At 58.6% G+C, this 47019-nt stretch carries 31 protein-coding genes, 1 other RNA gene and 1 pseudogene (1 of these 33 cut by a window edge); 9 read left to right on the top strand and 24 right to left on the bottom strand.

The features are described from left to right. The 8 genes from ADB08_RS04250 to ADB08_RS04285 all read right to left on the bottom strand — a co-directional run. Positions 1-2274: the 5' portion of a SpaA isopeptide-forming pilin-related protein gene (locus tag ADB08_RS04250; protein WP_152682206.1), read on the bottom strand. 945 nt of this gene lie to the left of the window's left edge; the window shows 2274 of its 3219 coding nt (coding positions 1-2274); it begins with the start codon at positions 2272-2274; its stop codon lies off the left edge, out of view. Next, on the bottom strand, positions 2274-3203 hold the full coding sequence (locus ADB08_RS04255) for a SpaA isopeptide-forming pilin-related protein (RefSeq protein WP_049171137.1): 930 nt from the start codon (positions 3201-3203) through the stop codon (positions 2274-2276). The genes ADB08_RS04250 and ADB08_RS04255 overlap by 1 nt, the downstream gene beginning before the upstream one ends. Beyond that, positions 3196-4209, bottom strand: a complete 1014-nt coding sequence (locus ADB08_RS04260) for a class C sortase (RefSeq protein WP_222866229.1) — start codon at positions 4207-4209, stop codon at positions 3196-3198. Before ADB08_RS04260 ends, ADB08_RS04255 begins: the two co-directional genes overlap by 8 nt. A 237-nt stretch (positions 4210-4446) precedes the next feature. Then, a complete protein-coding gene (locus tag ADB08_RS04265) occupies positions 4447-6084 on the bottom strand; it encodes a SpaH/EbpB family LPXTG-anchored major pilin (RefSeq protein ID WP_049171142.1) in 1638 nt (545 codons plus the stop codon). Between the two features lie 673 nt (positions 6085-6757). Next, positions 6758-7117, bottom strand: coding sequence for a hypothetical protein (locus ADB08_RS04270; protein ID WP_048731447.1), 360 nt, complete (start codon positions 7115-7117; stop codon positions 6758-6760). A 155-nt stretch (positions 7118-7272) separates the two neighbouring features. Next, a complete protein-coding gene (locus ADB08_RS04275; RefSeq protein WP_049171145.1) occupies positions 7273-8052 on the bottom strand; it encodes a class F sortase in 780 nt (259 codons plus the stop codon). A 9-nt stretch (positions 8053-8061) separates the two neighbouring features. Next, on the bottom strand, positions 8062-11082 hold the full coding sequence (locus ADB08_RS11850; RefSeq protein ID WP_049171147.1) for a VaFE repeat-containing surface-anchored protein: 3021 nt from the start codon (positions 11080-11082) through the stop codon (positions 8062-8064). A 939-nt stretch (positions 11083-12021) separates the two neighbouring features. Beyond that, a complete protein-coding gene (locus ADB08_RS04285) occupies positions 12022-12669 on the bottom strand; it encodes a hypothetical protein (RefSeq protein WP_049171148.1) in 648 nt (215 codons plus the stop codon). A 519-nt stretch (positions 12670-13188) separates the two neighbouring features. Here ADB08_RS04285 and ADB08_RS11295 point away from each other — a divergent pair. Continuing rightward, a pseudogene (locus tag ADB08_RS11295) lies at positions 13189-14378 on the top strand (IS3 family transposase); the annotation flags it as partial. 111 nt (positions 14379-14489) lie between these two features. After that, entirely contained in the window at positions 14490-15413 is a 924-nt protein-coding gene (locus ADB08_RS04300; protein WP_016421889.1) for a siderophore-interacting protein, read from the top strand. Here the strand turns inward: ADB08_RS04300 and ADB08_RS04305 are convergent. From ADB08_RS04305 to ADB08_RS04330, 6 genes are all read right to left on the bottom strand, one after another. Beyond that, positions 15410-16204 (bottom strand): ABC transporter ATP-binding protein, encoded by a 795-nt coding sequence (locus ADB08_RS04305; RefSeq protein ID WP_016421888.1) that lies wholly within the window; start codon positions 16202-16204, stop codon positions 15410-15412. The genes ADB08_RS04300 and ADB08_RS04305 overlap by 4 nt on opposite strands. Continuing rightward, entirely contained in the window at positions 16201-17253 is a 1053-nt protein-coding gene (locus ADB08_RS04310; protein ID WP_370449632.1) for a FecCD family ABC transporter permease, read from the bottom strand. Before ADB08_RS04310 ends, ADB08_RS04305 begins: the two co-directional genes overlap by 4 nt. Continuing rightward, positions 17250-18266 (bottom strand): FecCD family ABC transporter permease, encoded by a 1017-nt coding sequence (locus ADB08_RS04315; protein ID WP_222865499.1) that lies wholly within the window; start codon positions 18264-18266, stop codon positions 17250-17252. The genes ADB08_RS04310 and ADB08_RS04315 overlap by 4 nt, the downstream gene beginning before the upstream one ends. A gap of 51 nt (positions 18267-18317) precedes the next feature. Beyond that, entirely contained in the window at positions 18318-19274 is a 957-nt protein-coding gene (locus ADB08_RS04320) for an iron-siderophore ABC transporter substrate-binding protein (protein ID WP_049171163.1), read from the bottom strand. Between the two features lie 812 nt (positions 19275-20086). Further along, positions 20087-21127 carry an aspartate-semialdehyde dehydrogenase gene (locus tag ADB08_RS04325; protein WP_049171166.1) on the bottom strand — a complete coding sequence of 347 codons (1041 nt, stop codon included), beginning with the start codon at positions 21125-21127 and terminating at the stop codon, positions 20087-20089. 9 nt (positions 21128-21136) lie between these two features. Continuing rightward, complete coding sequence (locus ADB08_RS04330; RefSeq protein WP_016421883.1) at positions 21137-22402, bottom strand: aspartate kinase; 1266 nt, start codon at positions 22400-22402, stop codon at positions 21137-21139. A 502-nt stretch (positions 22403-22904) separates the two neighbouring features. Between ADB08_RS04330 and ADB08_RS04335 the strand changes: the two genes are divergently transcribed. Together ADB08_RS04335 and ADB08_RS04340 are read left to right on the top strand one after the other, a co-directional pair. Then, positions 22905-23915 (top strand): DMT family transporter, encoded by a 1011-nt coding sequence (locus ADB08_RS04335; RefSeq protein WP_193394151.1) that lies wholly within the window; start codon positions 22905-22907, stop codon positions 23913-23915. Between the two features lie 156 nt (positions 23916-24071). Continuing rightward, positions 24072-25040 (top strand): class C sortase, encoded by a 969-nt coding sequence (locus ADB08_RS04340; RefSeq protein ID WP_049171171.1) that lies wholly within the window; start codon positions 24072-24074, stop codon positions 25038-25040. 6 nt (positions 25041-25046) lie between these two features. Here the strand turns inward: ADB08_RS04340 and ADB08_RS04345 are convergent, their stop codons facing one another. Both ADB08_RS04345 and ADB08_RS04350 read right to left on the bottom strand, forming a co-directional pair. Continuing rightward, positions 25047-27389, bottom strand: coding sequence for a YhgE/Pip domain-containing protein (locus tag ADB08_RS04345; RefSeq protein WP_049171173.1), 2343 nt, complete (start codon positions 27387-27389; stop codon positions 25047-25049). Further along, the gene (locus ADB08_RS04350) at positions 27389-30022 is read right to left on the bottom strand and encodes a YhgE/Pip domain-containing protein (protein ID WP_049171176.1); all 2634 of its coding nucleotides are present in this window, start codon (positions 30020-30022) and stop codon (positions 27389-27391) included. Before ADB08_RS04350 ends, ADB08_RS04345 begins: the two co-directional genes overlap by 1 nt. Positions 30023-30358: 336 nt before the next feature. Between ADB08_RS04350 and leuA the strand changes: the two genes are divergently transcribed. Next, complete coding sequence (leuA, locus tag ADB08_RS04355) at positions 30359-32176, top strand: 2-isopropylmalate synthase (protein WP_049171178.1); 1818 nt, start codon at positions 30359-30361, stop codon at positions 32174-32176. Positions 32177-32294: 118 nt separating this feature from the next. Here the strand turns inward: leuA and ADB08_RS04360 are convergent, their stop codons facing one another. After that, complete coding sequence (locus ADB08_RS04360; protein WP_049171181.1) at positions 32295-33335, bottom strand: hypothetical protein; 1041 nt, start codon at positions 33333-33335, stop codon at positions 32295-32297. Between the two features lie 403 nt (positions 33336-33738). On the opposite strand from ADB08_RS04360, the gene ADB08_RS04365 reads away from it, so the two are divergent. From ADB08_RS04365 to ADB08_RS04375, 3 genes are read left to right on the top strand one after another with little or no spacing between them, the layout of a single operon-like run. Next, a complete protein-coding gene (locus ADB08_RS04365) occupies positions 33739-35034 on the top strand; it encodes an exonuclease domain-containing protein (RefSeq protein ID WP_080971481.1) in 1296 nt (431 codons plus the stop codon). A 60-nt stretch (positions 35035-35094) separates the two neighbouring features. Next, a complete protein-coding gene (locus ADB08_RS04370) occupies positions 35095-36444 on the top strand; it encodes a MurT ligase domain-containing protein (protein WP_049171185.1) in 1350 nt (449 codons plus the stop codon). Then, on the top strand, positions 36445-37257 hold the full coding sequence (locus ADB08_RS04375) for a type 1 glutamine amidotransferase (protein ID WP_049171189.1): 813 nt from the start codon (positions 36445-36447) through the stop codon (positions 37255-37257). It begins immediately after the preceding gene. Positions 37258-37290: 33 nt separating this feature from the next. Here the strand turns inward: ADB08_RS04375 and recR are convergent, their stop codons facing one another. The 7 genes from recR to ffs all read right to left on the bottom strand — a co-directional run bounded on the left by recR (position 37291) and on the right by ffs (position 45505). Next, positions 37291-37917 (bottom strand): recombination mediator RecR, encoded by a 627-nt coding sequence (gene recR / locus ADB08_RS04380; protein ID WP_016421873.1) that lies wholly within the window; start codon positions 37915-37917, stop codon positions 37291-37293. A 37-nt stretch (positions 37918-37954) separates the two neighbouring features. Next, positions 37955-38278, bottom strand: a complete 324-nt coding sequence (locus tag ADB08_RS04385; protein ID WP_005511884.1) for a YbaB/EbfC family nucleoid-associated protein — start codon at positions 38276-38278, stop codon at positions 37955-37957. A 113-nt stretch (positions 38279-38391) separates the two neighbouring features. Beyond that, a complete protein-coding gene (locus ADB08_RS04390) occupies positions 38392-41436 on the bottom strand; it encodes a DNA polymerase III subunit gamma and tau (RefSeq protein WP_049171191.1) in 3045 nt (1014 codons plus the stop codon). 30 nt (positions 41437-41466) lie between these two features. After that, positions 41467-42192, bottom strand: a complete 726-nt coding sequence (locus ADB08_RS04395; RefSeq protein ID WP_016421871.1) for a suppressor of fused domain protein — start codon at positions 42190-42192, stop codon at positions 41467-41469. A 34-nt stretch (positions 42193-42226) separates the two neighbouring features. Next, positions 42227-43498, bottom strand: coding sequence for an aminotransferase class I/II-fold pyridoxal phosphate-dependent enzyme (locus ADB08_RS04400; RefSeq protein ID WP_180950677.1), 1272 nt, complete (start codon positions 43496-43498; stop codon positions 42227-42229). A gap of 125 nt (positions 43499-43623) precedes the next feature. Then, a complete protein-coding gene (locus ADB08_RS04405) occupies positions 43624-45093 on the bottom strand; it encodes a SulP family inorganic anion transporter (protein WP_049171194.1) in 1470 nt (489 codons plus the stop codon). A 317-nt stretch (positions 45094-45410) separates the two neighbouring features. Beyond that, an RNA gene (gene ffs / locus ADB08_RS11215) (signal recognition particle sRNA small type) lies at positions 45411-45505 on the bottom strand. Between the two features lie 294 nt (positions 45506-45799). On the opposite strand from ffs, the gene ADB08_RS04410 reads away from it, so the two are divergent. Further along, the gene (locus ADB08_RS04410; RefSeq protein WP_015382061.1) at positions 45800-46984 is read left to right on the top strand and encodes an IS256-like element IS3503 family transposase; all 1185 of its coding nucleotides are present in this window, start codon (positions 45800-45802) and stop codon (positions 46982-46984) included. Positions 46985-47019: the final 35 nt, after the last annotated feature.

The following is a 47019-nucleotide window of genomic DNA, read 5'->3' on the forward strand; positions in this document are numbered from 1 at the left end:
TTCACCAATCTGCTTCATCTGCGCGGCGAGCTTGGAGTACTGCTCGACTCGGATGGTGTCACCGGTGCCAGAAATATCCTCACCCATGGTCTTGACCCCACGCGGACCATAGGTCCACTTGGATTGATCACGCGTAATCTCGATATTCCTGCCTTGTGGGGTTCGCTCCCAAACCTTGAAACCACCATTCTTATACGCAATCTCGAAGTTAGCAGTAGTATCATCGCCCACATAACTTGCTGCATCTACGTACTTATTCGTGAACTGCCAATAAAGTCCGGGCTCTGAAATGCTTGTGCCACTCTTCCACCAACGTACATTCTTTAGTACGAGATCCTGAGTAACAGTTGTGCGCTGAGCATACTTTCCACCTACAGTCAGGTCGACCATAATCGGGACGATGCGAGTTCCGGCCGCTTTCAGCTCATTAGCTGCATCAATTGCCTGGTTAAGGGCGGATTCTTGAACAAATTCGCCACCAAGTTTTAATCCGGGCGCTTTCGAGGAATATGTCGGCATACCGTCGGTGATGAAGTACACCACGTCATAGTTTCCTGCCGCGACCTGCTTGAGGCCTGCCTCCCAGTTGGTCGAGCCGTCGCCTTGCCAATTAGCGACAATGCTCTTTGCCCGGTTTACACCTTGTTCTGATTGCAACGAGATGTAAGGAGGGTTCTGCCCATAGGTTGAGCCGTTTGCAGCACGTGGCGCTCCACCCGCGAAGTTGTAGATACCCAGTTCTGCAGGGGTTCCAGCCAGCGAATCAATCAAAGCATTTGCCGCCCGCTTCGACTCGGTAAAGCCATTTGAATCAGCGTAATTCAGTGAGGTGGACAGGTCGGCCACCACAGCAATGCGCAGGCCACAGCGCTGCGGCATCGGCGGATTAGCGACACGTCCGTGAACCCACTGAGCTCCATCCGGCGGAGAGATAATCTCCGGTGGTTTTGGTGTGCTCTTTTTCTCTCCGTACACATCGAGCGTCACCTTCAGGTTCTTGTTCTGTGAAAGATTATTGGTGAAGGTAAACACTGCATCTTTAGGCACGAGAGCAGAGTCAACCGGCTTGCCGTCCTTTACCGGTACGACATCCATAGTGATGAACCCATTGCCGATGTTGACGTTGCGCTTCAGCAAAGTCACACCTGGTTCAATTTGGTCCAGCGTGAGGTTGTACTTCTGCGGATCCAAGAAAGTCGCGTCAGTTTCGATACGCACCGTTGCATACTTCATGTGAGACTCCTCAGTCACCTTAGCCGTAAAGGCATTGGGCTTCTTCGGATCTACTGGGTCAGCTTTAACTGCAAACTCGTGACCGATGGCGTCAAAGTGACGCCCTTCGACAGCCGGTGGCTTGGGGTCTTCGGAGGAATTTGAGCAGTTTTTAACTTCACCACTTAGATTGAAAGTCCACTCGGTACGCGCATTCGGAGCAAGCTTAAAACCTGGCTGCGCTACAGCAGTGACTTTGACAGTTCCTGGCTTGTTCTGCTCATACACATGAGGTCCGGCAGGCGCCTTTTTTGCGTTGAGGTAGTAATCAACTCCCTTGGTGTCCGGGATATTGATGTAAGCCTTCTCCACGCACTCCGGTGCAGTTGCAGGGTCGACAAGAGTCGGTTCTGCTGGAGTTATCGTTCCCGGCTCCGGTTCCGGCTCCGGGGTCTCTGGCTCGGTGGGCTCAGTCGGCTCTGTTGGATTTGTCGGCTGGGTAGGCTCCGTCGGGTCCGTTGACGGATCTGTTGGCTGACTTGGATTGGTGGGCTCAGTAGAACCTGCGGTAGTGCCACGAAGAGTCAGAGATACGCTGCCCGTTGCTGCGCTATTATTGATCCATAACTCTAAGTTAATTTTATCGCCCGCTTTCACCGTTTGATTTAATCCACTGTGCACAATTTCAAACGGTGCCCGTCGCGCCTCATAAGGCGGTCGACTCTGGTCGAACTGAGCTGGAATCATCCTGCCATTAATGCTCAATTCATAAGTTTGAAGCCACTCCGAGCCGCCAACATTGAACTGGAGACTGTCAATCGTCGCGTCACTATTAACTGTGAACTCAAACTTCGCGTCGCCCGGATTTGGCTTCGCCTTGATCTTCTTAAACTCATACTTCGGCGGGGTGGTCGGAATAACCTCCGTCTGTGCCTGCGCCTGTGGCGCGTTGGGCGCAAACGCCTGACCGCTGACAACGAGAGCTACCGCTAGCAAAGCAGCCAAGAACATGCGAAGCGTAGTTCGCATTGAATCCGGCAAGCGGAATGTTGTCGAAAACATTAGTTCTTCCCACTTTCTGAGTTCTTCTTGCTAGCAGCGATAATGACGAATCCTCCGCCGATTAGTGCTGCAGCAACGGCTACCAGCCCTGCTACCTGCACACCGGTGAGTGCCAGGGAGCCAGATCCTCCGCTACTTCCCGAGCTTGAGGATGAACCCGACGAGCCCGAAGGCGTCGAGGTACCAGGCTCACCAGGTGGCATGGAAGTAGTCGACGTTGTCGTCGAGGTTCCCGGTTCACCCGGAGTTGTCGGAGTTGTCGGCGTCGTCGGAGGCGTCTTCGGCGGGGTCGATGTTCCCGGCGTAGTCGGCGGTGTTCCCGGTGGCGTTGTCGGAGGGGTCTTCGGCGGAGTCGTTGGAGGTGTCGACGGTGGTGGCGTCTCCCCCGGCTTATGCGACTTCGCCACAATGACGCCCTCTACCGGCGTGGAGTCATAGCCCGCACCGTAGAACGGCACCGATACCAAGAAGGAGTTGATCTCCCGGTAACTGTCATTCGGAGCCGTCGAGGTCACAAGATAGATGCCCTCCGGCAAATCACTGAATTTAACAGAGCCGTTTTCGTCAGTGACCTGGCTGAAGTGGAGGTCTTTCGGCCACTCGGCAAGCTCAGCTGCGGTGGCGTTTTCCACCTTCTCGCGGTCCTGCTGGCTCGCCGGCGAGATTCCCTTGAGACGTTCCAGATGAATGGTCACGCCAGAAATAGAGCCCGATGCCGACGAATTATCATCGTCCGGGTTTCCTGGGCTCAAGGTAATTCGCACAATGTCAGTGCCGCTCGTTGCTGAAACGCCCGGAGCGTCCACGCGTCCAACAATCCTGGCCGCGTTGGCGTCATTCGCGCCGATTGCACCCATCACTGCAACCAGAGCGCAGGCAGCTAAGAACGCAGCTATCCGGTTCCAGGTGGATGTCAAATATTTATTCATTGTCGTTTTCCCACCACGAAGTGTTGTTATTATCCTCGGACGCTGATTCGCTGCCGTCAGCGAGTTCATCGCTGTCTGCGTCGCCATCAGCAGTCTCGACGTCCGCGTTCTCGGCGTCGTCGTCAAGCTCTTCGTCGGCGTCGAGGCGTTGGCGCCAGAGCCACCACGCAAAGCCTGTGCCAAGCACAAACACCGCTACGAGCAGGGCGTACATCCACCACTGCCATCCAGCTCCGTGCGTTTGGTCGAAGACATTGCTTTCCGACGGATCCATCGGCACTTGGTGCCCACGCACTAGCAGACGATGCGTGTTGATTCCGTAAGGGGTGCAAGTGATGAGGGTGATGTAGTCCTGGCCGTCAACGGGACGAAGATCATCGGTCTCATGCGGAAGTACAACCTTGATTTGATCAATTTCGTACTTCAGCTTGTGGCCTGCGACCTGGATATAGAAGGCGTCTCCCTCTTTTGCTTTCCGCAGGTTATCGAAGAGCGTTACGTTAGTAAGTCCGGTGTGACCGGTAATGATGGAGTGGGTTCCAACACCGCCGACTGGAAGATCGGATCCGTATAGGTGTCCGAGCCCCTTGGCGAGCACCTCATCACTGGTGCCGTGGTAAATCGGCAGGTCGGCCTGAATCTCTGGGAAAATCAGACGCGCCATCACGTCGGTAGCGTTTAGCTGATCGAGATAAGCGGCGTACTCGGGGTTGTGGTCATTAACTTCGTTAAGCCACGGGTCCAGAATCGGGCCGGTGGTTTGGCGCTCGTTGTAAGCGTGAGCGCGTTCCCACTGTTCATCTTTAACTTCTTGGGGTACGGACTTTTCCAGCTTGGCAAACTCTTTGGCCGCCTTAGAGGTGCCGTAGTTGTTCAATGCCGTGGAGACAACCGGGTACAGCATCACAAGCAAGCCCACAATCACCAAAATTGCGGGGAGAACCATGCTGTTCTTTTTCGCCTGCTCAGGCTGTTCAGGCCGCTCAGCTGATGCGTCCCGCGTCAGAGTAGACGCAGAGTGTTTACCCACGGAGGAACTCCCAAGAAGTCAATCAAAAAGGGATGTGGCCTTTCTCTTTCTCACCGGCGTAGAGATGCCTGCTGTTGAAAAAGAGCACATCGAAAGGCCGCAACAGTAATTTCAGTGATGCGCAAACTACAGGAATGGCGTGCGCTGTTGAACGCACGCTATTCCCTCAACACTGGAGCTAAAGCGCTCCAGTGGCCGAGCCTTTACTCGGATTTAGTTCTTGGAACCGCGGCGGGCGAACCATGCACCAGCTGCGACGATAGCTGCACCGATAGCAGCCAGGATGCCAACACCGGCACCACCGGTCATCGGCAGGTTCGGGGTGGTGTCGTCGGAGTTAACAACCTCACCCGGGTTAGCGCCGACCTGGACGGAAGCCAGCTCGTACTGGCGGTTGCCCTCAGAATCCGTTCCAGTAGCAACCAGCTTGAACTCGAGAGCCTCCGGCAGCAGCTCCTTGCCCTTCGGAGCCTTGGTCTCAATCAGGCAGTAGTGGGACTGGTCATCAGCGGCAACCTCAGCATTGTCTTCGAAGTCGTTGACGTGAAGACCAGTGATCTTGACAATACCGTCCTGGCCAGAGACGAAGGTCTTCTTAATCTCGCCATTCTGCTCACCGTTGACCGGAGTCCAGGAATCCTTCTTGGTGGTGTCGATCTGGGAGCACTTCTGGCCAGCAGCCTGGCGGACAATCTGGAACTCGGCGCCTTCCAGGGCGTTGCGCTCGCCATCGACCTTCTTGAACTGCAGGCCGCCCCAGTAGGTCTTAACCTGTGGGGTCTCCTTCGGAGTCTGGTTCTCGGAACCATCCGGGTTGTTCTGGTAGACCAAACCGGTGTTCGGTGCGATATCGGTAGCGTTCTTGAACTCAGCCTTGAGCGTGGTCGTGATGGTAACGACGACCTTGTCACCAGCCTTGAGGGACTTAGCAGTAGCCTCATTCAGGTCAACATCGACGTCATTACCCTCGAAGAACTTGCCGTCCTTGTCGTCGGAGGTAGCCAGAGTCTGCTCGCCACCATCTTTCTTGACAATCTTGACCTGAACGTCAGTGATCTCGAGCTTCGGGTCAATCTTGTCAGTGACGCGGAACTGGGTGCGATCGTGGCCCGGCTTCAGCTGGCGAGCGGTACCAGTGACGGTGTAGACCAGGCTTTCGTCGCCAGCGTTCTGGTCCTTGTCCTTAACGGTCTTGTCCGGCTCTTCGTCCTTGTAGTTCTTCGGGAACGCGTGGACGTCGTAGTTCCAGCTAGTACCCTGGTTATCCCCACCGTTATCCGCGGTCATCGGGACGAATGCGATGAACGGAACAGCCGGGTCGTAGCCCTCCTTCGGGGTGGTCTCCACGACGAGGTAGGCACCGAGATCGAGATTCTCGGAAACTACCCACTTACCATCCGGCCCAGTCGTGCCGGTTGCAACCTCCTTCAGGACACCGTCAGGCAGGCCATCCTTGAGTGCGGCACCCTGAGAGAAATCAGCGGCCTTCAGCTTCGAAGCAGCCAGCAGACCCTCGTTAGTGGTGACATCAATGTCGGTAGCGCCATCTGCAGTCTTGTTGATCTTGTAAACGGTGAAGCCGACACCTTCAAGCTTCTCGGCGCCAGTGGCCTCAACGTCCTTGACATCAGCCTCGGTGCCAGACGGCTGGCCTTCGCTGGTCGGATTACCGAACTTGTGAATGGTGAGCGAGCCCTTGGCGTCCTTATTTACCAGCGGGGAGTCGCCGGCAGCCTGCTCAACAGCAGGACCTTCAGGCTGAGCGATTGCAGCCGGGGCGGAGACACCCATCGACAGACCGACGATGGCAGCGAAAGTTACCGAACGAGCGGTACGGGAGAACTTATTCACGAAAACAGGTCCTTTACAGAAGTCCAAAATGAAGCGACGCGCTTCAATACGTCTCGCGATTCACTCCAGACGGCGACACCAACGTTCCCCGACTTGCCAAAACTGAGTTTTTCCTTAAGAAAAAGACCAGTTTGTCTAACCTTTTAAGCTTAAGCGTTATGAACTTTAATGTTTGAATGTCGAAACATTACAGCTCAAGCTCATTGCTCGCTCGGTTAACAGCGCTCAGTGAACCGCTTATAAATAACTTAACCGCTTAAGCATCTGACCGATACCCCAAGGAGAACGGGCCGCGACACCTGGGCATGAAAACCCTTCGCATTCACACTTCGTACTACCTCCGCGATAGCTCTTTGCACTGTTCGCGACGGGCTTTTGCCCATTCACCCAAAAAAGCGTCAAGATTTCCTCGATTTATCCCCCTTCCCCCAATCAGGGCTAACCAGTTGGTTTGTATCAATAGCTTTTACCCCCTACCGCTATCGTCGCAGCGCACGCCGGGCAAATGAGAACTTATCAACCTTCCCGAATTTATTGCCACAACAACGTCGTCAAGCGAAAGCAAAAGCCGTTTGCAGCAAACCACCCCACGACGCACCGCCTTGTGCTAGGACCTGTTAAAGCACAAAGACAGTAAGCGACATGGGGCGCCCTGCCGCGTCACTTAAGACGCTTAGAGAACCGCCCAGTAGTGGACATCGTTGTAGCCGTTGAGCTTGAGGACATCACCAATCTGATCGACCTTCTTCTTACCCTCGGGCGTCATGCCATCCGGCATGATCTGCACGTCAGCGCTGTGATCGCCGGTGAAGGTGATGTTGACGTAGTCCTTGCCATCGCGATGCTCAAGCTCGAAGACGTAGCGGTTGACGGCCAGCTTGCCCGAGTGCAGGAACCCGCCCTTGCCCGGAGCGACAACTGCAGTGTCAGCGGAGGTTGCAGGTGCAGCTACCGCCTGTGCGGCAGTAGCAACCGGAGCGGCAAGCACGAGTGCGCCCACACCCCAGACACCGATTTTCTTCAACATGCTCATAGGTACTTCCTTATCTTCAGTGTTTCTGCAGTGTTTCTGCAGATTTGATTTGTATTTTTCTGCGACTGTCTGCGCCGCCGTTGTTCGACGTCACCCAACAACCACAGCCAATGAGATTGGTCAATGAATTGAGATCCGCGCCCTAGCGTGCTGGTTTAGCGCACTGGAGTGGCCTCGACGATGATGTTGTCGGCGTATCCCAACGTGCCGCCGACGAACTCTCCTCCGCAGGTAATGAGGACCAAGCGGTTCTCACCAACTGCATCGTTGACGGAATCGGGCATCCGAGCGCCCTTGACCACCTGGATTGGATCGTGGCTCACGGTGAAGTCTCGGCTTTCGCCATCTACCTTCACCGTGACAGTGTCACCAGCTTTCAGGTCAGCGAAACGTGCAGCGTAGCCATCGCCCTGGTCCACCTCATTGACGTGACCGGTAATGACGGACGATCCAGCTGCACCTTTCTCACCTGGGATTGCGGAAGCCGAGTACCAGCCCAGGCGCGAAACATCGGTCGGCGGAATCAGAGATCCCTGATCAGTCAGCTGAACAAAATCAATCGGAGCCGACTTACCATCAATGAGCATCTCCATCTCGTGCACAGCTCCCCGAGAACCCTGTGCTGGAGTGGGCAGATTCTCCTGCGCACCATCGAGTGTCGAATCATTGCGGTTGATCTGAGCGATTACCAGCAGAGCGATAACGCCGATTAATGCGATAGCGGCGATATACATCCTTGGCTGCTTCCACCACGGCACGTCCTGCAGGTCTTCGACTTCGCCTTCGACATGGCCGTCGGCCTTATCTTCGTCCTGGCCAAACGGATCAACGTGGCCGAGTGCGCCGGTTTCGGTTTCCGGTTCGATGCCTGGTTCGTAACCTGGTGCGTTTCCAGGTTCTTTGCCAGTCTCGTCCGAGCCAAACTGATCAGTCATGGAATCTCCTTAGTTCGTGGCTACCGTCGGCAGAGCGTGAGTAGCCAAACCGGTCGGGCCAGACGGAACCGAACTAATTGCACGTCGTTCGGAGTTCGGAGCCAACGGCTTTCCGTGGTTCTTCTGCTTATCCTGGCCAGTGCCGCCGATGATGGTGACGTTGGTGTTGTTCTGCTCCGAGTGCTGATTAATCACAGTGTTCGGGGTGGCAGTGTCGCTGGTCGGTGCGGAGGAATCGTCGTTAGGCGTGCCCTGCTTGCCCTCATCCTTCGGCTGCTCAGATGGCGTGTTCTCTGGGGTCTTGCCATTCGTGACAGTCTGCTCAGCAGAGTTGATGTCCTTGTGAACAGCAACTTCCTTGCCATTGGCATCGGTCAAGGTCTCGAAGACAACCTGAGAAGCGCAGTCGGCGTCAGTGATGATGATCGGAACATCAACCGTGCCTGCGGATGCCGTCGGCACAAAGTGCAAGCGGCTGCTAGCGCCAGTGGACTTGCCCGTCTCCTTGCACATCAGCTCACCGGTCAGGGTGTACTTCGTACCCGGCTTCAGACCGGTGAAGTGCACGGTGTCGATGACGACAGCGCCCTTTTCAACCAGACCCTTGCCGGCAATACCGGCAGTAGTCGTGATGGCTGGGTTGTCCTCAGACTGCGCTGGGGTGCTCGGGTGGCTCGGCTTGCTCGGCTTTTCCGGCTGAGCGGGCTTAGTCGGCTTGCTCGGCTTCTCTGGCTGAGCGGGCTTGGTCGGCTTGCTCGGTTTTTCCGGCTGGGCAGGCTTCGTCGGCTTGGACGGCTTCTCCGGCTGAGCAGGCTTCGACGGCTTGCTCGGCTTTTCCGGCTGAGCGGGCTTAGTCGGCTTGCTCGGCTTGCTCGGCTTTTCGGACTCGGACGTAGACGGAGTTGTCGTCTCAGACGGCTCTTCCGGCTGTGTCGTCTCCGGCTGCTCGGACGGCTCATCGTCGCTCGGCGTTGCCGGAACCGTGGACGTGGTCGGCTCAGTCGAGCTGGTCTCCGGTGCGGTCGTCTCCTCGGACGGAGTTTCGCTTTCCTCAGTCGGAGTGTCTTCCGGCTTCTCCGGAACCTCGCCGGTCACGGTCTGGCTAGCGTCGTTGATATCTGCGTGGTCAGCGATCTCATTGACCTGACCAGCGCTTTCCTTACCAGTCGAGTCAACCTCATCAGAGGTCAGGTGCTCGAACACTACAGCCTCAGCAACAGGAGTCTTAACAGAGTCAGACACCTCAAGAGTGACAGTCACAGTACCGCTTGCCGACGTCGGCTTGAACGTCGCCTCGCCATGACCAATCACAGAGCCATCAGCCTTATTAACCAGTTCACCGGAGAGGGTGTAGTTCTTACCAGGCACCAGGCCCTCGAAATGCACGGTGTCGACAACCTTGGCATTAGCCTCAATGCGGTTGCCCTGAAGCTCGGCTACCGTGCGCAGCTCCGGCTCCAGCGGCGTATCAGCGGGTTCGCTCGGCTTAGACGGTTCGGTAGTCTCAGTCGGCTCCGTCGGTTCCGTGGTCTGCGACTCAGTGCTGTCAGTCGGCTCGGTCGGTTCCGTCGGAGCGGCCGGCTTCGTGGACTCGGAGGTGTTAGGAGTAGTCGTCGAAGAGCTCGGCTGCTCTTCGCTTTCCGACGTCGTCGGAGCCTCCGACTCACTGGTCTCAGAAGTAGTGGTCTCGCTGGACGACGGCTCCGTTGTCTCCTCGGTCGTCTCCTCGGTTGTCTCTTCGCTCGTCGGGGTCTCTTCGGAGGTCGACGGCTGCTCCGGCTTTTCGCCGTGAACGGTCTGAGCTGCGTCGTTGATGTCCTCGTGGGTAGCGATTTCTACCCGCTGACCATCGGTGTTGTCCTGGCCATCGGCGGTGACCTCTGTCGAGGTCAGCTTTTCAAATGCAACAGCAGCGGTAACCGGCTCATCTACATCATCGGAGACGGTAATCATGACAGCCTGCTCACCCGAAGAGGTCTCCGGAGTGAATTCCACGCTGCCGGTCCCCAAGATGCGATCAGCATTGGTCTTGTCCACCAGGGTGGCGTCCAGGCGGTAGTTCTTACCCGGAACCAGGTCGGTGAACTTCACGATGTCCTTAACCACAGCGCCCGCAACAATCTTGTTGCCGTTCAGGCGAGCCTGAGTGGAGATCGACGGCTTACGCGTGGTCGGCTTCTCCGGCTCGGACGGCTTGGTCGACTCGGACGGGGTCGTGGTCTCCGCAGGCGTGGTCGGAGTAGTCGGCTTTTCCGGTTCGGTCGGCTTTTCCGGTTCGGTTGGCTTTTCTGGCTCGGACGGCTTCGTCGGCTCTGCCGGAACTTCACCGGAAGACGGAGTGACATTGTCAATCACAATGATGTCTTGTTTCTTACCATTGTTGAAAATGTAGCCAGTGCGGTTCGTACCGTCGACGGTGCCCTGACCGACGTTAGCCGGACCAGTGAGGTAGTCGTAGACAGCCTTCGTCGATGGGTTGTGAATGCCCTGGGAGAAGTCAATGTCATCGGAGAAGTGCCACAGAGCGAACTGAGTTGCGTTATTGGCATCCAGCACATTCAGACGTCCTTTAACTCCAGCCGCCTTCCCCAGTTCATCCAAACCAACAGCTGGAGAACCGTGGTGAGCAATCCAGTTGAGCTTCCGGTATCGGTCAAAGTCGTTCCGCAGCTTGTTATTGGTATCTGTACTGCGCGAGAACTGACTGAAGTTCTGCACACGACCGGTGTCATAAAGATCACCGGCGACGCTGGCCTCAATGCAGTAACCCATTTTGTGGCTACCAAATGGTGTTGCAGCCTCGTCAAATGCCGCAATGAGTGGCCCAAAATCACGGACATTTCCATTGGCTTCAACACCCTTAACTGTTCCAGGAACACTCAAAATCTTCTGGATCGTCAGGGTTTCGCCAGTGTCTTCTGCCTCCTGCGCATGCGCAATTATTGGAGATTTAGCGAAGAAAAGAGCGAGCACAGCCACGAAGCTAAAAAGCGCCAACCAGCGCTTCTCGTTTGTAAAACGACCGAACATGAGCCCTCCCCCTTCCTTCGATTTCAGTGCGTTATACACCTTTCGCTACCTTTCCAGCCTTCAATTAACAATCAATGACCACGCATAAGCGTCTCCAGCCCCCATCACAGGTAGCCCAGTTGACATCGCCTTCTAATTCTCATTTATAGCGTTGGCCGTCCCCGAATATAACAAATACATTTTATGTTTGTTGAGCCATTTAATTGCCACCCCTATTGTCTTTTATTTCAATGTCAATAATTGTTGTTTGCATATTTTTTCTGGGGTGGACATTTGGACACCACACACATGCCGAAGTTCCACCTTTCGCCACGACACCTAGCCATTCAACCCATAAAATCACGATTAACCTGCGCATATGAAGTTTTTTCAATGAATCCCCGCCCATTAATTTGGGTTAGAATGTCTCCCATGTCACGATTTTCATAATTGTGAGTTACGGCACAAATGACACCCCACCCCCACCTAATGAAAATGCAAGCCAATAAATCTCTAAGAGCAAAAATGATGTCTCAAGACTATTTACAAAAGAATCCCCGGACATCATTTAATAAGCCACATAATTGTGTGCTAATTGCGGCTGCATAAATAATCGCCTCTCCGCCCCAACCTCTCCATCCGCGGTTAATAGACAAAAATGGGTCTGATTCACGGCATTCCAACAGATCACGTTATGTAAAACGCGACTGAATAGGGGACTGCAAATGTGAAACTGTGCGAGTTTATGACGCTTTCAGGACATTTTTCGGGCCATTTTTGACATAAACGCAGTCAGTAACTCGGATCGACCCAACGTCGCCAGCTATAAACACAAAAAAGCGCCTCCCCACTCCGCAAGGAGTGAGAAGGCGCTCGTGCGCTGTTACGTATTAATAGCCGCGAGAGCTAATAGCTGCGCAGTGTCATTGTAGTGCAGTGCCTAAGTCAGCTTAAACGGCCTTAGATAGCCTTTGCACCGGTGAGGTCCAGGTCGACTGGCAGGTTGTCACCCGCACCGTCCTCGGCCAGCAGGCCACCCTGGTTGTTGCCGCCGGTCTGGGCACCCTGCTCCTGGCCGCCAGTCTGGAGGCCACCCTGGTTCTTACCACCGGTCTGCAGGCCCTGCTCCTGGCCGCCAGTCTGAAGGCCGTTCTGGTTCTTACCGCCAGTCTGGAGACCCTGCTCCTGGCCACCGTTCTGCAGACCCTGGTCGCCACCGACGTTTTGCAGGCTCTGGTCCTGGCCACCGGTCTGGAAACCGGACTGACGCTCACCAATCTGGCCCTTGTCGTTAACCTGGTCGCCGCCGACCTTGTCGCCCTTGTCCAGCTTGTCGCCGCCAATCTGGTCTCCGCCGTTCAGCTGATCGCCGCCAGCGTTCTGGAGACCCTGGTTGCCGCCAACGTTCTGCAGAGCGTTGTCCTGATCGCCACCGACGTTCTGCAGACCCAGGTTGCCGCCCTCAGTCAGAGAGTGGAAGTTCGGGAACAGTGAGTCGACCTGAACCAGTGGGCCCTCCGGGAAGTTCACGTTGAACTCAGGTACCGGCAGCGGAGCCGGTGCTGGCAAGGAGGAAATCAGTTCGCAGATATTGCACAGGTTATCCATGATGATCCTTTAGAAAAATGAAGTGTAGATAAATGGTGTGGCGCGATGCCCAGAGCTGAAGGTAAAGGGCTTCTCGCCTTCTCCTTTGCGGCCACTGCCGTGCTCACACGAAAACCGTACCGGTGATGAAAAACGGTCACAATATAGAAATTCGACCCACTTCAGCCAGGAAATTGGAAACAGAATAACGGCAAAATTTAACCTGCACTTATGCCCAAACGTCGCATGTCACGGGTCACATTGCTAGCCGTTTGGTCACCCCAAACCAGGCTCGCCTTTTCCAGCAGAAAAGCCTCGGCACCTAATGAACTGCTCCCCATTAGTTGGACTGAGAAATCAGTTACCGACTAGTGGGGAGTAGTTGTCATTGAGAGCACGAAGTTCGCTAAGTGAATATCAGCGCGAGCAGTTGGTTGAACTATTTGAGCAAGGCATGGGTTATACAGCCGCTGCCAATGCCCTTGGTGTCTCCAAGTATGCCGCCCGTATGCTCTGTCGTCGGTTTAAGCTGCATGCAGGCTATGTCTTGTGGAGAAACCGACTAAGCAGCAGTACTCGTTCGAGATCAAGAAGGAAGTTGTCCAACGCCACCTTGCTGGCGAGACAGCGATGGATCTTGCACGTGAATTTGGCCTGTCATCACAGCAGCTGGTCCGCGGGTGGTCGTGGAAATGGCGCAAAGACGGCGATGACGCGTTGAAACCGAAGCCGAAGGGCAGACCCAAAGGATCGGTCACGCCGAAGCCGCTGTCGGAGGAAGACAAGCTGCGTGGCGAAAACGAACGGTTGCGGGCCGAAAATGCCTATCTAAAAAAATTGCGGGACTTGAGGAATCAGGGACGCGCCTGAAAGTCCAGGCGATTGTCATCCTCAAGTCGCACCACCGCTTGGAGTACCTCCTAGAGGCAGCAGGTATCCCACGGTCGACGTTCTTCTACCACCAGAAACGACTCAGTAAGCCAGATAAGCACGCCGAGCTCAAGCAAGCGATTCGGGAAAGCTTCGAGCGTAACAAGCATCGCTACGGCTACCGGCGAGTGCTACTTGACCTGCGTAACCAGGGGTGGGTGGTCAACCACAAACTCGTCTACAAACTCATGCGCCAGATGGGGCTTCGAGCTAAGATTCGCCAGCGCAGACCGTATATTTCCTACACCGGGACGATCAGCCGCATTGCTGACAATAAACTTGACCGCAAATTCACCCCGGATCAGCCAAATACCGTCTTTGTCAGCGACGTCACCGAGTTCAGGGTTGCAGGCCGCAAGGTCTACCTGTCACCGGTGATGGACTTGTTCGACCGTTCAATCGTTGCCCACACTGTGGCTACATCGCCGTCGACAGCGTTGACCACCGATTCTTTGTCCAAGGCGATCGCGGCGTGGGCACCTGAACCCGGGTGGATGATGCACACTGACCAAGGTTTCCAGTACCAGCATGCCTCGTGGCGTGACCTGATTGGCGACAACGGTGGTGTTCAGTCGATGTCGCGTAAAGCCAACTGTTACGACAACGCGGTCATGGAAAATTTCTTCGGGCACGTGAAAACCGAGATGTACCACGGTGAAGTCTTCGACACGGTCGCAGAGTTCAACCAGGCGATCGATGAGTACATCGGGTGGTACAACACCGAACGCGTCCAACAACGACTCAAGGGCCTGACCCCGATGCAATATCGAAATCAGACCCTTGAAGCCCTAACCGCCTAGAGTTAAACCAGTCCAACTTTCGGGGACCAGTTCACCTCGGATCCCCGCGGGGCTTTTTCTGCCCCTCACCCTTTCACTTTTGCTTTAGGTAAGGGTAAGTTAACTCCCACTATGACCTCGAACCCAGTTACCCTGAACACTCCGACGAACACTTCCGCCTACCGCGCGGCCTTTTCTGACCACCTACTCTTGGCCGCCCCTTCTGAACCGCACCATCGAATCATCCGCGCCACTGTTTATGACGTCAGCGCCCCGGCAGAAAACCTGCAGAGGATTGTCATCCGCTCCCCCGAGCTAGTCGGCTTTCAGCTTTCCGGCCCGGACGAATTCTTTGGCCTCTTTATGCCGGCTAAGCCCGGCGAGAATCTCCATTTACCCCTCCACGGAGGTGGCGCCAATATCCGCGCAAGCGTTACAGCCATGCCGGAGACCCAACGCCCAAATTTACGTTGGTACACCGTACGCTCACTCGATCCCGAGTGCGGACAGATAACTTTCGACGTGGCGACACATGGCGTCAAAAATCCAAAGGATGAGCACGTCGGACCAGGGCTCGCCTGGGCTCTTGCAACTCGTGTTGGCGACCAGGTAGGCATCTGGACATGCCAGGGCCTCTGGCACCGCGCGCAAAGTTCACAAACACTTATCGCAGACCCATCTGCCGTACCTTCCGTTCGCGCCATTTTGGATTACGCGGATGCGTTTGCCCCGGAACAGTTGCGCGACATACACCTCGTAGTGGTCGCCGAGAACCATGGTGACCTCGAGCCATCCCTCGTCGCCGACTGGGAGAGCAAGCTGGGCAGCCTAGAAGTGCTGTTTAGCGCTACAACGGACTTCAGCACGGCAGTGATGTCCCACCTACAGCAACTGGACCGTGCCGAACACCCCGCAACACAGTCGAAGTACGTCTGGGTCGCGGGTGAAGGACAGCTCTGCAAGGAAGTACGGCGCCACGCAATTCACACCTGGGGCCTCAATAGCGAATCCGTGCAGTGGTGCCCCTATTGGTTCCTAGGCAGGGCACGGCCTTAATTAGCCACAATCCCTCGCGGCACAATAATCGGAGCCATACCGCGGGGATCTTCCCACACCTCGGCATTCAGGCCATATGCCTCGCGCAACACATCCACCGTCAGAGCCTCCTTTGGAGAACCCTCGGCGATCTTTTCCCCTTCCTTCATGACGATCATCTCGTCGCTAAAAGCTCCCGCCAGGCCAAGATCATGAAGTACGGTAATCACCGTCTTGCCCTCTTGAGCGAGCTCCCGCACGATACTTAGAATCTCTATCGCATGTGCCGGATCTAGGTAGGTAGTCGGTTCGTCCAACAGCACAATTGGCGTATCCTGCGCCAACACCATCGCCATCCAGACCCGCTGCCGCTGGCCGCCAGAAAGCTCCGCCACGTCGCGGGCAACAAGATGGTCAACCTTCGTCTTCTTCAGCGCCTCGCGCACTTTTTCTTTATCTTCTGACGCCGTCGCTCCCCCACCCCAGAGCGATCGACGATAAGGGTGCCGTCCGCGCTCCACAAGTTCTCCAACGGTCAATCCCGCCGGACACAGCGGGTGTTGTGGCAAAAGCGCAATTAGTTGGGCGGCTTCGCGCGACCGCAAACTATGCACGTCCTTTTTCTCTACAAGAACCCGTCCTTCGGCGGGAGCAAGCAGCCGAGAAAGCGTCTTGAGCAACGTCGACTTGCCACAACCATTGGGGCCTAAGAGCGTGGTGACCTTCCCGGGCTCTGCAGTGAAAGACACGTCCTTAACAATGCTTGGGCCGTCGTTGTAGCCCACGGTGACGTGATCAACTTGAACGTTCATTGAACCATTCCTTTCAGAGTTCCGCGACGGGCCGCCAACCACACAAGCAACACCAACGCGGGGCCACCGATGATGGCGGTAACCAAACCCACAGGGGATGTAAATGGCAGTGCGCCCGCCACGACGGCGCACGCAGCTAATAGAGCAGCGCCTGCAAAAGTAGAGCACAACGGATGGGGCGTGGGCGTTCCGGCCACCAGCTTGGCCAGCTGAGGAGCCAATAGTGCCACGAATCCAATTGGGCCGACAAAGGAAACCACCACCGCGACAATGCCCGTTGCGGCAATGAGCAAAATAGCGCGCACCCTCGTGACATTTACCCCAAGTGTGGACGCGGTGGCGTCATCATGAGAAAGAAGAGGGACATCGCGCGTAACACAGAGGCCTAAAACTACGAAGGGCAACAGGCCCAACACCATAGGCAACAAAGCTTCCATACGCACAAAGCCGGTAGACCCAGCGAGCCAAGTTTGGGCATCCGTGGCACGAGTTAAGTCAGCCCGGAGCAGGAGATACTGCACTAAAGACTGCGTGAGGAAAGACAGTGCCAGGCCGATGACCACTACGCGCTGCGACGTCCCGAAGCCACCGAGTAGAACGAGCAAACCAACGATCACTAGTGCGCCAAGCAAAGCGAGTGCAGCACGCCACCAGAACGTCGGCGCCCCCTCACTCCATGCAGGGCGGGTAACTACGGTGCCCGCCACAACCAAAACCGCCGCGCCGCCGGATACACCGAGAATGTCCGGGCTGGCCAGCGGATTGCGGGCCATGGTCTGAGTCCACGCACCTGCCAGCCCTAGAGCCGCGCCGACCAGAACGGTAGCGATTGCTACAGGCAGGCGGAGATCCCACACCACGTTGATTGCTTGCTGTGTGCCCCCACCGGTGAGAACCTCGATGACTTCCATCGGGCTGAGCTTCACCGCTCCTTGCCCCAGGATTAAGCAGTAACAAAGAGCCGCTATGAGGGCGAACCCTGCCGAAGCCGCCAGGACGCGTCTGCTTCGTGAACGCTTAATACTACGGATAGACGTCATATCGCTCATATCGTCAGCTCCGAGTCATTCGAGGTCGGTGAACTCTTCTTACGTCGCACCGCCAGAATCATCACTGGGGCACCGACAATAGCTAAGACAATGGACATTTCCAGCTCGTTAGGCTGCAGGACGAAGCGGCCCACAATATCGGCTAGCAACACAGCCGCGCCACCAACAATGCCGGTCGGCAGCAAGAGGCGAGTCAGGGACGGGCCGGTAAACGGGCGTAATAGGTGTGGCACGGCGAAGCCCACGAATGTCACAAGCCCCACAGTGGCTGTCGCCGAGCCGGCGAGGATGATCACCGCTGCGGCAGCCAACAAGCGGGTTCTCGTGGGCGAGCTGCCAAGGGAACGGGCGGAGTCCTCTCCCATCGCAAGTAGATCCAGCGGGCGTGCTGCAAGCGCACCGCATAGAGCACCTAGTGCTAGACCTAAAGCAGCTAAGGCCACGTCTTCCATACCCCGCCCAGCCGTAGAGCCAACGGTCCAGCGGCGGAGCCCTTCCAGGGTGTCGGAAGAATAGAGGCTCAGCATATTCGTGGCCGCTTGCAGGGCGAAGGTAACTCCCACGCCCACGAGTACCAGAGTTAGCGGGTTACGCGATACGCGGGAAATCAACAGCACGATTAAGGCAGCGACGGCCGCCCCGACGAGCCCTACAAGTGTCCGCTCCCCGACCGTCGTTGCCCAGCCCAAGGTCAGTGCCGCAGCGACTGCGAAACTTGCTCCAGCGTTCACGCCGATAATGCCGGGATCTGCCAGGGGGTTGCGGGTCCAGCTCTGAGCAATGGCACCCGCCATAGCCAGGGCTGCGCCTGTGATCACAGCCAAGAGGGTGCGCGGAACGCGCAAGTCCCAAATGATGCCGGACTGTTCAGCATTGATGCCGGATTGCGTAGATGGGTGCGGACCATGCATGAGGATGCTGGTCACTTCGCCAATGGAAAGATCTTTGGAACCCAAGTACAGGGAGGCAAGCAGCAGCAAAGCCAAGCCAACGAGTGCGGCCGAAGTAAGCAAACGCCGGGAAAACACCAAAGAATATCGAGTTCTTGAAACGGACACTTTCAATTAAATTGCGTCAGAGAACTTGTCGACTGCCCAGGGGATGGTCAATGGGTTCGGCATACTCATTGCATTGCCCACGTTTTCGTCCATCCAGCGGACCTTGCCTTCGCGAACAACGTCCAGCTTGCTGAATGTTGGATCCTTCTTCAAGGTATCGGCGGCACCCTGGTAATCAAGGATGAAGAGGTAATCGACGTTGTTGAGGTCGCTGTAGTTCTCAGGTGCGATGTCGCGGTAGAACTCGCCCCCGTTACCTTCGAGCTCCTTCGGGATCTCGAAGCCCAGACTCTTGATAAACTGCCCGCGACCGTCACCGGAGGTGTACAGGCCGATCTTTCCCTGATAAGGCATGACGATAGCCGCACGCTTGCCTTTGAGCTCAGGGTGCTGCTGTTGGAAATCATCGAAGGCCTTCTGCGTTTCTTCGACGAGTTTGTCGCCTTCTTCTTGCTTGTCTACAGCGCCGGCGATCTGGTTGACCTGATCCCGCCAGGGGATCTGCCAGTCCGTGGCACCGTCTGGCTTAACGGTGGTTGGGGCGATGTCATTAAGCGCCTTCTTCGCCTGCGCGTCTACGGCAGAGTTCACCGCAATGATCTTGTCCGGATTAGCGGCGGAGATCTTCTCCAGGATTTCAGCAGTGAATCCGTTGGCAGTACCGTAAACCACTTCAGGCTTGTTGTCGCCGAGCTTTTCGGTAGCCCATGGGCCGACGCCAGACGCATCAACATCTCCCTCAGCACCCCAGGGCGCTACGAGGACTGGTTGGATGCCTAGAGCGAGCAAGGTATCGCTGTCTCCCAGGCCAACTGCGGCGATGCGCTCATCCCCGGTGCCCTCATTTTTTGACGCCGCCGCGTCGTCGCCTCGGGAGCAACCAGACAGAACAAGAGTGGATGCTGCCAAGACAGCGGCGGTCTTCAGCGCCGCTCGACGGGTCAGCGAATTGTTTCGAAACATGTGAAAGCCTAACGTGTAAGGAACTCTTTGAGACGCTGTAAAGTACCCGTAGCCCCAAGAGACTGATGGCCTCTTTCGGCTACGGCCAACACAGTAATCGGGTCTATATTACACAGGTAAGGCTAACCACACAACAGGCTGCCCTAAGTTAGTCCGCTTCCCGCTCGGCCGCTACCGACTCCATCGCCGCCCTGGCCACCGTCGCCACGCTGGCCACCGTCGCCACGCTGGCCACTGTCACCGCCCTGGCCACCCTAGCCACCCTGGCTCTCAATGCCGAGATGCTCGCGCTATTGCAACTCGTGGCACCAACTGTCGGAAAAGTTGCACTTCGAAGGTCGAAATGTCGCTAGAACGGGAATCTGTCAGCACAGGCGCGCCTCCGAATTTTGCGACAATTCCCTGACCTGCAGTTTTGCGGAGCTGCAAATCAGTGTCTTTAACGCATTCCCGTTCTAGCGACATTCACCCCTGCTAGCGCCCCAAATACGGCGCCGTCGGCCACGCATCCCCGGTCTAGCGACATCTGCACATCCTCACGCCGCCAAATAGGGCGCCGGCGCCTCCCGTGACGCAATCCCCCCCCCAGCACTGCGCTCGCACAATCTCACATTCCGCTGGCGCTGCAGCCAAGCGGAAAGCGTGGGCGTCAATAAGAAAAAATAGGCCCCCTACCGCAACAATGTGAACTACTCCCCATTAGTTGGACTGAGAAATCAGTTACCGACTAGTGGGGAGTAGTTGTCATTGAGAGCACGAAGTTCGCTAAGTGCCGAGGCTTAACTTTTTGCGCTTTTAAGTACTGCGCTCAACTACTGGTCAGCGACCAACAACTCCGCAATCTGGATGGTATTCAGAGCAGCGCCCTTACGCAGATTGTCGCCAGAGACAACCAGCACCAGGCCACGCCCCTCCGGAACCGACTGATCGACACGGATACGACCCACCAGGGACTCATCCACACCAGCGGCGGCAAGCGGATTCGGAACGTCGACGACCTTCACGCCCGGCGCGGACTCCAGCAGTTCGGTTGCCTTCTCTACGGACAGAGCATTCTCAAACTCAGCGTGAATCACCAGCGTGTGGCCAGTGAACACCGGAACGCGCACACAAGTACCAGCAACAGCCAGCTCGGGGATAGACAGAATCTTGCGGGACTCATTGCGGAGCTTCTGCTCCTCATCAGTCTCCAGCGAACCATCATCAACAAAGTTTCCAGCCACCGGCAGCGCGTTGAAAGCAATCGGTGCGACATACGGACCAAAGTCCTCCGCAACCAGAGCCGAACCATCAGTGGTCAGCTTCTCCAGGTTGTCGATGTTCTCGCGCACCTGGCCAGCCAGAGTATTCACACCAGCAAGGCCCGAACCCGAGACCGCCTGATAGGAGGACACACGCAGACGCTGCAACCCGGCCTCGTCGTGAAGCGGCTTGAGAACCGGCATCGCGGCCATGGTGGTGCAATTCGGATTCGCGACAATGCCCTTCGGGATGTCCTGCAAAGCATCCGGGTTGACCTCGGAGACCACCAACGGGACCTCCGGATCCTTACGCCACGCCGACGAGTTATCAACAACAACAGCGCCAGCAGCCGCAAAACGCGGCGCCTGCTCCTTCGACAGCGTGCCGCCAGCGGAGAACACCGCGACATCAATGCCCTTCAGATCCTCATCCGAAGTAGCCGCGACATCCTCGACAACAATCTTCTCGCCGCGGAACTCCAACTCCTTGCCCGCACTACGAGCAGAAGCGAAAAAACGAACCTTATCGGCCGGGAAATTACGCTCCGCCAGAAGAGTGCGCATCACACGACCAACCTGGCCAGTGGCACCAACAACAGCAATCGTGGTCATGAAAACTCCTTAACGTCCCGTACCAGCGTAAACAACAGCCTCAGTGTCTCCACCGAGATTGAAAGCGTCGTGCAGGGCCTTCACAGACTTGTCGACATCCTGGTCATTAACCAGCACCGAGATACGAATCTCAGAAGTGGAAATCAGATCGATATTCACACCCTCATCAGCGAGCGCCTCACAGAACGTCGCAGTCACACCCGGGTGGGACTTCATGCCAGCACCGACCAAGGAGACCTTGCCCACGTGATCGTCGTAAAGCACGTCCTTCCAGTCGTTGTCAGCCTGCAGCTTCTTCAGCAACGCCATCGCCTTCGGAGCATCCTCGCGCGGGCACGTGAAAGTAATGTCAGTGCGGTTATCCGCGACGGTGGAGACGTTCTGCAGCACCATATCGATGTTGATCTCCGCATCCGCAACAGCACGGAACATCTTCGCCGCCTGGCCCGGATCATCCGGAATGCCCAGCACGGTCACCTTCGCCTCGGAGCGGTCATGCGCCACACCGGTCAACACTGCTTCTTCCATAGGAATATCCTCCATCGATCCATCAACAAGGGTGCCAAGTTCATTGCTATACGACGAACGCACACGCAACGGGACATTAAACGCACGGGCGTATTCGACACTTCGCAGCTGCAAAATCTTCGCGCCAACCGCGGCCATCTCCAACATCTCCTCGAAGGAAATGTTGTCCAAACGCTGTGCGTCCGGCACAATGCGCGGATCCGCGGTGTACACGCCGTCCACGTCGGAGTAAATCTCGCAGACGTCCGCCTCTAGGGCTGCCGCGAGGGCAACCGCAGTGGTATCCGAGCCACCACGGCCCAGCGTAGTGACGTCCTTGGTCTCGCGGTTTACACCCTGGAAACCGGCCACTAGGCAGATATGGCCCTCATCGAGAGCCTCACGGACACGGCCCGGAGTGACCTCGACAATGCGGGCGTTACCGTGGCGCTCCGTGGTGATCACGCCGGCCTGTGAACCGGTGAAAGACCGAGCCGAGGCGCCGAGGCTTGCAATCGCCATAGCGACCAGTGCATTAGAAATACGCTCACCGGCGGTCAGGAGCATATCCATCTCGCGTCCCGGCGGGACCGGGTTGACCTGCTCAGCGAGGTCCAGAAGCTCATCGGTGGTGTCGCCCATTGCGGAGCACACAACCACGACGTCATTGCCCTGCTTTTTGGTTTCCACAATTCGTTCTGCAACACGACGAATGCGTTCGGCGCTCTCCAGGGATGAACCACCGTACTTCTGCACAACCAGTGCCATGGTCGGCAACCTCCAAAAACTAGGCAACTATATGCACGTAACTATTATTGACTCAATTTACTTGAGTCGCATTCGTAATTACATAGTGGGTTACCAAAACGTAGCTTGCGGGGGTTGTGTGGAGGGTTTGGAATGGGTTGCGTAGGGGTTGCGGGGTATCGTGGCTGGTTTTCGAGTGTGGGTTGGGTGTTTGGGGTGTTTGGGGTGTCGGTTGGGTGTGGATCGGACGCTGCTGCGGGCTGCAAATGTGAAACTGACTAAGTTTATGACAAAAATATGCCTCAAAATACCTCGAAACTGTCATAAACCTAGTCAGTAACTCTCGGTACTGTGCCAGTAACCCCGGGCTCAGCCAGCTCCACTCCCTAACTCCCGGGCTCCGAGCTCAGTCAGCTTCTTAGCCGAACCAGCTGATTCCCGAGACGCTGAAGACACCAAGCACTGCCCCGCTCAACCCCTGCGAAGTGGACATGACAAGTGTTGCATGCCTAGCATTCCCTACGTGAACAATGACCTTCTCGCAGCGATACTGGCACTGCTGTCCGCACTCAGCATCGCGTGGGGAACCGTCATCCGCCACAACCTCTCCGGAACACTGGAAGAGGGCACCAGCACACTTCGCGGAGTGGCGAAAACCCTGAAGCTGCCGCGCTGGTGGCTGGGCTCGACCTTGGCGATTGCCGGGTATGCATTTCAAGTCGCGGCGTTGGCATTTGGCACGTTGCTCCTGGTGCAGCCGTTGCTGGTCATGAAGCTGATGCTCACGCTCCCGCTGGCGGCGAAGGTCAACGGTCGGCGGATTTCGCAGTCAGAGATGATCTGGTCCGTGGCGCTTACTTTTGCGGTGGCGACGCTGGTGTTGCTCGGCAAGCCGACTGCCGGCTCCACCGATATCCCCACTTACCTGTGGGGATGGGCTCTTGCCGTCGGTGGCGTGGTCACCTGCGGGCTTTACGCCGCTGCAGTTCAGTGGCCCAACACCGGCACCGGCGCCGGTGGCGGCTCAGACACCAAACAGCGCGGAGTGCTGCGCCAGAACCCGAAGGCCCTGCTGCTCGGCACGGCAACCGGCTGGCTGTACGGCTTCGTCGCGCTGCTGTCTAAGTCGGTGGTCGATACCTATGTCAACGGCGGACTCGTCCAGCTCCTGCTCTCCTGGGAACTATGGCTGCTGGTGGCACTGGCGGTTATTGGCGTCGGCCTGCAGCAGGCGGCTTTTAACGCGGGACCGTTGCAAGCTTCGCTACCAGCTATGACCGTCGTGGAGCCGATCGTTGCCTTCAGCTTGGGATACATCGTTCTTGGTGAGCGCTTCCAGGCAGTTGGTGTGCAGTGGGTGGCGCTGTTTATCGCACTGGTGACCATGATTTCTGCCACTATTGCCCTGGCGGCTCGGCCGGCAGAGGCCACCTCCACCGCCGCAAGCACCCCAAGCACCGCAGACACCCCAAGCACCGACGCCCCAAGCACCGAAATCACCACCACAGACTCCACCGATGCCGCCGCGCGGTAAGTAGAGTTCAACTCTCCCGGGCCGCATGACATAAATTGGTATTTGCACTTATTAAGTCGTTAGCGATTTGTCGGCCTGGCTATCCCTGCCCGGGAACTGTCCCTGGTGAGAAAGACCCGTGGCCGCTATGCACAAGGTCACCAAAGGTAGGACTCGATGGGGCGTCATTCCCATTCCAAGCGGGCAACCAACACCAAAGCAAAGCCCCAAAAAGGCAAGAAGCTCAACTCGAACACCATCATCGCCCTGCTGTTGATCATTGGTGGTTTGGGAGTGCTGCTGTACCCGGTTGTCGCAACGCAGTGGAACAATTTCCTGCAGGCCCGCGCCGCAGATGAGTACTCCAAGCTGGAGAAATCCGCTCCTCCTGAGGTCTTGGACACCGCCTGGAACGAGGCCCACGAGTACAACGCCAGCCTCGGCGAGGTCAATCCCGGCGACGCCTGGACCACCTCCGATGACGAGTCTTCCCCGGAGTACCAGCGCTATCGTCACTACCTCGACGTGCTTGGCGAGACCGACGCGCTCGGCCGCATCGTCATCCCGTCCATCAACTCTGACCTGCCCATTTTCCACGGCACTTCGGAAAAATCGCTTTCGCGCGGGGTCGGTCACCTCTACGGCACCGACTTCCCGGTCGGCGGCGTGGGCGAGGGTGAAGGTCGCCACGCGTCGCTGTCGGCGCATACGGGTCTGCAAAATGCGACGCTGTGGGACAACCTCGACAAGGTCAAAAAGGGCGACGCGTTCTACATCGCAGTCGCGGGTCATAAGTTGAAGTATGAGGTCCACGACGTAGCCGTCGTAAAGCCGGATGAAACCGATGCTTTACGACGCGTCCCCGGAGAAGACCTAATCACCCTGATTACGTGCACGCCTTACGGCATTAACACGCACCGCCTGCTGGTGACGGGGCACCAGGTGCCGATGGATCCTGACGAGGAATCCGTGTTCGACGGCAGCGGTTCGCAGTGGCAGTGGTGGATGTGGGCCATCCTGGCAGCAGCGGCGGTGATTATTGCGCTGCTGATTTGGTGGCTGCGGAAGCTCTCGCGCGACGGCAAGAGCGAACCGGAGGCCGAGCGCGAGAGCGACGAGACAGAGAATGACGAGGCGGAGGATTAGGCCCCCTTACGAAGTCGCCATCACCTTCGTCTCCTCGATTGCGTTCTTGATCTCGTTGATTCCCTTTTCAAAGATGCGCTGAAGGCCCAGCGCCAGAATCAGCGACGGGATGATGAACAGCGCCAACATGAACATCAGCTTCCAGTAGTCTGCCTCATAGATACCGGCGATGGAGCTGCGGAACATATCGATCGCGTAGGTACCCGGCAGCCAAGGGCTAATGTTCTGGACCCACTGTGGCACCAGCGGCAGCGGATACGCGCCACCTGCGGCCGAGACCTGCATCACCAGCAACAGCACGCAGATGGCCTTGCCGGCGTTGTCGAAGGTGAAGACGAACGAGAAGACAATCATCATAAACACCAGCGAAATCACCCAGCCGGCCAGCAGCATCAGGAATCGGTGCGCGGGCTCGATGCCCACGTACACCTGGAGTCCCAACACCATCAGTGTGGACTGAACCAGGCCCACGCTGGCGAAGGTGGCGAACCGGCCGAAGTATTTCTCGACGCGGGTGTAGTCATCGGTCTGGGCAGCGTTGATTTGCTGGTCGCTGGACTTCTCGGCCTCAGCGTCAGCATCATCGCCGACCTCAGCGGCTGCATCGCTCTGCGCATCATCGAGCGCCTCATCGCTCTGCGCATCATCGAGCGCAGCTTCGACCTCATCAGCACCGACCTCATCGCCGACCTTCTGACCGTCGCGGCTACGGACCGTGGTGCGGATCAGTACCGACGACAGCAGCGCACCGATCCACAGCGCGAGGGTCGCATAGAACGGCGCCATACCCGCACCGAAGCTCTGGACTGGGAAGACGGGGTCCTCCTCGACCTGCACCGGCGCGGCCAACTGCGCTGCCAGGGCACTTGGGTCATCACCGACGGCCTCAGCAATTCGCGAGAGGTCACCGGTGTCCTTCGCCTCTTCCAGCGCGTTGTGAATCTCGTCGAAGCGAGCGGCCAAATCATCAAAGCGGGTGCTCAGACCCATCGTGGCGGCGCTGGTCTTACGAAGCGTATCCACCGGCGAGCCGGAAATCGTACCGCGGATGCCGCGAATGTCCTCGCCAATGACCTCGATGTCGTTGCTCAGACGCGACACCGGCTCCGACAGTGCGTCGATCTGCGGGCGCAGGTTCTGCTCGTAGGAGTTTTTGGCATTTTCCACAGCGGCAATCGCAGCCGTGAAAGCGTCCTTCGCCTGGCTTATCGACGATCCCGTATCCCGGCCACCGCGCAAATCCGCCGCCACGGCGGAGAAACTCTCCTGCAGCCCACGGGTGCGAGCAATCGAGGTGTTCAGATCGGAAATCGCGCGGTCGTAGCCCGGCTTAGCGACACCCGGAACCACTGCCCCCACGGTGTCTTCCAGGCGGTCGCGCATCGCAGTCAGACCGTCGGCCTGCTGGCCGAATTTGGCCGCCATCGCGTCAAAGGTATCTGCGGTCGCGCCGCTGGTGGCCTGGGTGCCGTCGACAAGCTCGTTGACGCGGTCGCGCACGCCTTCGTAGCTCGACTGCGTTGCGTCGAGCGCCGTGCTAACCGAGTCGCGAACATTGCCGACCGCGGCTTCCAGATCGCCTGCGACGTTGCCGTCACCCGAACCATTGCGCAGAATGTCCATCCGCGCACCAGCGTTTTCCAAAATGGAATCCGCGGTCTCCACCAGCGGCACGGTGGTCTCCACCAGCGTGGACAGCGAACGAGCAGTCTGCGCACCGGAGCGCAGCCGCGCGGCGGTGTCATCAACGCGGTTTTGCACGCGCGTCAGTGCCTGCTTGGAGTCGGAGGTGTTTAGATACTCATCCAGCGAGGTGATCACGCCCAGCCCAACACTGGCGACGACCTGCGTGAAGTTCTTGTCAATCTCCTGAATAACGCCACTCGCGCCCTTACTCGTAATGATTGACGAAAGCGCGTTCTTCTTCTCATTCGTATAGAGCGTCAGCTTAGGCGCCTTGGTGCCCCGGACGTAGAAGGTCATCAGTTCAGTACTGAAGTTCTCCGGAAGCACGATTGCCGCGTAGTAGTCACCGGACTTAGTGCCGTCGATGGCGTCCTCAGAATCCGTAATCTGCCAGTCAATTTCGTGGTTACGGCTCAGCTTCGACAGCACCTCATTGCCCAAGTTGACGTCAATCGCACCGATATCCGTGCGATGACCACGGTCATTACTGGCGACCGCAATCTTCAGCTTTTCGGTGTTCTCAAACGGCTCCCAGCTGGCCAGCACATTAAAGCAGGTGAACAGCAGCGGAATCAGCACCAGACCGAAAACCATGATGCCGGTCATCGTGTTCTGGCGGATCACCCGAAAGTCATTCCGCACAATTTCAAGAACGTTTCTCATTAGGCTTCACCTTCTGGGGAAGTCTTCACGCTTGCCGACGACACCTTCGCCTGTGGCTCAAACGAATCACCAGCATTTTCCAGCGAGTACGCATGCGGATGGGAAGTTTGGTGCTCCATGTAGGCGCGCAGCTCCTCCTCCGACATCTCGCTGAGCTCCTGGGCGTGAATCACAGACTGCTTGACGTACTCGCGCACCGCGATGTAGGCGAGGCAGAGCAGCACAAACAGGCAAGCCAGACCGAAGAACAGGGCCTTCTGATCCGGGTAGTTACGGGCCAAAATACCCAGCACCACCAGGGCGGCCACGGCGATGCCAATGGCCATGCGCATGAACAGCGTGTAGCTGCCACGCAGATTCTCCATCCGCTCGTCGACTCGCGATTGGTACTCCTCGCGGTTACGCAGCGCAAAGACGAGGTCACTGAGCTTGTATCCGCTACCGACCAGGTGGACTTCTTCGTTGTTGACCAGTCCGCCCTCTTCAAGCTGGTGGTTAACCAAGACATTGACCGAGGACAGGCTGCGGCGCAGCCAGTAACCGACCACGTAGGCGACCACTGCCATGGCCATCAAGGTGAGCATGTTCTTCAGGTAGTAATTCGAGTAGAAACCACCAATGGTCTCGCGGAGAGCATCAATGCCGTAGGTCAACGGCAAGAACGGATTCAGCGCCTGGAAGAAGTCCGGGGTCATCTCAATTGGATAGAGACCGGCGGCGCCAGGAATCTGAATAAACGCGAGCACTACGGCAATACCACGTCCCACGTGGCCAAACGCCGCCACCAAACTGTAAATAATGGCGAGATAACACAACTCCACCACGACACAGGTGAGGACGAACGCAACCGCGCTGACATGCTGCACACCAATGACGATGTCACCGATAGAGACAATCAGCGCCTGGAAAGTAGCGATGATGCCCAGCAGCAATGTGCGGCCCATGTACGCCTGGCCCACCGTGATTTCCTTGAAACCTTCCGCGTCGACTTCCACGCGGAAAATCACAATCAGAATGAACGCACCAATCCACAACGACAGGTTGGTAAACAGCGCCGCCATACCCGAGCCGTAGTGATCCACCGGGAACACGGCCTCGGTCTTAACCTCAGCCGGATCGCTCAGGAACTGCGAGATACCCTCAGGATCGAGGTCGTTGACCATGTTCATGGCTTCGCGCTCTTCGGTGGTGCCCAGGGTAAGGACATCGAGACGCGCAGTTTCCAGACCATCGCGCACACCATCAAGGTCGGCCTTGAAGCTCTCGAGGACCTGATCCGCAGCAGAAAGCTGCCCACTCGTAGCGTCGAGAAGCGCGGACGTTTCCTTGACGGTGTCCTTTTGCGCGCCAAGCGCCGCCGCGTACGAACCCACGCGCGCGTTGAGCTGATTAAGCGCCTTGCTCAACTGCGGGAGTGCGTCCTGGGACGCCTGACGAATCTGATCCGAGGCGGCCTTGCCGTCCTTAGTGGCCTGCGCCAATGCCTCGCTGGTGGCGTTGAGGGAGTCGAGAGTTCCCTGCGCCGAGCCGGAGACGTTCTTCAGACCCTCCACCAGCTCTTTATTGGTGGCGTTGCTCTCGTCGAGCGCATCGATGGTGCGCTGGATTGCCTGCTTATCCGGGCCATTGAGCGGGTTGGCCTCCAGCAGGGAATTCAGCCCACCAATGACCTGATCCGCCTGGTTGACGATGTCCTCCGCCGCAGCCGTCGCAGAATCCGAACGGGAAATTGCGCCCTGCAGATTGCCAGTCATCGCGCCAATCGCGGCGTTGGCGTTACCGGTGCCCTCCACCAGAGCGGTGCTGCCCTGCAAGTAGGCGTCGTTGAGATCCGCGGAGAAATTCAGGACCTCGTTGTTGAGCTCACCAGTAATCGCCTGCACCTGCGTCAACGCATCCTGGGCGTCATCGAGGGCCGTGTCCACGCTGCCGAGAGTCTTCTTGATCTGCGCAATCGTCGGCTGCAGATTGCCAATCTGCTCCTGGATAGCACCGACTTCATCGCGGCTATTGGCAACCGCATCGGCGACATCCTGGAAAGCGTCAGCGGAATTGAGACGAGCCGCATCGAACCGGCCCTGCAGCAGGCCGCCAGCTTCCTTAACCTCCTCGGTGACCGCCTTCGCAATCTCCTTATTAAAGGAAGCGGAAATCTGACCATCAATACCGGACGCGCCCTGCGCCGTGATGTGCGGCGAGATCGCGTTGATCTTCTGGTTAGCGCGGTATTTCAGCTTTGCTGGATGCCCCTGCCCTTGAATCAGGTCAACCATTTCCTGCGAGAAATTCGGCGGAATGGTGATTTCGGCATAGACCCTGCCGCGCTTTAGGTCCCGGTCTGCCTTCTCGGCATCGGGGAACTGCCAGCCCAGTTCATGATTTTGTTTTAGTTGTTTGACCACCTGGTTACCGATATTGAGGCTTCCGGTAACCGAGGAACTCGCGCCCTTGTCCTCATTCACAATTGCCACACCGATGTTCTCGGTGTGCTCGTACGGATCCCAGAAGCCCGGGATGTTGAACCAGGAGTACAAGGCAGGGGTGATCATCACGCCGATGATGATTACCCACACTCTTGGGCTATTGCGGAGACGGCGCAAGTCTCGCTTAAGAATAGACCAGCTAGTTTGCACCTTAAGGACGCTATCATCTTTAATCCACTAAATACATTGGTACTAGTTTTAGAACTATCGATGGGTGGGGCCGTCGGCAACGCCTTTCACTGCACGGAGCCCCACCGCACAGCCCCTAACGACGCAGAACTCTTACGGCACAGAAACCCGCGCATATTTCCCCCACTAAAACCCCCGAATGATGAAATTCATATAACCAACGGGGTAAGGTACATCACATGCAACGCGGACTACTGCTTCTATGCCGCGGCGGGGCTTGGGTTTAAGGCCGGCTCCCCGTCGCGGGGTTAGTTGTGCCGGCCTACAAGAAAAGTCCGAATTAGAAAGGCCCACAACATGTCTCCTTCCGACGCTTTTATTTCCGCTCCTTCTGTAATCTCCACTCCTGCTGGCGAGATTCCGGAAGGACAGCCTGCTTGGAATAAGCAGCGCAACTCCCAGATGGCAACCAACCGCTACCTGCCTTACGACCAGGAAGTTCAGGACTTCCAGCTGAAGGACCGCACCTGGCCGGACAAGCGCATTACTAAGGCACCGGTTTGGTGTGCCGTCGACCTGCGCGATGGCAACCAGGCGCTGATTGACCCAATGAGCCCGGAGCGCAAGCGCCGCATGTTCGAGCTGCTGGTCCAGATGGGCTACAAGGAAATTGAGGTCGGATTCCCGTCCGCTTCCCAGACCGACTACAACTTCGTTCGCGAGATCATTGAGAAGAACATGATCCCGGACGACGTCACCATCCAGGTTCTGGTTCAGGCTCGCGAGCACCTGATTCGCCGCACCTTCGAGGCATGTGCCGGCGCTAAGAACGTCATCGTTCACTTCTACAACTCCACCTCGATCCTGCAGCGCGATGTTGTGTTCCGTAAGGACAAGGACGCAATCAAGAAGATTGCCACCGACGCCGCAGAGCTGATTAAGACCATCGCGAAGGACTACCCGGACACCAACTGGCGTTGGGAGTACTCGCCGGAGTCCTACACCGGCACCGAGGTTGAGTACGCCAAGGAAGTTGTCGACGCCGTGGTTGATGTCATCGACCCGACGCCGGAGAACCCAATCATCATCAACCTGCCGTCGACCGTGGAGATGATCACTCCGAACGTCTACGCAGACTCCATCGAGTGGATGCACCGCAACCTCAACCGCCGCGACTCCATCATCCTGTCGCTGCACCCGCACAACGACCGCGGTACCGGCATCGCCACCGCCGAGCTGGGCTACATGGCCGGCGCCGACCGCATCGAGGGCTGCCTCTTCGGCAACGGCGAGCGCACCGGTAACGTCTGCCTGGTCACCCTGGGCCTGAACATGCTGACTCAAGGTGTCGACCCACAGATTGATTTCTCCGACATCGACCTAATCCGCCGCACCGTCGAGTACTGCAACCAGCTGCGCGTTCCAGAGCGCCACCCGTACGGCGGTGACCTGGTCTTCACCGCTTTCTCCGGTTCCCACCAGGACGCCGTGAACAAGGGCCTCGACGCAATGGCAGACAAGGTCCGCCCGGGCGCTGCCGTCAAGGAGCTTTCCGACGAGGACCTGCGCGCGGTGACCTGGGAGGTTCCTTACCTGCCCATCGACCCGAAGGACGTTGGTCGTTCTTACGAGGCCGTTATTCGCGTGAACTCCCAGTCCGGCAAGGGCGGCGTGGCCTACATCATGAAGACGGACCACGGCATGAACCTGCCGCGCTCCATGCAGGTTGAGTTCTCCTCCGTCGTACAGGCAGTCACCGACGCCGAGGGCGGCGAGGTCAACTCCAAGGCGATTTGGGACATCTTCGCAGGTGAGTACCTGGACCGCGAGGCTCCACTCGAGCAGATTGCCCTGACTGTCGATGCCCCTCAGAACGAGTCGGATGCCACCAAGATCAAGGCTCACATCGTCTACGAGGGTAAAGAGCAGACCGTCGAGGGTGTCGGCAACGGCCCGCTGGCCGCTTACGCCAACGCCCTGGAGAAGCTCGGCATCAACGTCGAGGTTCAGGAGTACGTCCAGCACGCTCGCACCGCAGGTGACGACGCCGAGGCTGCGGCCTACGTCCTCGCAGATGTCAACGGCACCAAGGTCTGGGGCTCCGGCATCGCTGGTTCCATCACCTACGCGTCGCTGAAGGCAGTCACCAGCGCGGTCAACCGCGCACTGGCTTAAATTCCACATAGTTACTGACTAGGTTTATGACACTTTCGTGGCAAAATTTGTGCTCAAAGTGTCATAAACCTAGTCAGTTTCTTTTTGGGGCAAACTATCCAGCGGTCCCTCGGCCCCGCTACCCAATCAACGGGCCGGCATTGCGCACATCCGCACGGAAAGTCACCCCACCTGCGGCTACCACGCGTTCGCGCTCGATCAGGATTGAACGGAGCGTCGATAAGCGAACTGCGTGCAATTCCACCTCTTTCCACACCACCCGCGCGACATCCAGCCCCGTTGCGCGCAGCGAACGCTCGCGGTAAGTCTCCCGCGTGAGCAGCTTGGACTGAGCCGCGGGCGTCGGCGCGACCTCGCTCGCCGAATACTTGATGTGGCCGTCGAACTCCACGACAAGCAGCAGTTCAGGGATATAAAAATCCACGCGGGCGAGAAAGTGCGGCGGATCGTGGCTGGTGCCGCGAGTCCAGATTTCGGCTTGCTCGTGGAACTTCAGGCCGAGTTCGAGAAGAGCGGCTTTAGTCAGCGCCTCACCGGGCGTTTCGCAACGACCATGACAGACCGCGAGCGCACGATGAAACAGCTCTTGGCCCCGCACGCTGGGATAATGCGCCGGGAGCTCCTCAAGCTGATCGCGCGTGGCGCCATGCCGCAGCGCACCTTCGACAGCCAACACCGCCGCCCGCCACGACACGGACTCCGGCCCCTTCTGCCTGAACCGGACGCGACACTCATCGAAGGCCGCACGCGCGAGCACCGCGACCCGCCGGTCCGCGAGCCCCTGCGTGTGATCCAGATGGATCTCCGAGCGCAGGCGCATGCAATAGTCGATGCCGTGGAACTCCTGACTCCCGCCCACGACCACAATCTTCGCATCGCGCACCAGCACCCACGAACCGTGCAAGGCCAGCGCTGCAGCTCCCGAAATGACGCCTGACGACGTCTCGGAGACCACCGCCAAAGCAGTAATAGCCAGGCGTTTCTCGCGGTGGAGCCCCTCCCAGGCATGCGCGACTACATAGTGACCTCGGCAAAGCCGCTCCAGATAACCGGCCCGCGCTTGCCTTGCGACCTCGCGGTATCCATTCCCCGGCTGGTCATCCGGCCTAATGATTCCAAACTGGTCCGCCACCAGTTGCTTGCGTTTCTTGTTGACCATTTCTCCCCCGCCCCGTGGTTGTTGTCCTGTGGCTGTTGCCCCGTGGTAGTTATTTCGTCCTTATTTTTGTGGCGCTGTTTTGTGGCTCTATTTCGTGGCCTTGGCTTGTGGCACTGTTTTGTGGCCCCTATTTAATAAGGCGCGGAAATTGCCCTCGCGGTTCCATTCCTTTTCGGCTGAGCACCCAGTCGGGGGAAAACTTTTGGGCCTTGCGTGGTTTTTGTAGTTTGCGTGGTTTACGGGACCCGTGTGACCGTGCCCCACGGTCCTTCTGAGCTTGAGGCCGAGCTAGTGCCCAAGTTACTGACTAGGTTTATGACACTTTCGTGGCAAATTTTGTGCTCAAAGTGTCATAAACCTAGTCACTTTCTCCGCGGGTGAGCGCACCCGCTAGTCTTGAGGCATGACTGAATCGGCGCGCGAGGAGCGCAAAGCGACTGGGACCTCTTCTCAGACGAAGAGGCGGCGGCGGAATCGTCGCCGTTCTCAACGCGCGTCGGCAGCGGGCGCGAAAACACCACCAACTGCACCGGCTTCCACCACAACGGACGCAGCCACCACCGACGCGGCTACTACCGGCGCAATCGCAACCGGCGCGAGTACCGCTGGCACACCGGCCACAGCCACACCCACACCGGCCACAGCCGAGACCGCCGCAACAAAGGCCGCTGACGAGCACAAACAGTTCTCGTCGGCGGAGGAAGCTCCTTACGCAATCGTGTCCATCCAGGCCACGGGCATCCACCCCAAGACGTCTCGGCTGGTCAGCCTGGGAGTGTCCACCGCCGACAGTAGCGGCAACATCGTGGACACCTGGCATGTCGTCATCAATCCCACCGAGGATCCCGGCCCGACACACCTCCACGGCCTCGAGCCCGCGGACTTCGAGGGGGCACCGAAATTCGGGGTGATCCAGGCCAAGCTCGCGCACGCGCTCGATGGGCGCACGTTGGTTGCTCATAATGCGCCGCTGGTCTGGGGTTTTATAGTTGCCGAGGCCAAGAGGGCCCGTCGTCAAGCGAATCGTGAGCGATCCGCGCGGAATAAGCGGGGGCGTCGTCGTACGCGCACTCGCGTCGCGAGAATTCCGGCGCCCGCACGGATTGCCGATACGTTGGAAACGGCGCGCCGCCAGGGCAAACGGCTTGACGACGCTCGCCTGCGCGCCGTCGCGCGCGCCTACGGCCTCGATGTGCCTTCGCCCGAGGCATCGATTGCTGGCATCTCGGTGCCCGAGCGGGTGCGGACGTTGGATGACGTCACCACCACGCTTGCGCTCTTCCGCGCACAGGGCGGGCTCGATGCGGGCGCAACCGTGAACATGTACACGCCCGACCAGCTGCGCGAAGACATTGTGGGCCTGCAGCGCTCGGCAGTGCGTGTCGACGCGATGGAAGCGCCGCGCCCCGTGGAGAACCCCGGCCGTTATACGCCGGGACGAAAGCTCGCGACGGGCATGGAGTTCGTCGTGGCGCCAGAGGTATCACTGAACCCGGATGAGCTGATCGCGGCGGGTGTGCGGGCTGGGTTGGCGTACTCGGAGAAGGTCACTCGGGAGTCGTCGGTGCTGGTGTGCAACCGGCCGGCGGATGTGACGCCGGATCAGCTGACGGGCAAGGCCATGCATGCCCACCGGAAGGACATTCCGATCGTTTCCGATGAGGCGTTTTTGCGACTGGTCGGCGAGATGGAGAAATAGGGCTCGGGCTTTTTGCCAGCGCATTCGTTCTATGAATTATTCACAGTAAAATACACAGTTATGAAAGAAGGCACTTCACATAACGACGTAAGTGACCACAGTCGCAACCGCGCAAGCTCCCCGAGCCTGCGCGCACGGTTCGCCACATCCGCCGCTCACGCCGCCACCTGGGCTTCCCGGAAGTCCGGTCGCGGCGCGGGCGGCATGATCGGTGGCCTGATTGCGCAGAAGATTGACCCGCGCATTCTGGCCTCCCTCGGCAAGGGACGCCCGGCCGCGATCATCACTGGCACCAACGGCAAGTCCACCACCACCCGCATGTTCGCGGCCGCCATGCGCGCCGCTGGCCACAACGTGGCCACCAACGAAGGCGGCGACAACATGGACGCGGGCATCATCTCCGCGCTGCTCGCCACTCCCGATGCGGACAGCCTGGTCCTGGAAGTCGATGAGCTGCACGTCCCGCACATCGCAGAGAATCTGAAACCGCAGGTCCTGGTGCTGCTGAACCTTTCCCGCGACCAGCTCGACCGCGTCGGCGAGATCAACAAGATTGAGGCCACACTCCGCGCTGCGGTGGACGCTAACCCGCAGGCGACGGTCATCGCCAACTGCGACGACCCACTCATCGCATCGGCTGCGTGGGATGCCAAGAAGGTTATTTGGGTCTCCGCGGGCGGCGGCTGGACCAACGATGCCACCTCCTCCCCGCGCACCGGCGGCCCTATCATCCAGGACGGCCACGACTGGTATGCCGTGAAGCCACTCCCGGACGGCTCGGAGTTCAAGCGCCCTGAGCCGGACTACCGCATCACTGCGGAGGGAGTCATCACGCCTGCTGGCGACACCCTGCCGATGAACCTCACGCTGCCGGGCAACGCCAACCGCGGCAACGCCACCTTGGCAATCGCGGGCGCTGTCGATATGGGCGCGGACCTGGAGAAATCCCTCCGAGCCACCGAGACCGTCGACAACGTTGCAGGCCGCTACTCCACCATGGTTGTGCGGGATGACAAGGGCGCCGAGAAGCACGTGCGCATGCTGCTGGCCAAGAACCCAGCCGGCTGGCAAGAGGCGCTGTCCATGGTCGATCGCACTGCGGATGCAGTGGTCATCGCGGTCAACGGTCACGTCGCTGACGGCGAGGACCTGTCCTGGCTGTGGGATGTCCGCTTCGAGGACTTCGACGGCATGGATGTGTTATCCGCGGGCGAACGCGGAACTGACCTCGCGGTGCGGTTGCTGTATGCGGGTATCGATGCGAGGTTGGTCGCAAATCCGCTGCAGGCGATCCGGTCGTGTGAGGCGCGGGGGTCGTCGTCAAGCGTCACCCGAGTTGAGGTGCTGGCGAACTACACCGCCTTCCGCGATCTGAAGCGCGACATCGAACGAGCACAGGAGGAAAAGTAAATGAGCGAGCTATCTATCGGTCTGATCCTCCCGGACGTGCTGGGCACCTACGGCGATGATGGAAATGCGCTGGTGCTGCGACAACGCGCGCGGATGCGTGGGATTGACGCCGAGATTGTCCCGATCAAGCTGGGCGATTCCGTCCCCACCAACCTGGACATTTACACCGTCGGCGGCGGCGAGGACGTCGCGCAGACCATCGCGGTGGAGCACCTGATCAACGACGGCGGTATTAAGAAGGCAGCCGATGCCGGCAAGCAGATCCTCGCGATTTGCGCGGGCTTCCAGATTTTCGGAAATTCTTTCCGCGCGGGCGGACGCGATGTCGCAGGTCTCGGTCTTGTCGACTGCACCACCGATTCGCTGCCCACGCGCGCAATCGGCGAAATCTGCACGCTCATCGATCCCACGAACGGTTTGCTTGACGACGTCGACGCCAGCCCGCTGACTGGCTTCGAAAACCACATGGGTCGCACGACCTTGGGTACCGATGCGAAGCCGCTTGGTCGGGTTGTCCGTGGCGTGGGCAATACCGGACCGGAAGTGGAGCAGGCGGACTCCGGGATTGCTCCGGGAGTGGATGTTTCTGCACTCACACCGACCGGTGGCGCCGAAGGCGCGGTGCAGGGCTCGATTATCTGTACCTACCTGCACGGACCTGTGTTGGCTCGCAATCCGCAGCTGGCTGATCTGCTGCTGGCCCGCGCGACCAACCAGGACCTGTCGAGCCTGGCTCCGCTAGACCTCGAGGTAGTGGATAAGCTGCGCGAAGAACGCATCCTGTCCAAGCCGCGTCCGAAGAGCGAGCGCTAGTCTTGTAGTTTCGCGCGCGGCCGGTTGGAGGCCTTAAACCTTCAGCCGGCCCGTCAGCGCGCGGGACAGGGTCAGTTCATCGACGAACTCCAGGTCCCCGCCCAGTGGCATGCCGGAGGCCAACCGAGTTACCTCGAGATCCGGGAAGTCCCGCAGCAGCCGGGCCAAATAGGTCGCGGTGGCTTCGCCCTCGGTGTTGGGGTCAGTCGCGATGATGACCTCGTGGATTTCTGGGGGTTGGGTCTCGTCGACGTCGTCAAGCACGCCTGCGATACGTTGCAACAGCGTGCGGATATTGAGCTCGTTCGGACCGATGCCGCCGAGCGGATCGAGCGCCCCGCCGAGCACGTGGTAGCGACCGTTGTACTCCCCCGTGCGCTCGATGGCCTGGATATCGCGCGCCTCTTCAACGACGCACACCAGACCACGGTCGCGGCGTGTGTCCGAGCAGTACTGGCACACGTCGCTTTCCGAGATGTTGCCGCAGACCCGGCAGAATTGCACACCCTCGCGCACCCGCCCCAGCGCGGATTGGAGTCGCCCGATGTCCTCCGGCTCCGCCTTCATCAAGTAGAAAGCGATACGCTGAGCTGACTTCGGGCCGATGCCCGGCAGGCGCGAGAACTCATCAATGAGATCTTGGAGTGGTCCCTCGAACAATGATAATTACCTACAATTACTGGTCTGAAAAGCTAATTTAGAAACCGAGGCCACCGAGACCGTCGAAGCCCTGGGACAGCGGGCCCATCTTCTGCTCTGCCAGCGACTGCACCTTAGCGGTAGCGTCCTGGAAAGCAGCGAGGACCAGGTCCTGCAGCCCGTCGACATCCTCCGGGTCTACGACCTTCGGATCAATGGCGATGTCCGTGACCTCGCCCGAGCCCTGCATAGTCACCTTGACCAGACCGCCACCGGCCTCACCGACGATGGTGGAGGCGACGATCTCCTGCTGTGCTGCCTGCAGCTGCGCCTGCATCTGCTGTGCCTGCTGCAGAATTGCGTTCATATCTGGCTGAGTCATAACTAACTTTCCTAACTATTGTGCTTTTTACGTGCTGATTTATAGTTACGCGCACGCTTAAAGGCTCATCGCCCTTGCTTTACGACGCGCATCGCCGCCCCATTCTAACGGCTCTAGCGGTCTTCTAGCGGTTTGGCTCCCAGCTCCTTTTCCAGCATCTCCATGACCACGTCCTTTAGCGAACGGTGATCGAGCGACCCGACCTCGTTCGCGGCCTCGAAATACTCGGAGGTGTCCTCTTCGTAGTTGTTGTCCTGCAGGTTTTGGGAAACCGGGTTGTAGGTGGTGTTGGCGTTGGACGGGGTGCGCGAACCGTAGCCCCCTGCGCCCTCTGCGCCCTCTGGCGGAGCGAACTCCTCCATGGGCTCTGGTGGCAGCGGGACGCCGCCGAAGCCCGAATCCTGATTGGCCTGAGCTTGGGCATTTGCCTGGGCATTGACTTGCGCCGCGCGCAGGAACGACTGCGGCTGCGGCTGGTTTGGCTGCTGTTGCGGCTGTTGATGGACCGGGTTCGGGTTCGGCTGAGTCGGTTGGCTTGGCTGGCTTTGCTGATGTGGCTGCGCTGGCTGGTCGTGACCTGCCTGGTGACCCATCGCAGCACGCTTGGCAGCCTCGATTTTTGCGCGGCGTTCCGCAACAGATGCGTAGGCCGACGACCGCTGAGGGCGCGGTGCGGGCTCTGGCTGCGCCTGCGGTTCCGGTTGCGTCGGCTTCTCGGGCTCGGGTGCTTTCGGCTGTGCCGATGCTGCTGGTGTCGGTGCAGGGGCGGTGTCGTTCGGCGAGGACGAACCTCTTGACGACGAATCATCCTCCCCAGCAACGCCACCTGTAGCTGTTGAACGCGGTGCGCGCGGGCGCGTACCGACGACACAGTGCACCTGGCCGTTGAAACCCGTCACCTGCTTTACGGCAGCAGACAGTGCCTGTTCGTAATCAGGCGTATTGAGCCTGGTAGCGAGCGCTCCTGTGCTGTGGCCGATGATGAGCGTATCGTTTTCGACATCGAGTGGCACTGCCTGTTCAGCCAGCACGCGAATGGGGAACGCGTGCGGGCCGTCAACAGCTGCAAGGATGTCCTGCCAGCGCTCGCGGATTTGCTCGATACCGGCGGGTGCAGGTTCGGGCTCCGGCTGTGGTGTTGGTTCCGGTTGCGGTGCTGGCTCTGGTGCTGGCTGAACCTGCGGTTCCGGCTGCGATTCTGGCGACTGAGTAGTCTGCGTTGGCTGTTCAGGCTGCTCGGGCTGGGCGGCCTGAGTTGGCCGTGCCGACTCGGCTGATTGCTCGGGCTGGGCTGGTTGTTCAGACTGTGCGGCCTGAGTCGGCTGGGTTAGCTGTTCAGAGTGTGTTGGCGAGGAAGAGACAACTGGCTCCTCCTCGACAATCGACATGGAGCCGCCTTCCCCCTCACGCTCACGAGTCTGCTGCTCACGCTCCTGTGCAAGCTGCGCCCGAGTCTGCTGCTCGCTAATCCGGGCATGCTCCGCCATCTTCCGACGGAACTCACGAATCTTCTCTGCCTGAGCCTCTTCCTCGGACAGCGGCTGCTCAGCCGATTCAGGCTGCTGCGGTTGTTCAGCCTGCTGAGGCTGCTCAACTGATTCGGCCGGCGTAGCCTGCGTAGGCTGTTCAGGCTGCTCAGCGGGCGCAGTAGGTGCTTCTGGTGCAGGCTTCGGCTCAGTTACCGACTCCTGCGACACCGCTGCCGCTGGTGCCGATTGCTGCTCAACGGGTTCCGACTGAACCTTAGGCTGCGGTCCCGGCTGGGGCTGAGGTTGCGACGGTGCCTGCGCTGGCGCTGCCTGCTCAGTACGTCCGCGCTGAGTGACCGAAGCCGACTGCGCACCCTTCTTACGCTGGGCATTCCGCTGGCGCCACGCCTCCCGAGCCGACTGGCCAGACTGCATCGGCGACGCTTCAGCCGCACCCGCATCGGAAGACACCGGTGCCGCTGCGGGGGTTGCGGCCCCCGAGCCGTCGGCAAGCGCGGGCCTGCCGTGCTCCAACGCTTCTACGCGCTGCAGCAGCGACTCCACGGAGTCTTCGGTGGCGGGCAGGAGCATGCGCGCACAGAGGACTTCGAGCAGCAGGCGCGGCGACGTCACGCCGCGGAAGTGCCGCAGACCATCAGAGAGCACCTGCGTGAAGCGCGTCAGCGTCGCCGGGGGAATTGTCCCGGCCTGCTCCAGGACACCGTCGATTTGGCTCTCCGGGATCTCCACCAAGCCCTGCTCCAGCGCATTCGGCACTGCGGACAGCACCAGCAAATCACGCACCCGGCCAAGCAGATCCGAGGCAAACCGCGCCGGATCCTGACCCGACATAATCACACGCCCGACCACGCTAAACATGGCCGCACGATCGCCCGCTGCCAGCGCCTCAATCGCATCCGTGATGATCACGCTGTCAGTGACACCGAGAATGGCCGCAGACGTTTCATAATCCACGCCATTGGTGCCGGAACCGGCAATGAGCTGATCCATAACCGACAGCGAGTCACGCGGCGAACCACCACCGGCCTGGATGACCAGCGGATACACGTCCGGCTCTACCCGCACGCCCTCGGCCGTGACCACACGCTCAAGCAGCCCGCGCATATCCGGCGGAGTCAACAACCGGAACGGGTAGTGATGCGTACGCGAACGAATAGTCGGCAGCACACGCTCCGGCTCCGTGGTCGCAAAAATGAAGATGAGGTGCTCCGGCGGCTCCTCCACAATCTTCAAAAGCGCATTGAAACCCGAAGCGGTAATCATATGCGCCTCGTCAATAATGAAGATGCGATAGCGCGACTCCGCCGGCTGGAAGATAGCCTTTTCCCGCAGCTCACGCATATCTTCCACACCATTGTGGGAAGCCGCGTCCAGCTCAATAACGTCCAAATTGCCCGGACCGCCCGGCGCTAGCGCACGACACGACGCACACTGGCCACACGGTGTGGCCGTCGGCCCCTCCGCACAGTTCAAACTGCGCGCCATAATGCGCGCCGACGAGGTCTTGCCACAGCCACGCGGCCCGGAGAACAAATACGCATGGTTAATGCGGTTGGGACGCCCCTGCGCATCCCGAGATTCCAACGCCGCCGACAGCGGGTCAGTTACGTGCCGCTGCCCCACCACTTCGGCGAACGATGCCGGACGATACTTCCTATACAGAGCCACGTGCTCAGCCTACCTTCCACCCCGGATCGGCTAGTTCGAACCCTCCTGGGAAACAACCGACTCACGGCACCAATCCCGCAGGTCAGCATCTACTTCGGCCAACTTCTGCATCAGCGCCTGCGGCCCCTGCTGCTCATAAAACACCAGCTCCGCATCCGTAATTGGCACCAGTTGCGTCATCGTGGTCATGCGTCCCTGCGGGGACTCCACATCACCCTCATGCAGGCTGATCTTGCCCGGCATCTCGGACACATTCGGCACCCCGTCGCTCCACACGTACGGCACCGTGCACAGCACGTGCGCCACGGTAAAGGCAGTGCTTGACGACGACTCCCCTACCTCGGCCACCTGATCGGCCGCCAGCCGCACCGCATTCGGAATGACACGGCCCGGAATTGGCGACAGGAACTCCGGCTCTTCCTCCACCAGCGCTCCCGCGGCCGCGACCATGGTGGCCACGGGAAAATCAGCGTATGCGACGGAGAAGAGCTCCACGCGGATATCCGTCTTTGCTGCGCCGGTCAGGCCACAGTAGTTGCGGCCCAACTCCACGGTGGCGGCTGCCGTTTCCGGACGACGCTCGTTCGCTTGGCCGTCCGGCCCGTCGTAAAGCGAGAACTCAGCGACCCGAAGCGGAGCCGAATCGTGTTCCTGCCCGTGCCGACCACTGGCCGGCAGCTCCGTCACATACTCGCCGACCTGGGGTTCTCCGGGGAAAAGCCCGGAGATCCAAAACTTCGTCTCTTCGAAGTTCATATAGTCCTATCCCGACCTACCTGGCTTACTTGGCCTACGCAGTCGCCTTCTCAGCGGCGGCGAGCAGCACACAGGTAGCGACGCCATCCATAGCAACCTCGAGCTCCTCCATCGGAGGCAGCGACGGTGCCAGGCGGATATTGCGATCATTCGGATCCTGCTTCAGCGGGAAGGAAGAACCAGAACCGGTCAGCGCAATGCCGGCCTCCTTAGCCAGCTCCACCACGCGACGAGCAGTGCCATCAACCACGTCGAGGTTGATGAAGTAACCGCCGGTCGGCTTCGACCACTCTGCCACGCCGTACTCCGTCAGGCGCTCATCCAGAATCTGCAGAACCTTCTCAAACTTCGGAGCCAGCGAACCGGCATGACGGCGCATCTGCTCGCGCACGCCCTCCGCGTCACCGAAGAACTTGGCGTGAGCCAGCTGGTTGACCTTGTTCGGGCCAATGCCGCGGATACCAGCGTGCTTGAGGTAATCCTCCAAGTTGGCGTCCGAGGAAGCGTAGAAAGCAATGCCAGCGCCTGCGAAGGTGATCTTCGAAGTCGAGCCGAAAGCCCACACGCGGTTCGGGTTACCGGCCTCTTCCGCCCACTTAATGACGTTGTGAACCTCCGGGAACTCATCCGTCAGCGTGTGAACCATGTAGGCGTTATCCCACATCAGACGGAAATCCGGAGCGGCAGTCTCCATTTCAACCAGACGGCGGCAGACCTCAGCGCTGTAGGTCACGCCCGTCGGGTTGGAGAACATCGGGACATTCCACATGCCCTTAATCTGCGGATCGGAGGCAACCAGCTTCTCCACGACATCCATATCCGGACCGTCTTCGTTCAGCGGCACCTGGATCATCTCAATACCAAAGTGCTGCGTAATGGAAAAGTGCCGGTCATACCCCGGAACCGGGCACAGCCACTTCAGCACCGGCTCCTCGTTCCACGGGCGCTCCGAGTCCACGTTGCCGAACTGCATAGCCCACGAAATCAGGTCAAACTGGATGTTCAGGCTGGAAGCATCCTGTGCCAGGACGTTTTCCACCGGCAGATCCAGCAGTTCCGCCCAGATAGCGCGGATATCAGTAATGCCCTTGGCGTTGCCGTAATTGCGGACGTCCTCCCCAGAAGCCGAAATGTAATCCGGCGCCGGGAGCCCCAGCAGGGCGTTTGCGAAATCAAGCTGCTCCGACGACGGCTTACCACGAGTCAAATTCAGTGCGAGGTTACGGGATTTCAGTTCCTCATATGCCTTCGCAAACTCATCCTTGTGTGCCGCCAACTGCTGAACATCGAAGGAATCCACGGCCATGGTGTACGCACCCTCCCAGGTATCGGACATAAGTTAAAACCTGACAAAACTGGCACGGAAAACTTTTTCCCCGCGCCGCATCCGGCTTTGCAACCAAGTGTAAGGCATACCCCGGATTGGGATTTCTACAACTTCCCCGACAGCGCATCCAGACGCTGCTTACTCGGCCCCTCCAAGCCGATAATCTCTACCTCTTTGCCCCGGTCAGCAAACTTGACCCGCACCGAATCCAATGCCGCCACTGTGGAGGCATCCCAAATCTCAGCCTCCGACATATCGATGACAATGCGCTGTGCAGGATCGGTGTAGTCGAACTGGTACACCAGGTCGTTACTGGAGGCGAAGAACAGCTGACCCCGCACCTTGTACGTCCGGGAGTGGGCGCTGGGGTCGTCGTCAAGCACTTCGATCCTGACCAGGTGAGCGACACGGCGCGCGAACATCAGTGATGCCACAACCACGCCCGAAACCACACCGATGGCAAGGTTATCCGTCGCCAGCGTGGCGATGACCGTCACCAGCATCACCACCGTCTCCGAACGCGGCATCAGGCGCAACGTCCGCGGGGAAATCGAGCGCCAATCGACCGTGTCCACCGCCACCACAACCATCACCGCAACTAGCGCCGCCATCGGAATCGCACCGACTGCGGAACTGAGCAGAAGGACCAGAATGAGCAGGAAGACGCCGGAAAAGAGCGTCGTCAAGCGAGTGCGTCCCGACGATTCCTTCACACCCACCATCGTCTGACCAATCATCGCGCAGCCAGCGATACCGCCGAAGAAACCGCCCGCGATATTCGCGACACCGAGCCCCCACGTCTCGCGGGTCTTGTCCGAATGCGTGTCCGTGATGTCGTCCACGAGCTTCGCCGTCATCAGCGATTCCATGATGCCGACAATCGCCACGCCCACCGAATACGGCGCAATCAGCTGCAGAGTCTCCCAGGTCAGGGGCACATTCGGGATCAGCAGCTGCGGGAGGGATTCCGGAAGCTCGCCCATATCGCTCACGTTCGGCACGCGCCAATTCGCCAACACCGCAACAAGCGTGACGACGATCACCGTTACCAGCGGAGCCGGAATCGCGGTGAACACGCGGGGCAGGAACACCATAATCGCAATACCCAGAGCGACCAGCGGATACACCAACCAGGGCACATCGATGAGATGCTCGAGCTGCGCAGTGAAAATGAGGATACCCAGCGCGTTAACAAAGCCAATCATGACCGCGCGCGGAATGAAACGCTGCAGCTTAGCGATACCCAGCGCCGCAAAAGCAATCTGCAACACACCCGCGAGCAGCACCGTTGGAATGAGGTAATCCATCCCGTACGTCCGCGACAACGGCGCGACGACGAGCGCAACCGAACCAGCGGCAGCAGTAATCATGGCCGGGCGACCACCCGTAAAGGCAATCACGATGGCCATAATCACCGAGCTAAACAGCCCCACCGCCGGGTCCACGCCCGCCAAGATGGAAAACGAAATGACCTCGGGGATCAGCGCGAACGACACCGCAGCACCGGCCAGCAGCTCGGTGCGCAGGCGCTTCGGTGAAGAAACTGCGAACCGGAAGGAGTCCCACACGCCCATTGGGGCTGGGGTTTCTCGGGTTTCGGGTGGTTCTGGTGTTTCTAGCGGTTCTCGTGTTGTCTGTGGTGGTACTCGCGTGTCGTCTGCATCGCTCATGCACAGTATTCTTCCAGACCAGCGAACGCGACCACTTGTGGCCAAGGTATTCACCTATCGATGCGCTGCAGCGTGGCCATAAGTGAATAGCTCATCGATAGGTGAAATGGCCTGGCCAATATCGCGGGGATAAGTGCCGAAAAAACATCGATAGGTCACAGGAAACCGCCGACAAGTGCCCGAAACCTAGCCATAAGTGCCAGAAGAACGCCGGGGATAAAAAAAGGGGACCCCACGCACCCGTCAGAGCTCGCTGACCCTTGCTGCATTCCTGCCCTGGGGGAGTTCACGAGATGGACGCCACATGGGATCCGTGAAGACAGCCTACTACAGGCCCAGGCAAAAAGTCACACCACAAGCATTCACCGCGCGGCTTTATGCAGCGCCGCCACAAGATCCGTGACCAGTTTCGTGACAGCTTTCATGACAGTTCCCCGCCTCCCCGCAGCCCCGGCATAGGGTTAAGTAAAGAAAAGTGTGTCCGCATGCCACCATAACCCCAGACCACACACCACAAATCACCAAAGAATAGCTCCCCGAAAGCTATTACCCACACCATCCCACACCTCCGGCCACATTTGTGCTAACCGCACACCGGTTGGATTAAAGGATGACCACCAACCGCCCCAGCTGCCCACTATGCGGCAACAACACAAAGAAAAACGGCACCACCAGCAAATCAACCACCCGTTGGCGCTGCACCCACTGCGGACACTCCTTTACCCGCAACACCCAAACCCACAACAAAAACACCGCCACCATGGCTTTGTTCATCCAATGGGCCACCGGCACCCAATCTCTAACCACCTTCGCCGCACACCATGGCGTAACCAGGCAAACCATGCACCACCGATTCCGATGGTGCTGGTGGATCATCCCCACACCCACCATCGACTCATTCCGCATCCATGACCAAATCTTCCTCGACGCGACCTATCTAAAGTCCGGATGCCTCCTGATCGCAGCCAGTAAAACCCACGTCATCAACTGGACCTGGGCCAGACACGAAACCACCGCCGCCTACACCGAACTCCTACGCCCCATTGCCGCACCACTAATCGCAGTCACAGACGGCGGACAAGGTGCCCAATCAGCCATCCACCACTGCTGGCCAACAACACGCATCCAACGCTGCCTCGTCCACGCCCAACGAACAGTCCGCCGCCACACCACCAGCAACCCCCGCACCGATGCCGGCAAAACCCTCTACCGCCTAGCCCTGAAACTCACTCGCATCACCGACCTTGACCAAGCATCCACATGGGTCGCCCACCTGCACGAATTCGACCACACCTACCGGGAATGGATGAACGAGAAAACCACCATCAAAGACCCCGTTACCGGCGCCTACACCAAGGTCTACACCCACCAACGCGTCCGAGCGGCCTATCAATCATTGCTATCTCTGCACCGCAGAGACCTGCTGTTTACCTACCTGCAACCCCCACCAACAACCATCGACCCCGACAACCTTGCAGCAACAACAAACAGCCTCGAAGGTGGCATCAACGCCCCCATAAAAGAACTAGCCCGCAGACACCGCGGACTATCACTACCGCATCAACGCACAGTGATGGATTGGTGGCTGTATCTACATACAGAAGTCCCTGACGATCCGGTCAAGATCGCCAGGGACCAACGATGGGGTCAAGACGCACTTTCCACAGCAACAGACCTGATCACCCACAACACCACAGCCACTACCAATGACATCGGTGCACCAGCAGAATACGACACCGCCATCGACACCAGCTACCAACACAACCTCGGCATCCAAAAAGGCTGGATCAAATAACCGCAACACGCCCGGAAAAGACACACTTTTCTTTA

Source organism: Corynebacterium sp. 239_CJEI (genome assembly GCF_001055995.1).
Taxonomy (GTDB): domain Bacteria; phylum Actinomycetota; class Actinomycetes; order Mycobacteriales; family Mycobacteriaceae; genus Corynebacterium; species Corynebacterium jeikeium_D.

Coding starts and splice junctions, on each gene's coding strand:
- ADB08_RS04275 (WP_049171145.1), bottom strand. CDS start 8,052: ATGACTGATCAGTTTGGCTCGGACGAGACTGGCAAAGAACCTGGAAAC.
- ADB08_RS04300 (WP_016421889.1), top strand. CDS start 14,490: ATGACCTCGAACCCAGTTACCCTGAACACTCCGACGAACACTTCCGCC.
- ADB08_RS04270 (WP_048731447.1), bottom strand. CDS start 7,117: ATGAGCATGTTGAAGAAAATCGGTGTCTGGGGTGTGGGCGCACTCGTG.
- ADB08_RS04325 (WP_049171166.1), bottom strand. CDS start 21,127: ATGACCACGATTGCTGTTGTTGGTGCCACTGGCCAGGTTGGTCGTGTG.
- ADB08_RS04375 (WP_049171189.1), top strand. CDS start 36,445: ATGAGCGAGCTATCTATCGGTCTGATCCTCCCGGACGTGCTGGGCACC.
- ADB08_RS04345 (WP_049171173.1), bottom strand. CDS start 27,389: ATGAGAAACGTTCTTGAAATTGTGCGGAATGACTTTCGGGTGATCCGC.
- ADB08_RS04385 (WP_005511884.1), bottom strand. CDS start 38,278: ATGACTCAGCCAGATATGAACGCAATTCTGCAGCAGGCACAGCAGATG.
- ADB08_RS04310 (WP_370449632.1), bottom strand. CDS start 17,253: ATGAGCGATATGACGTCTATCCGTAGTATTAAGCGTTCACGAAGCAGA.
- ADB08_RS04360 (WP_049171181.1), bottom strand. CDS start 33,335: ATGGTCAACAAGAAACGCAAGCAACTGGTGGCGGACCAGTTTGGAATC.
- ADB08_RS04370 (WP_049171185.1), top strand. CDS start 35,095: ATGAAAGAAGGCACTTCACATAACGACGTAAGTGACCACAGTCGCAAC.
- ADB08_RS04255 (WP_049171137.1), bottom strand. CDS start 3,203: ATGAATAAATATTTGACATCCACCTGGAACCGGATAGCTGCGTTCTTA.
- ADB08_RS04340 (WP_049171171.1), top strand. CDS start 24,072: ATGGGGCGTCATTCCCATTCCAAGCGGGCAACCAACACCAAAGCAAAG.
- leuA (WP_049171178.1), top strand. CDS start 30,359: ATGTCTCCTTCCGACGCTTTTATTTCCGCTCCTTCTGTAATCTCCACT.
- ADB08_RS04330 (WP_016421883.1), bottom strand. CDS start 22,402: ATGGCACTGGTTGTGCAGAAGTACGGTGGTTCATCCCTGGAGAGCGCC.
- ADB08_RS04405 (WP_049171194.1), bottom strand. CDS start 45,093: ATGGGCGTGTGGGACTCCTTCCGGTTCGCAGTTTCTTCACCGAAGCGC.
- ADB08_RS04395 (WP_016421871.1), bottom strand. CDS start 42,192: ATGAACTTCGAAGAGACGAAGTTTTGGATCTCCGGGCTTTTCCCCGGA.
- ADB08_RS04320 (WP_049171163.1), bottom strand. CDS start 19,274: ATGTTTCGAAACAATTCGCTGACCCGTCGAGCGGCGCTGAAGACCGCC.
- ADB08_RS04410 (WP_015382061.1), top strand. CDS start 45,800: ATGACCACCAACCGCCCCAGCTGCCCACTATGCGGCAACAACACAAAG.
- ADB08_RS04305 (WP_016421888.1), bottom strand. CDS start 16,204: ATGAACGTTCAAGTTGATCACGTCACCGTGGGCTACAACGACGGCCCA.
- ADB08_RS04365 (WP_080971481.1), top strand. CDS start 33,739: ATGACTGAATCGGCGCGCGAGGAGCGCAAAGCGACTGGGACCTCTTCT.
- ADB08_RS11850 (WP_049171147.1), bottom strand. CDS start 11,082: ATGTTCGGTCGTTTTACAAACGAGAAGCGCTGGTTGGCGCTTTTTAGC.
- ADB08_RS04285 (WP_049171148.1), bottom strand. CDS start 12,669: ATGGATAACCTGTGCAATATCTGCGAACTGATTTCCTCCTTGCCAGCA.
- ADB08_RS04400 (WP_180950677.1), bottom strand. CDS start 43,498: ATGGCCGTGGATTCCTTCGATGTTCAGCAGTTGGCGGCACACAAGGAT.